Raw genomic sequence first — 57671 nt, 5'->3', positions numbered from 1 at the left:
AAAATGAAAATTCTTTTCGTTCATAACCATCCGGCGACTTTTACTCGCATCGACCAAGAGATTTTGAGCAGCCAGCATGTTGTCCGAGAGTTGTATGTACGCCATGCAACCCTCTGGCAACTGTTTCTTGCGACAGTGGCAGCGATTCGAGGGGTGTTCTGGTGCGACTTGGTCTTTGCCTGGTTTGGAGCATTTCATGCACTCTTGCCTTTTTTAGTGGCCAAATGGCTCAACAAGCCATGCATCGTCGTTTCCAGTGGTTATGATGTGGCCAACGAATCTGAAATCAACTATGGGAACATGCGCCCAGGCCCGCGTCGCTGGATCGGCCGGTGGGTCTTTCGCCTGGCCGATCAGGTGCTTCCGGTGTCCCAGTTCGCTGGTCGCGAGGCAATCGCTAACGCAGGCGTAAATCCACAGAAGGTGCGCGTCATTCCACATGGCGTGGCTCTCGCAGAGAAAGCAATTCCTATCGATAGTGCACTGCGTCAACGCTTTATACTGACCGTAAGCGGCATCAATAAGCTAACGTTAGAACGCAAGGGGGTGCTGCACTTTACTCGACTGGCAACGCTATTCCCCGATTGTATTTTCTGGATCATCGGACCTTATCAGGAAGACGAAGCAATCCGTCGGCTCCGAGAGATTGCGCCTCCGAACGTACTCATTCCTGGTCCAATGAACTATGATGATTTGCGTCGATTTATGCAGACGGTGAGCGTCTATGTTCAATTGTCCTATTACGAATCGTTCTGCATGTCATTGGCGGAGGCAATGCTGGCCGGATGCGTTCCGGTGGTGGTCAATCGCGGCGCCTTGCCGGAGGTGGTTGGGGACGCCGGTTATGTTGTTCCCTACGGCGATTTGCCACAGATTGCAGAGGCGATTCGAAGCGCCCTGTCCGCCGACGTGCAAGCTCGTCAGCGGGCCTCGCAACGCATTGCGACGGTTTTCCCACTGGAGGAGAGAGCGCGCCTCCTTCTTAAAACTCTAGAAGAAATCGGAAAATGACTTTCATGTCCGGTCATACTTCACCTTTTGTCTCGGTCATTCTTCCTGTACGCAATGAGGGTCCATTTATTCATGAGGCGTTGTGCGCTCTATTAGAGCAGGACTACCCTCATGAGCGAATGGAAATTTTAGTGGCGGATGGTCAATCGACAGACAACACGGCTGAGCAGATTGCTCGAATTGCAGCTTCGCAGTCTTCTCTGTGCATTCATTTAATTGAAAATCCCAAGCGTAGCATGCCGGCAGGGTTCAACCTTGCCTTGCAGAAAGCCAAAGGGGATGTCATCATCGTTGCCGGCGGACACGCAAAATTCGCCCCCGATTATGTTTCTCGGTGCGTTGAGCTGCTCGAGCAAACCGGGGCCGACTGCGTAGGCGGCCCGATCGAGACGATAGGAAAAACGACGGTTGCTCAAGCCATAGCGCTCGCACAGAGCTCCTGGTTTGGCGTTGGCGGCGCAGCTTTTCGTATGAAAAATGTCAAACCCGGATTTGTTGACACCGTCGCTTTCGGCGCGTATCGTCGTTCTGTGTTCGATAAAATTGGCGTACTAGATGAGGAGCTAATTCGCAACCAGGATGACGAGTTCAACTTTCGCCTGGTGCAGAACGGCGGCAAAATATGGCTAGACCCCTCAGTTCATTCGGTGTATTACAGTCGTTCGTCCGTGAAAAGTTTGTGGAAACAATATTTCAATTACGGAATGTACAAAGTCCGAGTGATTCAAAAACGCAATGCGATTCCGGCGCACCGCCATTTAGCGCCGGGAATCTTTGTGATCACATGCCTCGGCGGGATAGCAATGTATTTGTTATCTCATCGAAAAATATGGTTGACGCCGGTGGCGGCATACACAATGGCGAATAGTCTCGCCGCTTTGTATGTGGGACGCAATCATAAACATTTACTACCCTATCTACCCATTATTTTTGCCACGCTCCACTTCGCCTATGGGCTTGGATTTCTCTATGGTCTTTGGAAGTGGCGCTCTTTATGGGGTGTAAAATCGCCTTGAATCATGGTCGGGAGGCATGCAGCTTGTGTCGGAAAAATCGTTCGAGACATCGCCCGAAATTGAGCGTATTCGGCGCACTTATCAACACTATCAGGAAGCGAATTTTGCCCAGAAATTGTGGTCGGCCAACAACCCTGGCAATCGGAAAATCGTCGCTGAACGTACGCTGGCTTTACAGACCCTGCTGAAACAAGCGCACCTTTTACCCCTCACGCCCTTTCATATTCTTGACATTGGGTGTGGAAATGGAGACGTGCTTGCCGAATTCTTAAAATGGGGTGCACAACCGAATCATTTGTTTGGAATCGAGTTGCTGGAAAGTCGAATCCTTTCTGCAAAACAAAGATATCCTTCTTTTTTTCATTGGATGCAGGGAAATGCAGAATATTTGCCTTATAAAGATTCTTCCTTTGACCTAGTTATCTTTTTCACTGTGTTCAGCTCAATTTTAGATGCAAGGATGCGCATGAACGTTGCCCAAGAAGCGAATCGTGTGCTGAAGCCCGGCGGCGCCGTCATCTGGTATGACTTTCGTTATCGCAATCCCAAGAACCCCAATACCCTGCCCATGGGACGCAAACAGCTTTTACATCTTTTCCCAGGCTATCGGATGCAGCTGATTCCGATCACTCTGCTTCCTCCTCTTGCAAGAAAGCTGGGCGGGTTAACCGATATACTTTATCCACTTTTAGCAAATCTCACCCTTCTACGTACTCACTATATTGGCCTGATGACCAAACCTAACGATGGCGAACTGTAAACATGCTTATGACGCGATCCGTTTTTCTTCCATTTGCCTTGCCAGATATTGACCAGAATGAACACGATCTCGTTCGACAGACGCTGGATTCAGGGTGGATCACCACAGGACCTCTAGTGCGGCGTTTTGAGCGTGAATTTGCTGCGTTCGTCGGTGCCAAACATGCCGTTGCAGTGAATTCCTGCACGGCAGCCATGCATCTTGCACTAGAAGCCATTGGTTTGCAGCGCGGAGACGAAGTAATTACAACCCCCTACACTTTTGCTGCCACTGCGGAGGTCATTCGATATTTTGATGCAAAACCGGTGCTGGTGGATATCTGTGCAGAAGATTTCAACATTGATCCTGAACGCATTGAAGCAGCGATCACTCCTCGCACAAGGGCAATCATTCCTGTTCACATTGCCGGGCTCGCTGCGCGTTTAGATGAGATTAGGGAAATTGCTTCTCGCCATCAGTTAGCCATCATTGAAGACGCTGCCCATGCCTTTCCGACTCACTATAAAGGACGCATGATCGGCCAAGCGTTACCCGGCATTCAACACGCCGTCTGCTTTTCCTTTTATGCCACCAAGACCATCACTACAGGCGAAGGCGGCATGATTGTGACGGACGACGATCAAATCGCTGAGCGTTGTCGGATCATGGCTTTACATGGAATTAGCCGAGATGCTTGGAAGCGTTATACAGCCGAAGGGTCATGGTATTATGAGATCATCGCCCCTGGTTATAAATACAACATGACCGATATAGCCGCAGCAATCGGATTAGCGCAGTTAACCAAAGCTGAGCGCATGGCTTCCAGGCGGCGCGTCATCGCCCAAATGTATCACGATGCATTTTCTGATCTGTCAGAAGTGCAAATCCCTCTTGATCCTGATTCATACTGTTCTGAATCAGAATCTCAAGAGTCCAACTCGCAGGAGAGTAAGCACCAGAGCCACGCCTGGCATTTGTACATGCTGCGCCTCAATTTAGAGCAATTAACAATAGATCGAGGCCGGTTCATCGAGTTGCTCAAAGCCCACAATATCGGTGCAAGTGTGCATTTCATTCCTTTGCACCTGCATCCTTACTATCGAGAAGTGTACAAATATCAGCCACAGGATTTTCCTATTGCCTATCAGCAGTACCTCCGAGAGGTGTCTTTGCCAATTTACAGCAAAATGAGTGACGAAGATGTCAACGATGTCATCACCGCAGTCCACACCATCGTCGCCCAACATCGTCGATGATCGATGGCAACGCTTTTTGGATATTATCATTGCAGGGATTGGGTTAGTGGCGCTCTCGCCACTACTTCTAGCCGTATCGATATGGGTGAAACTGGATTCGCCAGGGCCAATTTTGTATCGAGCGGCTCGCGTTGGTCGCGGCGGCAAACATTTCAAGCTCCTCAAATTCCGCAGCATGGTCGTCAATGCCGATCGTTCCGGCCCAGGCATCACCGTCTTTGGCGATGCTCGCGTGACCCGGGCAGGACGGTGGTTGCGACGCACGAAAATAGATGAACTCCCTCAATTAATTAATGTCCTCCGCGGAGAGATGAGCTTGGTGGGGCCTCGTCCTGAAGACCCTCGTTATGTTGCTTTGTATACTGCCGAACAAAGACAAATCTTAGCGTATCGACCTGGGATCACCAGCGCGGCTTCACTCGCTTTTCGACATGAAGAAAAGTTGCTTGAAGGTCCTGATTGGGAGACAACTTACCGAGAAAAAATCATGCCTGCCAAACTCGCAATCGATTTGGCTTATATGGCGCAACGCACTCTATACACCGACATACAATTGATTCTTCGCACTATCTTATCTCTGACAAAATAAATTGTTGTAGATGCAAATCTTAACAACAGTGTAGTGCAGCGCACTGGGCCTCTCAGGGAAAGCAGACTCAGGCTTGCACCTACAAGTTTATCAAGATAATCTGCTAATTATCCAAGCTTGTTGAAAAACCTCTTCCATAAGAAATCTTCATCAACAGCACAACCTTTTTGATGATCGGCGAGATTATTTTCACTTTGCTGGAAGGTCTTTTCTTTTTCAACAGCCTCTAAATTGAAACAGAATGGGGCTTCAGGACGTTGAATCCATGAAGCTCTTTTCATGTTTTCCAGAAGCCCAAGATCGTGCTATTCCCATTCCTATAATCGCTCCTCTCTGCAATTCTTCATGCTTATACAGCAACGGTATAATCTCTATATTGCAAAGATGCCTGCTTATATGCATCTAAGCATATCCTTAATCTAGCAGCGTCAGCAACGCTTACAATCTTAACGCCGCAATGCGGAGTGCTCATGAAGTCCGACCATGTTCAAAAATCCTCCACTCCAGCTTTAACCGGACTGCGCGTTCGCTATTTGATGGCGATCGATCTCGCCTTCATCTTGTTGGCCGGCGTTTGTGCCTTCGTCATTCGTTACGAAGCGTTGATAAGCGTCTGGCCGTACCTTAAGCAAAACTGGATATATTTCTTGCTGGCGCCCCTGGTGCGCCTCCCTATCTATTACAGTTTTCATCTATATAATCGCATGTGGCGCTATGCAAGCATCGTCGAGATGAAGATGATCATGCTGGCGGCTACAGTCAGCTCCTTCCTAATTTTTGCGCTCAATTTTGGCGCGCTGCCGATGTTGGGAATCCCACATATGCCATCGCGCTCCATCTGGCTGCTCGAAAGCATTCTTAGCCTGGGCGCTCTGGCGGGCAGCCGTTTCCTTCTTCGTCTCATCCAGGAGCGCTATCGTCCTCATGAACTGCTCAGGTGGCGCGCATTCATTCAAAACCCCAGTCAGGTGCTGATCGTAGGAGCGGGCGACGCCGGCGCCATGGTGCTTCGTGAAATCCAAAACAACCGCATGCTGGGCCTTCATGTCGTCGGATTTGTGGACGACGATCCAGCCAAACGTCGCCTGAGCTTGAACGGTGTGCCGGTGTTGGGCGACCGTCAGGCGATCCCTGAATTGGTGAAACGGCATAATATCGACCAAGTCATCATTGCGATGCCGACTGCATCCGGCTCTGAGATACGTCAAATTGTGCGCATCTGCGAAAAAGCCGGCATTCAGCCGCGCACAGTTCCTGGATTATACGAACTAATCGATGGCACTGTGCGGCTCTCTCAGATTCGAGAAGTAAGCATCGAAGATTTACTGCGACGCGAACCAATTCGCACCGATACGGCGGCAGTCGCCGGATTGTTACGTAACAAACGCGTCCTGGTCACCGGCGCCGGCGGATCGATTGGGAGCGAGCTCTGTCGTCAAATTCTTCGTTGCCGTCCCGCCGAACTCATCTTGGTGGGACATGGTGAGAATTCCATTTTTGAGATTTATAACGAACTGCTCATAGAAAACCAACGTACAGTTAAAGGTGAAATTGTTATTACGCCGGTAATTGCTGACATTCGCTTTCGTGAGCGAATGATGACCTTGTTCCAGAAGCATCGTCCGGAAATTGTCTTTCATGCCGCCGCACATAAACATGTGCCTTTAATGGAAATCAATCCGGTGGAAGCGATCACCAACAACATCTTTGGCACGCGCAACGTTGTGGAGGCGGCGCAGGCCGTAGGCGTCCAACGCTTTGTCATGATCTCGACTGATAAGGCCGTGAACCCAACCAGTATTATGGGCGCGTCCAAGCGCGCCGCTGAATTGGTGGTTCACAAATTCGGATCTCATGCCAGTGGCGCCTACATGGCCGTGCGCTTCGGCAACGTGCTAGGCAGCCGTGGCAGCGTACTGTTGACGTTCCGCAAACAGATCGCCGCCGGCGGCCCGGTGACGGTGACCCATCCTGAGATGCGGCGTTATTTCATGACCATTCCTGAAGCCGTGCAACTGGTGTTGCAGGCGGCGGTTTTAGGAAAAGGCGGAGAGGTGTTTTTGCTGGACATGGGTGAGCCGGTGCGAATCGTTGACATGGCAACCGACTTGATCCGTCTCTCCGGGTTGGAAGTGGGGCGCGATATTGAAATCGTTTATACAGGTCTACGGCCAGGTGAAAAGCTCTATGAGGAGCTTTTTGTGCCCGGAGAAGAATATGAACGCACGCGCCACGAGAAAGTCTTTATTGCGAACAACGCCAGTCATTTCGTGCCGGAGTGCCTGGATGAAACGCTCGCAGCTCTAGAACAAGCTGTTCAGCTCAATGACCGAGATGCTATCGTTTGCTGCTTAAAAAACTTAATCCCTGAGTATGGCCCGCATGAAGAGCGCCTTGCCACTAGCTATGACAAATTACCCTTCTCTTCCGGCTCTGCCGCCACCCCGGCTCCGGGTGTTGCATCTTGACGCATAAGTTCGTTCTCTTACACAAATATATGCGCCTTCTTCTCTGGCTCGAGCCTTTGTGGCTGGCGAATCTTTTTCTGATCATCCTGTTCCCTGATCGGCTCTTGCCGGAGGGCAAATTGTTTGTCGCGGTGCTGGCGGTGCTGGCGTTCTGGCCGATTGCTTTTCTAGCTGAGCGGCGCATGTTGCCGCCATCTCCCCTAAATCTTGCACTGATTGTGCTGCTCCTCTGGCTGCCAGTCAATATTTGGGCCGCCGTCGAGCAGAGCATCGCCTGGCAAGCCGCCGGATATTTATTGCTCGGCGTTGCGTTCTATACAGGCGCTGTACGCTGGCCGCTTTTCCGAAGACACCCTGGGCTGCTCGCATCGATGCTGCTGGTTTTCGGTGGCTTGCTGGCGCTCGTCGGACCTCTGATCGTAATAGATCAGGGAACATGGACATGGTTTGCCCCATTTCAGCGACGCGCTGCAACCATTACAGCACAATTCGGAGAAACGATCAATCCGAATATCCTGGCCGGTGCGTTGGTGGTTGTGCTGCCGCTGGCAGCAGCTTTGCTGATCGCCCCGCAGTCGTCTACCTTGCGCCGACAATGGCAAAAACTGCTTTGGCGCTTAATGTTGGCTACTCTAACGTTACTATTACTAACCATCATCCTTTTCACACGCAGTCGGGGCGCTCAACTGGCGGCGATCGCATCATTAGGTGTTGTAGTGTGTATGCGGTGGCCGCGCCTGTGGTGGATAGCTCCAGCGCTGGCGCTGGCTGTCGTCGGGGCATTTTTGTGGATGAGCCCTGATGTTGTGCTTGAACAGATCAGCGCAGGCGGCGCTATCGGCGGTTTGGATGAACGCCTGGAAATCTGGGCGCGAGCGCTCTATGCCATTCAGGACTTTGCTTTCACCGGTGTAGGCATTGGGCATTTTAACCGTGTGATTCCCTTGCTGTATCCTTATTTCTTGATCTCCCCTTCAGTAGATATTCCCCATGCCCACAACATGATCTTGCAGATTGGCGTCGATTTGGGATTGCCGGGCCTGATCGCCTGGCTTGCTATTCAGATGACTGTAATCGCGCTGCTGACCGTCACCTGGCGGCGCCAAACAGGACTATCTCGCACCTTAGCGGGAGGGGTGCTGGGCGCTTTAGTCGCTATGTTGGTGCACGGACAACTGGATGCCACCCTATGGGGAACCAGACTCGCATTCCTGCCCTGGATGCTGTACGCCCTTGCCGTCCTAATAGCCCGATCGGACCACCCTCCCGGTGAAAAAGGATTCCCTTCGCTCTAAATCCCCGAAATTTTCTGAATTTTTTCGCTTACAATCTTGCACACGCCGGGCATGTGCAATTGCAGAATCACCGGCGCGCCGTTCGAATCCACAGGCAATTTGTTTCTGCAATCATACGGGCCTATAATAGCTGCAGTCAGCGCCGTGTTCGCGGCGGAGCTTGGGAGACCGATCGATGCCGGCCCGTTATCAAGACTGGATGCGACAGGCGCAACGCGACCTGAACCATGCCAAACGTTCGCTGGAAAGCGGCGACTATGAGTGGGCTTGCTTTTCAGCGCAACAGAGCGCTGAAAAAGCGGTGAAGGCGCTTTTTCTAAAAGCGAATCAAAACGCCTGGGGACACTCGGTGGCGGCGCTGCTTCAGCAGCTTCCAGCTTCATGGCAGGCCGACGCGGCGCTGCTCGACGCGGCCAAAGAGCTTGATCGCCATTATATTCCACCGCGCTACCCCGATTCTCATCCGCAAGGAGCGCCTTATGAATACTACACGCAAGCCGACGCCGAACGAGCAATCGCCCATACGACGAAGATTCTCACCTTCTGTGCAGATCTTCTCGCTCGACCTCAACGAGGTGCGGACGCGCCTGAAGAAGGCGGTGCAACGCATGGCGGAGAATTATCCGGAGATTGAGGAGGTCTGGCTGTTCGGCTCTCTGGCCCGCGGAGACGCCACGCCGGGCAGCGATGCGGACTTGATGGTGCTGGTGAGCCGGTCTCCATTGCCCTTTCTGGAGCGCCCCTTGCGCTATCAACTAGATTTTTGCGGTCTCGGAACGGATATCCTGGTCTATACGCGCGCTGAAGCTGCTCAGATGGAAAGCGAAGGACATCCGCTCTTTCGCGTCGTGTACGCCGAAGGCGTCCCTCTGTTTCGACGCGCAGGTGTGACGCACACGAGGGAAGAATAACCCCTCACCGGCCTGCGTCAGTCACCGCCGGGCAGCAACAACGGCTTTTTGCCCATCGCATGCGCCAGCAAGGCGACGAGCGTCCCCAAGCTCAGCCCCGCCAGCGCGCCCAAGGCCACCGCCATCGCAAGGCTGACGCGCGTCTCCGCATGCAGCGGCGGCAGCGCAGGCGACCCAAACCGCACCTCGCTGGCCAACGCCGTGCTGGCCAGCTGCAGCTCGGCCAGCTTATTCTTGAGGGTGTTGAAAGATTTGAGCGCCAGATCGCGATCGCGGGTCAGCGCGTCGCGGCGGCTGATCTGCGCTTCGCGTTGCGCCTGCAGGCTTCGGATTTCCTGCTCCAATCCTTCGATCCATGCGTTCAACTGCGTGGTCGCCGCCATGGAGTTCACGGCGCTCTCGACGCCCCGCAGTTCGAACAGTTCCTGAACGCGCGCTGCGCTGAGGGCGGAAAGCGCGGCGTCCGTCACCGGTTGTCCGGCGAGGAGCGAAAGCTCACCCGCGTTGAAAAGCTCGGGATAGCGCGTCTGCACGGCTTCTAGCAGCGGCGTAGTGGCCGTGAGCGCCGTGGCGGCCAGGACGAGCGGGCCAGGTGCGAAGAGCGCCTCGTAGCGCGCCAGAACCGTCCCGGAGAGCGCGCCGCTCGCAGCGATGGCGTCCGTCAGTGCGGGAACATCGAAAAGCGCGGCATAGTGCGCCTGCATCGCTGCGAAGAGCGGATCCTCCTCCGACCGTTCAGGGGTGACCAGCATGTACCCGGCGTTGTCCAGGAGCTGCTGCGTCTGCGCCTCGATCGCCTCGTTCAGCCCGGCGATGCGCTCCTCCAGCACGCGCACGAGGGTGGTCAGCTCGGCGACCTGGCTGTCGGCGCTGACGCCGATCGACGCCAGATCGTCCAGTCGCAGCTGCAGGGGCGGCCAGGGCGTTGCGCTCCTGGAGGCGTCATTCACCGCTTGCTGCAGCTGAGCCTGCTGCGCCCGCGTCCAGCTGAGCCACAGAGATTGCATCTCGGCGCGCACCGTCGACAACAAATTCGTCTGGAAGGTTAACCACAAGGCGGGCTGCACCGCGTCGGTGACGGCGGTGGTCGGCAGCGGTATGCTGGGCGGCGGCGCCAGCGTCCACTCGCTTCTGAGCGCAGGGGCAGGCGCAGACGCCGCAACTTCGGGCGCGGCGCCGGTGCTGTAGACCTGACTCTTCAGCAGGAGCAGCGCCAGGACATTGGTGGCCGCGCCCGCCTCTCCAGCTTCGCTCACCTGTGCGAGCAGTCCACGTGCGTCGTCGAGCAGCCGTTCGAGACGCTGGCGCGTGGCGTAACTTTGCGCCAGCGCCTGCAGCCGGGCGTCCACCTGTTCGTTGAAGGCCGCCACCCGGGTGCGAATGTCGGCGCCGGCGTACGCCTCGAAGAGCTGACGGCGCAGCTCCTGATCGGCGGCGAGCGCCAGGGCTCGATTTTCCATCTCGGCCTGCAACGCCTGCTCGAAAAGTTTGCGGCGCCCCTCCTGCTCCATCTGGAAGGCGAGGAGTCGATTCTCTCGATCGGCGTCGAGGAGGGCCGCAATCAACGCACGTCGGGACTCCTGCTCCTTTTCAAAGAGCAACAGACGGTTGCGCGTCGACGCCTGGATGTAGGCGGCGATCATCTCCCGCTGCGCAGCCAGCTCTTCGTCGAGCAAAGTCTGGAGCGCCGTCTGCTTGCTCGCCTGCAGGCTGGCGATGATCTGCTGCTTTTCGGCGATCTGACGCTCGAGCAGATTGATCTGGTTGTCCGCAATGAACGCCTCCAGGGCGCGCTGGGCGTCTTGGAAGGTCTCCTCCGCCTGCGCCAACTCGCTCTGCACCGAGGCCATCAGCGGCTCCGGCACCTGGCCGTAGAGCCGGTTGACATGCTCCACATAGCTGTGCGCCCAGGCGTTCGCCAGCGCCGCCGCTTTGTCCGGCGCGCCGGCGCTGGCCGTGATGCGGATCAGGTCGCCTTCGGTGCGGCTGCCCGGCGCCGCCACCGCCGTGGCTTCGATGCGCTCCAACAGCCGGGAGGGGAGGCGCTCCTCCTCGTCGAAGCTGGCGTCGAGCGCGGCGGCGACGCTTTGCGCCACGGCGCCGTTGAAAACCAGCCCCACCAGCGCAGCGCGGCGCGTGCTCACCAGAACGTCGGCGCGCTGCGCAGTGGTCAGATTCTGCTCCGTCAACACGGTGCGAAAGGTGTCGTCGAAGTTGATGTTGCTGCTGGTGCGCGCAATCACCACCGTCGCAGTCGCCTTGTAGACGGGGGGCTGCAGCAGGCGCATCGCCAGCACGCCGCCCATCGCCAGCAGGGCGGCGGCGACCATCGTCGCCAGAATTTCCCATCGCCAGGCAATCAGCGCCTCCAGATACTGACGCAGATCGATTTCATCTTCGTCGTCGATCGCTTTGGGCAGGCTCGGCATTCGGGTTGCATCCTGCATCGTGCACCTCATTTCTGCAAAGGAGCCGGGGGACCCCGACCGATTCTCCAGAACGGCGACGTGTCAAGACAGACAAGGCGCAGTCAAAACAGACAAGGCGCAGCGTCAAAGGTGAAGTGAGCAGCAGACAATCGTGACTTCTACAGAGACATCCCCTACATCAGCAGCGCATCCACGGCCAACCGGATATCGGGAAAGGCGTCGGGGGGGATTGCATCCCCCGACGCGCAGCGACGCAAGGTGCGCATGTTCCCTTCCTCACGCAAACTGCTCCTGATAGACGCGCCAGTGCTCGGCGAACACCTCCGGCGCAATGGCGTGCAGCATCTTGAGCACCTCCTGACCCAGCGCGCGGATCTCCCACTGCGCGGCTTTGTCCACGGCGCGCAGCCAGAGGAAGTGGCTCCACGCCGCAAAGTTCATGGTGGCGACGATGCGCGTCTCGGCGGCGTTGGGCAGGAGGAAGCGGGCGTCTTCTTTGCGGATGCCCAGCTCGCGCAGCCGCGCGTATTTTTCCTCGGCGATGCGCCAGAATTCGGCCAGCTCGGCCATCGCCGCTTCATTTTCCGCCACCGCCGGCGGAACGATCGCCTTCCAGCCGCCTTTGCTCAGTTCGACGTACCGCTGCGATTCCTGGCTGAACGAAGCGAGGCGATGGCGCACCAACTGATGCGTGCACGCCCGGCTGATCCCCTCGAAGAAAAAGGTGGCGGAGCCATGATCGAGCGCCAGCGTTGGATCCTCGAGCAGCGGCTGTGTGTAGCCCAACAGGGTCACGCGCATCGGGCCAAGTTGGACAGGAAGCAGGGCGGAAATGTCGGGAATCGGCGCCCGGCCATTGTGAGAAGGCCGGACGTAAGAAGGCTCGACTTCTGCGGCGCCCCCTTCGTACACTCCATCGCCCTCCGCAAACTCGCTAAAAACGGACGGCGCCGCCGCGCGCAGGATCGGCAGCGCCTCCAACGCCACTCCACGACGGAAGAAATCCAGCCAGACGCGGGCGTTGCCGCTGACGATCCACTCGCCGTCGCCCAGATCGGAGACCTCGCAGTGGCGGTTGACCATGCGCCAGCGCATCGGCTCCGCCGAGTTGCGGATGCGCACGGTGACGACGACGTGTTCGATGATGTCCTCATGCCCCTCGCGCACACGCGCGGCGATGAAGTCCGGCGCTGCGCCCATGCGCTGAGTGGAGCGATAGCAGACGCGACCGGCGAATTCCATGATCGCTTCGGCGTAGGTGCTCTTGCCGGCGAAAATCGCAGCGAGATCGCCGTAAGGCGCAAGGGCGGCGGGGGTGAGCGCCGGATTGCGCCGGGTCAAAGCCAACAGTTCAACATGCATAAAATGCTTACATCCTTGCGTCGATTTTCTGCTGTCTATCCATTTTCGGCTATCTATCCATTGCTGTCTATCAATTGCGCAGCAACGAACCGAAACCCACCGCGCCGGCGCCGAAGAGCGCGCCAAAGACGCCGAGGATCGCCGTGATGATGGCCACGAGAATCCATCCAATGATCACCGTCAGGAGCGTCTTGCCGTCATCCAGGCGATGCGCCTCGCGCACGGCGAAAAAGCCGCAGACCAGCGCCCAGACGCTGCCGACCAACGCCACCAGCCCCCCGACGCAAGGGATGAAGCTGAGCATGTTCAGCGCCGTCGGCGCGTAGGCGTAGCCTAGCGCGCGCAACAACTGCGGCGCCGTCGCCTGCCCCTGGAAGAACTGTGCGCCGACGAACTGCACCACATAGGCCCAAACGTAGTAGCCGATGACGGTGACGACGACGCCCAGCAACAGGCCCAGGAACGCGCCCAGAATGGCCCCGCTGAAAAGGCTGCCCAGGAATGCGCCGACGCCCGAGAGCACTGCGGCCAGGATGACGACGGTCAGCGCCTGTTGGTTGTAACGCTCATCGTTCGCCACTTCTCGATAGAAGGATGCATCGAATCGGAGCGCGCGCTGTAAATTCTCGATCAAATTGGTGGTGTCCATGGCGTTTGACTCCTCCTTTGAATGGTGTTGGCTGGTCGTCGTTGACGATAATAAAACTTTTGTTGGTGAGACGCATGTGTAGATTGAGGTGAAAGTTTAACAAGGAACGCGCATTGCGTAGCAAATCATACCTTCATCAGCGCTTCGGGTCAAACAGGCATGCATATCGCCCCCTGCCTGATTTGGCGAAGCCGACGATCTACGGTATGAAGAAAAGACTGAACGATCCACTCGGAGAAAGACAGACGCATCATGTCCATCAGCACCGCTCCAAGCAGCGTCGAAGAGGTTGTCCCCGGCGTCCACCGCGTTCGGCTCCCGCTTCCCTTTGCGCTCAATCACGTCAACTGTTATCTGCTCGAAGACGACGACGGCTGGACCGTGCTCGACACAGGGCTGCATCGTCCGGAGATCTACGCAGGATGGCAGGCGGCCTTCGCCCGGCTTGGGATAGCGCTCGGCGACATTCGTCGCATTGTCGTGACGCACATGCATCCCGACCACATCGGCCTGGCCGGGCGTCTGCAGCAAGAGACCGGCGCGCCGGTCTTCATGTCCCCGCGCGAGTGGGAAGTCGCCGAAGCGGCGTGGGTGCACGGCGAACGGCAAGACGAGGCGTTGCCGGCGTATCTACGTCGGGTGGGCGCGCCGCCCGAGGTGGGCGCTCTCGTGGCGAGCCAACAGCAAAAGCTGCGTCAGATGACGCAGCCTACGCCGGTCGATGTGGCGTTCCTGAACCCAGGGGAAACCCTCCGCATGGCCGGACGCCGATTCGAGGTCATCCACGCGCCCGGCCACGCCGACGGACAGCTCCTCTTCTATGCGCCTTCAGAGCGCCTGATCTTCTGCGGCGATCAGGTGCTGCAGCATATCACGCCCAACATCGGCCTCTGGCCTTCCACGCAGCCCAATCCGCTGCAACGCTACATGGAGTCCCTGCAGTCCTTGATGGCGCTGGAGGTGACGCTGGCGCTGCCCGGCCACTACGAGGCTATTCTCGACTGGCGAGGGCGTCTGTGCGAACTGCTGCGCCATCACGAGGAGCGGCTCCAAGCTGCCTACGCAGCGGCGGCCAATGGCGCCACCGCGCTCGAAGTCAGCTACGCCATCTTCGACTTCGACCGCCTCAGTCCCCATGAGATTCGCTTCGCCGTCGCCGAGGCGCTGGCGCACCTGGAATATCTGGCGGAAGAGGGGCGATTGGAGCGCTATGAGAGAGATGGGTTTGTGGCGTATCGGCCTGCCCAATCCTAACCCCTACAACAACAACTCCTCCAGCCGCTCCACGTACCCGGCCATCACCTTAAACGCCGCCTCCACCGGCTCCGGGCTGCTCAAGTCGACGCCCGCCTGGCGCAGCGCGTCGAGCGGATAGCGCGAGCCGCCGGCGCGCAGAAAGTCAAGATAGCGCTCGACCGCCCCCTCTCGGCCCTCGAGCACGCCTTGCGCCAACGCATGCGCGCCGGCGATGCCGGTGGCGTACTGATAGACGTAAAAATTCGAGTAGAGATGGGTGGAGAACTGCGCCCAGGTGACGCCCGTGCGTTCGCGATCCATCGCCAATTCGTCGCCGTAGCCTTCGGCGAACAGCTCGGCCATGAGGTCGTTGAGGATGCGGGCGGTGAGCGCCTCGCCGCGCTCGGTGCGTTCATGGATCTCCAGCTCGAAGCGCGCCAGCGTCGGCATGATGAAAAAGTAGCGGTGAAAGTTGCTCATCGCCTCCTCGATGACCGCAATCTGGAACTCGCGGTCGCGCTGCGTGCGCAGGAGATAATCCCTCACCAGCGCCTGGTTGAAGTTCGACGCCACCTCGGCGGCGAAAAGGGTGTAGCGGGCGTAGATGATCGGCTGCGTCCGCCAGCTGTAGTAGGAGTGCAGCGAGTGTCCCAGCTCGTGCGCGAGCGTGCTGAGGCTGAAGAGATCGTCGTTGTAGCTCATCATGATGAACGGATGCGTGCCGGGGCCGCCGTAGGAGAAAGCGCCGAGCCGTTTGCCCTTGTTGGGATAGACGTCGATCCAGCGCTCCTCCAGCGCGCCGCGGCGCAACACGGCGACGTATTCCTCGCCGAGCGGCGCCATCCCCTCGCAGATCCAATCGACCGCCTGCGCATACGGCACGGTGATTTTCGCCTCGGTCAACGGCGCCTTCACGTCGTACTCGCGCAACGGTTCGACGCCGAGCGCCCGCCTGCGCAGCCGCCAGTAGCGATGCCAGATGGGCAGATGGCGACGGAAGGTCTCGATCAGATTGTAAAACACGCTCGTCGGAATGTTGGGCGGCGTGAGCGCAGCCTCCAGGGCCGAGGCGAAACGCCGCGCCCGCGCGCGAAAGACGTTCTGCTTCACGCCGGCCGCCAACGCGTTCGCCATCGTCTTCTGAAAGGCAAGATGGCCGTCGGCGTAGCTCTCCCAGGCCGTGCGCCGCACTTCCCGGTCAGGGTGGGAAAGCAGCGCCGCGATCGTGCCATGGGTGACTTCAAAACGCTGCTCGCCGTCGGAGGCGCGCGCCGGCGCAAAGACCAGCTCGCTGTTGGCCAGGACGCCATGCGTGCTGGCCGCCGTGCGGAACGGGTCCTCGACCAGCCCTAACAGTTCTTCGACTTCCGCAGATCGCACATGGGCGCTCATGCGCTCCAGATTGTCGAAATAATGCGCATAGATCGTCAGCCGGGGCTGCGTCGCCTGCCAGCGACGCAGCGTCTCAAAGCCGATGCCCATCAGCTCCGGCTCGGCGAAGGCCACCGCCGCCTGCACCATCGAGGCCAGCGAGGTCGCCTTGGCGACGCGCTCCGCCGCCGTCTGATCGTTGGTGTCGACGCTGTAGTCAAGCTGCGCGTACATCACCACGCGCTGTGCATCGGCCATCAACGCCTGATAGTGCTCCAACCAATCGGCCAGCGTATCGGGGCTTTCGGCCAGCCGGCCTTGAAATTGCCGGGTGAGCGACAGTCGTTCTTTGACCTCGGCCAGCTTCGCCTCCCAATCGGCGGGCGTCGCAAAAATACTGGCCAGATCCCAGGTGTACTCCACCGGAATTTCAGAGCGAGCGGGGACAGTGGTTGTAGTCATATGCACATCCATTCGTTTGACGCTGAAATATTTCTCGATAAAAGCAGTATATCATCGACGCGGGAAGTTGCCCGCATCCGAAGGGAAACAGGAACTTTCGTTGCGATCAAGTGCGTCTCTTATGATAGACTATAAGAAAGCGTCGCTTTTTGCAGGATCGATGAGGGGTTCCCCGGGAGGAAAAACCATGGTCAAAGTGTTGATCAGCTACGACATGCAGCAGGGCAAAGAGCAGGAATGTCAGGAATATCTGGTCAATAAGATGGCGCCGGCGCTTGCCCGCATGGGATTCCAATTCTCCGACGTGTGGTACACGATCTGGGGCAACTCGCCTGAGATTCTGGGCGGCGGCGAGGTCGAGAGCGTGGAAAAGGCGCGCGCGATCTTCCAATCCAGCACGTGGGAGAAGCTGGCCGAAGGGATGCAGGCGCTCACCACAAACTTTCAGGTGAAGATCGTGCAGCCGCGGGACGAGTGATCTGTCGTGACGCACGCCGCCATGCACAAAAAACCGATCGCCTTGCTGGTCTTCCTGGAAAACGTCGGCCACATCGCCCACATTCGCCCTCCGCGCTGGGTCATGGCGACGATCGACTGGGCGACCGAGGAGTACGCCAAGCTGTTGTTGCGTCTGTATGGGGCGCATCGCCGCTATGACCGCGTCTGCATCCTCGAAGACGACGACGCCACAGGGCCCAAGCTCGTCGCTGCGTTGCTGGAGCTCAGCCAGACCCACACCGTGGATTTACTTCTGCTCGTCCATGGCCGGGAGGGTGTATTGGTTGGGCGCCGCGGCGAACACCTGATCGGCGAGGAAACCTTCTCGCAGCTTCAGCGCATTGTTCAACAGTCGCCGGAGCGGCTTGATCTGCGCGCCGTCTACGGGGTGAACTGTTATGGCCTTTCCCTGGCGCAACGATGGTTGTCGCTCGGCGCCAGAGTGACGAACGGCGCGCTCGGTGTCAACTGGTTCCCTGAACCGAGCCTCTCCGTCTTTTTGCGTCACTGGCTGCGCGGCGAACCTTATAGCGTGGCGGTGATGCAGAGCAACTGGACCGCCAATCGTTGGTGGCGTCGCATTCTCTCTCCATGGAGACGCAACGGCGCGGAACATCCCTGGGTCGAAAGCAGCCGTCAGGTGGTCGTCGGCGTGCGCGACGTCACCTTGTACACATGAGAACTCCGGACAACTTCAACCCCTGATCATTTCGGCCTATTTTATTGTCCGCTGATAGACCAGATAATAGGAGACGTGAATCCCAAAGAAGCGCTTTTCGAGGTCGCCTAGCCCGGCCCCGCGCAAGACATCGCTCGGCAGCCCTTCGACCCGGACGCCATAGGCGTAGCCGGCTGCGTACATCTGAAAGTTGAAACCGAAGTCCGGCGCAGGTTTGTCCTCTAGCGGGGCCGTGTAGCTGCCGTCGCCCCAGAAGACGGTGACCGGCTGCCCCACCACGCGATTGCCGTTTTCGTCGATCACATCGACGTAGATGTGATGTTTGCCCGCCGCCTCCCGTTCATCCTCCCAACGCACTTCAACGAGACGCCAGTAGGGCTGTCCCGGCTCGACCGCCGCGTCCTCAACCGTGACGCCCAGCGCGCCCAGCCGGCTGTCGAGCACGCGCGGTCGAAGCGCAGCCGCCGCGACGACTTCCTCTTCGGGTGCACTCGCCTCCGGCGCACTTTCCTCCGCCGCTGCTTCAACGACCGGCGCCGCCGCTACAGGCGCAGCCTGCGCAAACGCCTGCGCCACCACAGGCGCCGAGGTCGGCGTGGGGGGCGGCGTCTGGGTCGGCGTCGGCGTCAGGGTTGGAAGCGGCGTCGCCGTGGGGAAGGGCGTGTAGGTCGGCGTCGGCGGCACCTGTGCATCCGCCAGCCGTAGCCGCTCGGCCATGGTCAAATCGGCGCTAGGGCTTGCGTTGTCCAGGGCGTTGTTGATCGTGGCGGCCATCGCCCTGCTCGCTGCGCCGACGCCGCTGATGATGGTCGTAATCGTGAAAGGCACAGTCACGCAGAGCAGCACGAGCAGAAGCAACATCAACAAAATAAAACGGATGCGCGCGCCCGGCGACAGGCTAGCGTACCATTCTCCAAAGCTGCGCCGTCTGCGCCGCAGCGGCTCCGTCGCCGGCGTCGCCTGTTGACGCCGGCGCGATGGCGCCTCCACTGCCGCGCCCATCGCGCCGGATGCAGGGGGCGCATAGCCGGGCGTCTGCGCCGTTTCGCTCAGGCGTTGGGTGATGATGCGGGTGAGGCTGATCGCAAGCGCCGGATAGCGCTTCATCAGCATATCCAGGTCTTGCTTGCTCAGCGTCCACACGTCGACGTCGGTGTCGGCGCTGACCGTGGTGTTGTGCGGCTGTTCGGTGATCAGCGCGCGCTCGCCGAACGACTCCCCTGGCCCCAGCAGATAGGCGCCGCCCGTCAGCGTCTGCACGCGCACGTTGCCCCGTTCAATCAGAAAGAGCTTGTCGGCCGGCGCGCTGGCGCGATAGATCAACTCGCCGGCGCGGTAGCGCATGGGGCGGAGCAGCGGCGCAATCTGGCGCAGGTCGCCGGCGCTGAGGTCGGCGAAGAGGGCGAAGCGCCGCAACCCTTCTTCCTCGGCGCTCTGGGCGCTGGAGAGGCGTGCGGCCAACCCCTGGCTCAACGCCTTGCCGATGGCCGGATTTTGCGCCGCGAGCGCATCCAGATCGGCCTTTTTCAGCACCCACAGGTTCGTGTTGCGCACCGCCGTTGCGTCCTCCACGCGGATCTGACCCGTCAACAGGCTCAGTTCGCCGAAGAAACCATCGGCGCCCACGCGCCCGATTTCTTCGACGACGCCGACGGCGTTTTCGGCGGTCAACTCGACCTCGCCGCTTTCCACCAGGTACATGGCGTCGCCCAGCTCACCGGCGCGATAGACGCGGTCGCCCGCAGGCGCGTGCTGCAGCACCATGCGCTGGGCGATGGCCTGAATCGTCGCCGGCGGCAACTGGGAAAAGATCGGCATCTGGGCAAGCCGCATCACGGCCTGCATTTGATCGCTGCGGCTCAAGCGGGCGCTGACGTTGTGCGCCAGGGCGCGTCGCAGCCCCGGCTGGCGGCTGGCGATGGCGTGAAAATCATCGGCGGAAAGCGCCCAAACCAACGCTTCCTCCCGGGCAATCGCCGTCGCCGTCTGCGGTTTGTTGGTGAGCAGCGCCAGCGTGCCCAGCAGACGTCCGCTCCCGGCTTCTTCCCGGTCGCCGTCGCCCGTTTCCGGTTGAATCTCGATGCGTCCGCTCTCGATTAAAAACAGTCCGCTGGCTGCGTCGCCGGCGCGGTAGAGCACCTGGCCGGCTGCAAGCTTGCGCGGCTCCAGGTGATCTGCAAGAGCCTGCAGCGTGTGCGGCGGCAACCCTTTCAGTTCCGGCGTTTTGCTCAATTGTCGGATCAGGTAATCCTGCATCTGTGCGATCAGGCTGCCGAAATTCTGGCTCAGCTTCAGCCCGATCGTGGGGCGCTGGAGGATCATGGCGCGCAGGTCTGCATCCGACAATTTCCAGTATTCCAGGTCAGAGGCGGCGTGAGCGCTCACATCATAGGGGACGCCCCGATAGAGGCTGTCTTCACCGAGCACGCTGCCTGGACCTAACGTCGCCAGGGTGGCGCCGCTTGCAGTGAAGATGCGCACGAAGCCTTTCCCGATCAAATAGAGGCCGTCGGCGGCGTCGCCGACCTGGAAGAGGACGGCGCCTGCTTTGGCCGTCTGCGGGGAGAATTGTTCAGCGAGATGTTTTTGCTCTTCCGGCGCCAACCCTGCAAAGAGCGGCGCATATTGGATAAATTCTTCTTTCAATGACCTGTCTCCGTCGTTTTGCATGGCGCAGGGCAGTCATTTGCATCGCGCTTCAACTGTCGATTATCGCACGGAGCCAGGCAGCCTGCAAAGCCTGCACCAAAGTAGATTGAAAACGGATTCCCCCATGCCTATGTTTTTCCTATGCATGTTCTCCTATGCGTGATAGCAGCATGAGGGGCCGCTAATAGCTGCGCTGGAAGGTCACGCTCCAGCTATAGTGCCCATAACAAGGGGGGAACGGAGAATCGATCCAGGCTCGGCACGCCGCTTCATCGGCGCAATATTGCCCTGCGATCAGATACTCGAACGGAATGGCGCGTGGGTCGGTGGTGAGGCCGTAGGCGACGTCTGAAGTGACTTCGCGGCCGTCCACATCGCGAATCACGGCGACGTCCTGCCCGCCGCCGAGGACGAACTCCGCCTTGCCGTCGCCTTTGCCCTGGGCGCCGGTGACGATGATTTCGCGGGCGCCGAGCTGGGCCTGCACGGCCACGCCGTTGAGGGGGTTGCCGTTGGCGTCGCGCACGAAGACATGCAGCTCGCGCTTTTCGCCGCAGCGCACGGTTGGACCATCCTTGCTGCCGCCGTTTTCATAGACGTCCCAGAGCCGCTTCTCGACGAGACGGAAATCCGGCCCGGCGGGCGCCGGCGCAGGCGTCGGCTCTGCCGGCGCTTCAGGTGTAGGCGCCTCGGCTGCAGGGGAGTCGGCGACGACCACCGGTGCAGGCGTCGGTGTGGGCGTGGGTGGATCGGGGATGTTGGCGGCCACCGCCACGGCGCTCACGTCGCCCTGCGCCTCCAACAACTGCGCGAAGACCCAACCGGTGGCGCCGCCGGAGGTGCGCACTTGCCACCAATCGCCTGCAGGCGTCTTACCGATCAGTTCGACCAGGTCATTCTCCGCCAGCGAGGCGACGATTGCGAACGTCGTGCCCGGACCGCTGCGCACGTTCACCAGGCCGGTGGAGCGCCCCTGCGGGATCGACGGCGTCGTGGGCAGCGGGGTCGGCGTCGGCAACGCAAGCTCCCCTGCCTGCTCACCCGTCACCCCCTCCTCGGCAACCGACGCCGCTGAGGCCTCGCCCGCCTCCGTCCTTTCCGCCGTCGACGGCGGAGGCGTAGGCGTCGGCGCTGCGGCGACCGCCTCGAGGACAAAGGTTGGCGTCGGCTCAAGCAGCCCCTGGCGCTCCGCGTAGGCCCGGATCACGTTGGATTGGATGTTGAGCGCCTCGGTCAATTTGACCATGCTCGCCGTCAGCGACGGATCGGCGCCTTCGGCGATCATCATCTCTGTCTGGAGCATGAGCCATTGCCGGGGATTGGCGACCTCCAGCGCTTCGAGCGCCGCCTGCGCCTGGGCAAGGTCTCGATCGACTTGAAATTGCTGGGCGATGCGCCGCGTCTCTTCAATCAGGCGTTCTTCACTGCTCCCTCTTCCGCCGGGCGCGCCGCATGCGGTCAACGCCAACGCCGTAACCAACAGCCCGATCCACAGCGCCGGGCCGGGTGAAAAATCTCGGATAGAGGGGAACAGACGCGACAGGTTGAGAAAGGACCAGGTCAGAGGGAATGAATCGATTCTTTTCATCTTAGACATCCATTGCGTCGTCATGGTTCGCAGTTGCTTCATATCCGAACCAGTGTACCGACTCTTCTCATCGAATGCTGGACCGCAGGCCACCCCTTTTCCTACGCAAACATGTTTCTACGAAGCTCGTCGCCCCTGCTATAATCGCTCTGGATGTTGGTGCGGAAAGGCTGGAGAATGCACAAATGCAAGTGAGGAGGGCGAACGCAAGCGTTTCGTCTGCATGGCGGGGGTGCATGTCCAGCGTTGAGGATCATGCACCCGATGAGATGCTGATGAACGTGCATTGGGCTCGTTTTGAGTGCCGAAGGTGGGAGTCGAACCCACACGGGTCACCCCACACGATTTTGAGTCGTGCGCGTCTGCCTGTTCCGCCACTTCGGCGCAAATCACACCGACCATCAGTATGCTATCCAGTATACTAAGTCGGTGAAGAAACGTCAAACCAGGACTGCAAAATTGGCAGATGGACATGCATAACGCCCGCAACGCCTCCCAGATCGACGAGGCCGCCCTGATCGCACAGGCGGCGGCCGGCGATCTCGATGCGTTCAATCAGCTTGTGTTGTTATACCAGAACCTCGCCTACAGCGTCGCCTATCGGACATTGCAGGACGAGGCGACGGCCGCCGACGCGGTTCAGGAAAGTTTCATCAAGGCCTTTCGTTCGATCGCAACTTTTCAAGGCGGCAGCTTCAAAAGCTGGATCATCCGCATCGTGGCCAACACCTGCTACGACCTGCTGCGCTCGCGCCAACGCAAAGTCACCGACAGCCTCGACGATCTGGTCGAACAAGAAGAATACTCGCCCCATCTGGAGGATGGCTCGGCCGATCCGCACGCCTATGTGGAACGGATGGAATTGACCGAGCTGATCGAGCGCAGCTTCGCCGAATTGCCTCCCGACCAACGCCTGGTGCTGACGCTCTGCGATGTACACGGATACTCTTACGAAGAAATTGCCGAAATCACCGGAACGCCGATCGGAACGGTGAAGTCTCGCCTCAATCGAGCGCGCACGCGCGTGCGAGACTTTCTGCTTCGGCGCCCGGAACTATTGCCGTCTTCGTTCCGTCCATAATAAAGAGATCTTGCTATTCCCGCCCGGTGCGGGACAATAGCAAAACCATCACAAACCATGACGACATCACGGTATCCAGAGATCACGGACGAGCTGCTGTCCGCCTACATTGACAACGCTGTGAGCGAAGAGGAACGCGCGCTGATCGAACGAGCCATCCTCGACGATGCCTCGGTCGCCTGGCGGCTGGCGACATTGCAGGAGACGGTGCGCCTTCTGCGCAATCTGCCGCTTTTGCAGGCGCCGCGCTCCTTTGCACTGACGAGGGATCAGGTGGGGCAGCCCCTCCATGAACCTGCCCCTGTCGTCGGCGTTGTGACCGCAGAACCGCGCAGCGTAGCGGACGCGCGCAGAGGGACGCCTTCGCCTCGATCGAAGAGATGGAGCGAGTGGTTCGAGGGGTGGCGGCGCTTCTGGCGGGCGGGCAGCCCGGTCTGGCGCAACGCCATGGCTGCGAGCATGGCGTTGCTGCTGGTGACGTTGATTCTCCCCACCTTTTTAACGATGGAACAACCGCCGGCCGCTATGCTCTCCGACGCAGCCGTTGCGTCCATCCCCACGGCGACGGAGATGGCGCAGCCCGCAGCGCCGGCTGCGCCCGATCGCCGCGATGAGATGGAGGCGACTGACCGCCAGGTAGACAGCCCCGCGCAGGAAGCCTCTCCGGCGTTGCAACCCACCGAAGCGCCTGTGAGCGCCGCCGCGGTCGCCGCGGAGGCTGTTGAGGAACCCTCCTCCGTGGTCGCAAGCAGCGCAGCCCCGAATGTTCAGCCGCAAGGCGCAGCGTTGCCGGCGGCGTCGGAGGCGGAGGGCGCTGCGTTTGGCGGCTCCTACGAAGATCCGCTGCAATCAATGAGGACCGGGAGCGGAATGGCTCCGATGCACACCGAAGGCTCCATCGCCTCTGGCCCAGGAGAAGTCCGGTCGATGGCGGTTCCGCCCGCTGCAGCGCTCGCAAGAGAAAGCGCCCAGGATGTGGCGGCGGAGACGGCGCCACAAGCGCCGGAAGGCGCGGCGCCAATTGCCTCTCCCATGACAGCCGAGACGGCCCAACCCGTTCTGACGCCCGAAGCGGAGCACGCGCCGGATGAAGTTGCTCCCACCCCGGCATTGGACGAAGCGACCGCCGGTGCAGAGAGCCTCGATCGCAGCAAAGACTTCGCACCGCAGCAAGAAGCAACGGCGACGTCCGTCGAGGAAAGCGCTGAGGCGACGTTGGCCACAGGCGAAGCGCAGACGAGCGCAACGTTGGTCGCCCCGCCAGCGTCACAGGAGCGGACGGCGGTCGCATTCTCATCTGCAGCAATTGTTGCGTTCTTGCACTGGCTGCGTCTAGGGGCGGCGGGCGCATTGGTCGTCTTTGGCCTGCTTTGGTGGCGCAGCCGACGCAACTGAGCGCAAAGGGCAAACGCCCAACAGGCGAGCTGCTGCACGCTGTTTTATCGTCCGTCGCTCTCCACAACACACAGAACCACGAGACATCGCTTCCTATGCCAGAGCTGCCCGAAGTTGAAACCTATGTTCAGGAACTGAAGCCGTTGCTGAGCGGCCGCACCGTGGTCCACGTACAGGTTTCCTGGCCGCGCACCATCGCCCTGCCGGACGCCGCTGCGTTCGCAACGCAGATGGCCGGACAACAGTTCGTCCGGTTCGGCCGTCGCGGCAAGTATATGCTGCTTCATCTCGCAAGCGGCGCAACCCTGATCGTCCACCTGCGCATGACCGGTCGGCTCTATTTGATCGCAGCCGACGCTTCGCCGGCGCCGCATACGCACGTCGTGATGCATCTGGACAACGAGCAACAACTGGTCTTTCAGGATGCGCGCAAGTTCGGGCGCATCTGGTTGACCTCCGATCCGTCCATTGTCCTGGCGAAGCTGGGGCCGGAGCCGTTCGACCCCGCCTTCACCGATGAAGCGTTGGCAAAGGCGCTGCATGGCCGTTCGGCGAGCGTCAAGGCGCTGCTGCTGGACCAGAGCATCGTGGCCGGCGTCGGCAACATCTACGCCGATGAGTCGCTCTTTCGCGCGCGCATCCATCCGGCGCGTCCGGGCGGATCGCTGCGCGACGCGGAAGTGAGGGCGCTGCGCGCGGCCATTCAGCAGGTGCTCGGCGAGGGCGTCGCCAATGCAGGGAGCAGCCTGGGAACGAGCGGGCTGCAGAATTACAGCCGCCCCGGCGGCGCGCCCGGGGGCTTTCAGGAGAAGTTCAACGTCTTTCGCCGCACCGGACAGCCCTGCCCGGTCTGCGGCGCAACGATTGAACGCATCGTAGTGGCGCAGCGCGGCACGCATTTCTGTCCGCGCTGCCAACCGTTGGAGCCAGGCGCGTGATAAGCGCCTTGGGGTGTGTGGTGTGTTTCGTGTTGCGTGCTGCGTGGACAATTCCACCCATCACGCAGCACGCAACACGCAACACTTTCCCAATTACACATCCCGCTTCCGTAAATCCGCCAGCTGTCGCCGCAGCTCCTGCTCGCGCGCAGCGGCGGCGCGGCGACCCTCTTCCAGGGCGAAATCGAGTCGGGAGCGGTAGTTGGCGTCGTACGTCGTCCCCGGCGCCGGCCCCAGAAAATAATGCAATGCTGCGGCGATGGCGGCGCCGGCGGCGGCGCCGATCAACAGATAAGCTGTCCGATTCATCCTGTCGTTCTCTTCCTGAGCTATGAAAATCATCGCGCCGATTGAACATTATACCCTTCACAACCACGGCGCAGAAATGCAATGAGACGGCCCGGTGCGACCGTCTCATTGCTCAGTCAGTTGGATAATTGCTCGTAGCGGAGAAGCTACAAGAGGCGTTTGCAAAATCTGGAGACGCCTGCGAACCTCAGCGATGCGTCTCGCGGTCCATGACCTGAATGTGCTGCACCTCCCCGTTGGTCGAGGTGGGCGTCTGCTCCTCCGGCATCAGGATGGCGAGGCCAACGTAGAGGAGAAGGCCCAGCCCCATCGAACCCAGGGTGACGGCCACCCAGATCAGGCGGATCAGGTTGGCGTCTACGCCCAGCTTCTCGCCGATGCCGCCGCACACGCCCAACACCATGCGGTTGGTGCGGCTGCGCCGCAGAGAGATTCGCGCGCGCATCTGGTTCATCCGGGCCTGGAATTCATCGGCGCCCGGCATGGCGTTGCCCATGGCTTCCTTCATGCGGCGGGCGGCCTGCCCAAGCTCCTGGTCGATGTTGCGGTCGCTATTCGCCCGTAGGAGCAGATACCCTGCGCCGATCAGCACCGCCGGCCAGAAGATTACTGCGATCACCCCCCAGAGCGCGCCCCACAGTCCGGGCAGAACACCCAGGTTCGCCAGCAGCCAGAGCACGCCGGCCCCCATGAGAATGCCGGCCGCCCACGTGACGCCTTTCTGGCTCAGCTCCAGCGCCGGCGGGCGCAGCTGGCCGACCGTATTATTGCCGGTGGGCAGGAAAAGCGCAAGCAGAATATAGGCCAACAATCCGCCGCCCCAGCTCATGAAGGTGGCGGCCACCCAGAGAACGCGCACCAGCACCGGATCCCAGCCAAAATATTCGGCGACGCCGGCGCATACGCCTGCAATCACCTTGTCGGACGGGTGTCGATACAACATGCGTTTTTCGTTCATTTGTGCAACCTCTCTCTGTTTTGTCTATGTCACGGTCACGTCAATGTCACGGTCACTTCAATCCGGTCGTTTGCGATCCAGCGCACTATCGCGATGGCGCTGTGTTTCTCCGTGATCGCTTTTCCGTGATCGCTTTGTCGTCAATCAATACGCAGGATCGCGCAAAAGGTTGCAAAGTTCCAGCCGAATTCGTGACAGGAGGCTGACTTCTCGCTACAATTGCCAGACATGAACGCCGACGAACTTGCGCCTGACGCCTCCGAACCGCAGCGATGCGGATCAGATTCTGCTGCGCATCCTTCGCCGGCGCAGTCGACGCCGATTCGTCTGGGCTTTCCGGTCAAAGTGCTGGGGGAGCCGCTGCGTTCACACGACAGCCGGCGCTGGCAGCATGCGCCGCATCTGAGCGTGAGCCTGGCCTATCTGCGCGATATTTTCGAGTACCTCCATCGTCGGCGGATTCGCTTCTATCGGCTCGCCGGGCAGCTTGCGCCCTATCTGACCCATCCGTCGCTCCCTGCGTTTCACCGCCAGCTCGACGAATGCGCCAATGAACTCGCGGCAACCGGCGATCTGATCCGACAGTTCGGCCTGCGCGTGACGCTGCATCCAGGCTATTACGTCCGGCTCAGCGCAACGGATGAAGGGCAGGTGCAGCGCGCCCACACGGAGCTGTCGGCGGCGACCGCTTTGCTCGATGCAATGGGGTTGGATCAGGACGCCGTGGTTGTGGTGCATGTCGGCGGGGTCTACGACAAGGCCGACGCCGCGCGCAACCGCTTTGTGGCCCGCTTTCTGGCCTTGCCCGAACGCGTGCGCCGCCGCCTGGCGCTCGAACACGACGACCGGCGTTTTTCCCTCGAGGACGTACTGTGGATCCATCGCCGCACGGGCATCCCGGTCGTGCTCGACGCGCTACACTTACGCTGTTTCAATCCAGAGGGGCGCACCTTGGGGGAAGCGCTGGCCGCTGCGCTGGCGACCTGGCCGCCCAACCAGCGCCCCAAAATTCATTTCAGCAGTCCACGCACGGCGCTGCGCATCGTGCGCACCGTCGCCGGGGAGCGCCTCCAGCCGCCGCTGCCCAACCAACACAGCGACTTTGTCGATCCCTTCGCCTTCATCGACCTGGTCGAGCTTGCGCAGCGACTGCGCGTGCGCCCTTTCGACGTCATGCTCGAGGCCAAAGCCAAAGACCTGGCGCTGCTGCGGTTGCGCGAGCAGGTCGCTCACTTTGCGCCGTCTTTGGCCGACGTCGTGGCGTGAGCGAAGAGCGCCATCGGCTTGCGCCGCAGCGCCTCCGGCGGATTCTCCTCCTGTTCGAGTCGCTCCCGCACGTTGCGGCGGTTGAGCGCCGGCGGCTCTCCCGCCCAACAACGAAACCTTACCCTACGCCCTGCGTCTCGTGCACGACGGCCAGTGCGTGGTCGAGAATTTCCAGCGCGCGATCGATCTGCTCTTCGTTGACGGTCATCGGCGGCGCAATGCGAATCACGTTGCCGTAGAGGCCGCCCTTGCCGATCAGCAGCCCTCGCTCGCGCGTCTCCTCGAAGAGCTGGGCGACGGCTTTCGGCGCCGGCTCCTTGCTCTTGCGGTCGGTCACCATCTCGACGCCTTGCATCAGCCCCTTGCCGCGCACCTCTCCGATCAGCGGATATTTCTCGCCCAGGCGCTCCAGCCCGCTGCGCAGCCTCGCGCCCAGCTCGGCGAAGCGCTGCGGCCCGCCCGCCGCCTCCAACGCCTCCAACGTGCCGAGCGCCGCAGCGCAGGAGGTGGGATTGCCGCCGAAGGTGCTGATGGTCAACCCCTTGCCGACCATCGCCTGGGCAATCTCCGGCGTCGTGATCGTGGTGCCCATCGGCAGGCCGTTGGCGACGCCCTTCGCCATGGTCATGATCTCCGGCTCCACGCCCCAGTGCGTAATTCCAAACCAGTGCACGCCGGTGCGTCCAAAGCCGGTCTGCACTTCGTCGCAGATGAAAACGCCGCCATAGTGGCGGGCGATCTCCACTGCGATCTGGAAGTATTCGTCGGGCGGCGTGATGAAACCGCCGACGCCCTGGATCGGCTCCGCCATGAAGGCGGCGATGCGGCCGGAGGTCGTCGTGCGGATGACGTCCTCGATGTCTTGCGCGCAGGCGACGCCACAGGCCGGGTAGGTGAGCTTCAGAGGGCAACGATAGCAGTATGGGTTGACGGCGTGTTTGACGTCTGGGCTGAAGCTCTTGCCGACTCGCCAGGTCGAATGGGCGGTGACGCTCATAGTCAACGAGGTGCGGCCGCTGTAGGCGTGGCGCAGCGCCACGATCTCGCGGTTGTCCGTATAGGTCTGCGCGGCCACGATGGCCGTCTCGTTCGCCTCGCTGCCGGAGTTGGTGAAATAGGACATCTGCAGCCGCCCCGGCGTGATTTCGGCCAGCTTCTCCGCCAGGGCCACGTGCTTTTCGTTCGGATAGAGCGTAGAGGAGTGGATGAGCTTGCCCACCTGCTCGCGCACGCGCTCCACTACGAGCGGATGGTTATGTCCGACGCTGGTGGTCAGGATGCCGCCGAAAAAGTCGAGATATTGCCGCCCGTTCGTATCCCAGACATAGACGCCCTCGCCGTGCGAGAGCGGCAGCGGCTCGGTGTAGTACAGAATATGGTTCGGCCACAGATACTTGCGCTGTTTCTCCAAAATCTCTTGCGTCTTCATTGCATCCTCTCCCTCGCTCCTTTACTCCACCTTTCCGTTCATCACCGCTACGATCTCCGCCATGATCGCCAGCGCAATCTCTTCAGGCCGCCGCGCGCCGATGTCGAGGCCGATCGGCGCATGGATGCGGGCGATCTGCGCGTCCTCCAGCCCAAGCGCCTTGAGCGTCGCCGCTCGCTTTGCGTGCGTGCGCCGCGAGCCAAGCGCGCCGATGTATCGCGCCGGGCTGCGCAACGCCATCGCCAGCGCAGGATTGTCGATCTTTTCATCGTGCGTCAACACGACGACGCAGGCGCTCTCGTCCAGGCCGACCTCTGCAAAGACGGCGTCGGGCCAGCACGTGATCAGCTCGTCGGCGTGAGGGAAACGCTCTGGGGCGGCGAAGGCGGTGCGCGGATCGATGACGATGGTGTAGAAGCCGAGCGTGCGCGCGTATGTCACCAAAGCCGCGGCAATGTGCACCGCGCCGACGATCCAGAGGCGCGGGGGCGGCGGCTGCACATCGAGAAACAACTCGACCGGCCCGCCCGCCGTCTCGACGGTGAGCCGCTCCGGTCGCAGCGAAGCAAAGACCTGCGCGACCCGTTCACGCGCCGCGGCGTCGAGCGTTGGCTCTCCCAGAGAACCCTCCGACCCGCCACCGGGCCAGAGGAGCATCTTTGCGCCGATGGTTGGGCCGGTCAGCGCCGTCGCCATGGCGACCAGACGGCCCCTGCGCACGGCTTCTTCAAACTGGCGATAGATCGATGCGTCCGTCCCGGCCATACCGATCCATTATAGAGCATCCACGAAGTGACGCGAAGAAGCGCGAAGGAAATGATGGATTTCCTTCGCGCCCCTTGCAAGTCAAAACTCCGGCAATGGCTCGACGAACACCTCGATCACGCCGCCGCACGCCAGGCCGACGCTCTGCGCCACCTCGTCGGCGATGCCGTAGGTGAGCAGCCTGGGGCGGCCGCTGCGCAACACCTCCAGCGCCTCCTGCACGACTGCGCTTTCGACGCAGCCGCCGCTGACAGAACCGGCCATCTCGCCTGTCGACGCAATCGCCATCTTCGAGCCGAGCGGCAACGGCGCCGAGCCGTAGATGCGCACGACGGTGGCAAGCGCGATGCGCTTCTGTTCATGACGCCAGCGCTCCAACGTAGGCAGCAACTCACGCATACATCTTTCCTCTCCCGCTCTCCTCCTCTCCTGCTCTCCTGCTCTCCTGCTCTCCTCCTCTCCTCCTCTCCTCCTCTCCTGCTCTCCTCCTCTCCTGCTCTCCTCCTCTCCTCCTCTCCTGCTCTCCTGCTCTCCTCCTCTCCTCCTCTCCTGCTCTCCTCCTCTCCTGCTCTCCTCCTCTCGTCTCTCAGCGGTTGCGCCCGTAGCGCTCATGGCTGGAGACCCAGTCCGACGACGAAATCGCCGAAGCCAGCGAAATTTCGCCCGCCAACACCACGCCGGCGATGATCTCCGCCAGCCGATAGACCTTGCCCTTGCCCCAACAGCCGAGCAGCTCCAGGCACTCGCGCTGCGTGGCCAGGCCGGTGCCGCCGCCGTAGGTCGCCACGATGAGCGACGGGATCGTGATCGAGATGTACAGGTCGTTCTCCGGCGTCAGCTCTGTGTAAATGATCCCGGCGGAGGACTCCGAGACGTTGGCCACGTCCTGGCCGGTGGCGATGAACATCGCCGTGATGCCGTTGGCCGAATGCAGGCCGTTGTTGTTGGCGCCGGAGAGGATGGCGCCGATGTTGGAGACGTTGTAGTGGTAGAAGAGGCTCTCCGTCTCCACGCGCATGTGTTCGAGCATCACCTCGCGCTTGAGGGTGGCCTCGGCGACCACGCGCTTGCCGCGCGTGTGCATGACGTTCACCTGCGACGCCTTCTTATCGGTCGCCAGGTTGGATTCCAGATAGAAGTGGCGAATGCCTGGATAGTTGTCGAGAATCCACGAGCAGGCGGCGAAGGTGGCGCGGCCAACCATGTTCTGACCGGCGGCGTCTCCGGTAGTGTAGTTGAAGCGCAGGTAGGCGAAACGGCTGGCCAGATAGGGATCGATGTATTGCAGCTTGGCGACGCTCGAAGTGGCTTCCGCCTCTTCGGCGATTTTGGCGAAATTCTCCTGCACCCACTTGACGAACTCGCGCGCTTCGCGAGCGCTGTCGAAAACGAAGACCGGCGCGCGCTGCATGGCGTCGCCGATCACGGTGCATTTGACGCCGCCGCACAGGTTAAGCACCTTCATGCCGCGGTTGTAGGAAGCGACCAACGTGCCTTCGGTCGTCGCCATCGGCACGATGAACTCGCCCTGGGCGTGCTCGCCGTGAATGCGCAGCGGGCCGGCGAAGCCGATCGGCACCTGGGCCACGCCGGTGAAGTTCTCGATGTTGCCTTTGAGGATGTGGGGATCGAAGGAGTAGTGGTTGATGTGTTGCAGCTTGTGGCCGGTGAACTCCTCCACAAACCGCTGCCGCGCCTTGATCGCCTCCTCGCTGTAATCGTCGACCGGATCGCGAGGGATCACCACGCGGCGCTCCTCCTCTTTGGCGATCGAGCCGTCCACCTTCAGCGTGAGCGTGCCGAAGGGCGCGGCGTCGAATTTCACCTCGATCTTATGCTTGCCCAACTCCAACGGAGGAATCTTACAGACGATGTCCAACGTGCGGCGCAACGGGAAATCGACCGGCTTGGCCGCCAACTGATCGGGCGTCAGCACGGTGCCGTCGTCCAGGATGATGGTGATCGCCTCGCGCGGCACGGTCTTGTCGTCGAATTTCACGTAGTGCAGCCCGGTGATCGTCGCATCGCTCAAGCGGTTCTTCAACGAAAATTTCACGCCGGCGCCTGTGTTTTTCAGGCTGTTGAACGTGTACAACTGTTTCAGAATCATGCTGGGGATCGGGAACGCCATGCTTTTCCTCCGTTTTTGTTGTTGAGAAGGGGTGAACCGGTCGGTGTGTTGGTTGCAGCGGATTATATCACAAAAACGCGCAGCGCAACGTTCAAGGCGCGCATTCCAATTGACACGCTTCTACACTTTTACTACCATACACGCAGAACATCCATGCAGAGATGGCCACAATTTCGCTCTGAAAGCCCTTTTTATCATGTTCCACCCTGATGAACTGCACAAACACCAGAGGTAAAGAGCAATGCGATACTTTATCGGAATCGATTCTTCAACGACAGCCACCAAAGCGCTGCTCATCGACGACCAGGGAGACGTGATCGCCGTCGCCGCCACCGAATATGAATTTCAAACCCCGCGCCCCTTATGGAGCGAGCAAGACCCTGACCTGTGGTGGAACGGCGCCGTGCAGAGCATTCGGGAAGTGCTGAGGCGGTCCGGCGTCGAGCCGAAAGCCGTGGCGGGCATCGGCCTCACCGGTCAGATGCACGGGCTGGTGCTGCTCGATGCAGAGGGCAGGGTGTTGCGCCCGGCCATTCTCTGGAACGACCAGCGCACCGGCCCTCAGTGCGACGAAATCCGACGTCGCCTGGGCAAGCAACGCTTGATCGAAATCACCGGCAACGACGCGCTGACGGGCTTCACCGCCCCCAAGATTCTATGGGTGCAACAAAATGAGCCGGACGTCTGGCGGAAGGCGCGTCGCATCCTTCTGCCCAAGGACTACGTGCGCTACAAGTTGACCAGTGAGTTCGCCTGCGACGTCGCCGACGGGGCGGGCATGCTCCTCTTCGACCTGAAGGCGAGGACGTGGTCGGACGAGGTGCTGGCTGCGCTCGACATTCCCAAGGAGATGTTGCCTCTAACCCACGAAGGCCCCGAAATTACAGGCTATCTCTCGCAGGAGGCGGCGAACGCCACCGGCCTGCCCATCGGCGTGCCGGTGATGGCGGGCGGCGGCGACCAGGCCGCCGGCGCAGTGGGCGTGGGCGCAGTGCGCAGCGGCGTGATTTCCCTGGCGCTCGGCACATCCGGCGTCGTCTTCGCCACGACGGACGGCCCGTTCATCGAGCCTGAAGGACGACTGCACGCCTTCTGCCACTCCGTGCCCGGTCGCTGGCACCTGATGGGCGTCATGTTGTCGGCGGCCGGCAGCCTGCGCTGGCACCGCGACACGTTTGCGCCGGGTCTCAGCTTCGACGAGCTGCTGGCGCCTGCAACGAACATTCCGGCGGGCAGCGACGGACTGCTCTATCTTCCCTACCTGACCGGCGAGCGCACCCCCTATCCCGATCCGCTGGCGCGCGGGGCGTTCGTAGGGTTGACGGTGCGCCACACGCTGCCGCACCTGACCCGCGCCGTGCTGGAAGGCGTCGCCTTCGGGCTGCGCGACAGCTTCGAGCTGATCAAAACGGCTGGCAAAGTGGCTGTGGAGCAGGTGCGCGTCTCCGGCGGCGGCGCCAAAAGCCCCCTGTGGCGACAGATTCTGGCCGATGTGCTCAACGCCGAGCTGGTGACGGTCAACACAACCGAAGGCGCAGCCTACGGCGCAGCGCTGCTGGCGGGCGTAGGAGGCGGCGCCTGGCCGGACGTCGACGCTGCCTGCCGACGCACCATCCACGTGACCGGCTCAACGGCGCCCAACCCGGCGCAACAGGCCGTCTACGAAGAAGCCTATGCGCGCTATCGGGCGCTCTATCCTGCGCTGGCGCCGATCTTCCATCAAACGCCGGCGTGATGCGCTCAACGGTGCTTGTGAAAAATTTTACAGGAAGCCCAATTACTTGACGCGACGGCTCGTCTCGTCTATAGTTATAGACAATTAAATATCTGCAGACCTTCGGGGCAGGGTGAGAGAACGATCTCAATTCCCGACCGGCGGTGATCCGATCCAACGATCGGTAAGCCCGCGAGCGAAGCGATGACGGCGACGCAAATGCGTCGACGATTGCCTAGCAGGAGTGCGGTGACCAGGATTTCCTGGAAGGCCGACGCCGACGGTATAGTCCGGATGGGAGAAGGAGCCAGCAGACAGCAGGGCGGTCGCCGTGCTGTATTAGAGGCAACCTGTGTCCCGGAGACCTTTTGGCTCCGGGTTTTTGTTGTCTCCAGTGCAGCGCTGGTGAATGCATCTGCATCGAACGTGCGGCCGGGCGTCGCTCCTGGCTGCACGATTGCAGCTTGCCACAATTGCAGCTTGCATGCTCGAAGCAGCAGGCGCATTTGCCTGTTCTGCGTCGGCGGCAAGAAAGACTTATGCAGAAAGTTGCAACAGGCTGGTTTTTCGCCCCAAGGGTCTTGCGCCCCTGGGGCGTTTTTTATCGATAAAAAAGGAGAAGGCAAGGATGTTTGAAGTGTCTAAAGACGAAATTCGATATCGGCCTCGCCCCTCCCCTTTGCCGGCGTGGCGCGCATGGAGCAGCCGCTATCACACCTATCTGCTCGCGCCGTTGACACTGATCGGCATGGTCGCTCTGTGGGCGTGGCTGGTCGAATGGAGAGCATATCCGCCCTTCATCCTGCCCTCGCCGGCGCTGGTCTGGCGAAAGTTCCTCAGCATGGCCGCCGGCTCCCTGTGGCTACACGTCGGCGTCACACTGCTGGAAATTGCACTGGGGCTGGCAATCGGCCTGAGCGCTGCATTCGTCCTCGGCTATCTGTTGGGGAAACACCGCAGCCTGGAGCGCATCGCCGCCCCTTACATCGTCGCCAGTCAGAGCATTCCGGTCGTCGCCATCGCCCCGCTGATTGTCATCTGGATGGGCAGCGGCCTGGTCAGCAAGGTGGCGGTCACGGCGCTGATCACCTTTTTCCCGACGTTGGTCGCCACCATTGTCGGCGTGCGCAGCGTCGATCCCGACCTTCGCGACCTGATGCGCAGCCTGCGCGCCACGCGCGGCCAGATGTTCTGGAAATTGGAGCTGCCCGCCGCCCTGCCGATGATTTTGGGCGGCCTGAAACTGAGCGCCACGCTGGCCGTCGTCGGCGCCGTCGTCGGGGAGTTCATGGGCGCCACCGCCGGCCTTGGCTATCTGATCAACCTGGGGCGCGGCGTGCTCGACACGCCGATGATCTTTGTGGCCATCTTCATGCTGGTGCTGATCGCCCAGGCGCTTTACCTGGCCGTCCTGTTGCTGGAAGCGCGGCTGTTGCACTGGCAGAGGTAAGGATGCATGGGTTCGGCTTTCGCCGGACGCTGCGACTGCAACAGACCAAATCAAGGATAAAGATAAAAAGGGGCTAAAACTGCTATGAAAAAGAGTTCACTTCTCCGCATTGCACTGTTCGTCGCCATCGTCCTGGCAGGGTGCGCGCCGATTTCCACGCCGAGGATCTCGAACGCAACCCAAACGTTCGGCCGCGAAACTGTCCGCCTGGGCGCCGGCTTTATTCCAAACGTGCAATTTGCGCCCATCTACGTCGGCCTTGAAAAGGGCTTTTTCCAGGAGGAAGGCATCGAGCTGGAGCTGAGCTATGGCTTCGAGAACGACTACCTCAAGCTGGTCGGCGTCGACGAATATCAGTTCATGCTCGGCAGCGGCGACCAGGTCGTGCTTGGCCGCGCGCAAGGGTTGCCGGTGCGCTACGTGCTGAACTGGTATACGCGCTTCCCGGTGGTGATCTTCTCCAAGGCGGAGCGCAACATCACGACGCCTGCCGATCTGGCCGGCAAGACGATCGGCATCCCAGGCGCTTTCGGCGCAAGCTATGTGGCGCTGCGCGGCATCCTCGAAGCCGCCAACCTGACCGAACAGGACGTGCGCCTGGAGAGCATCGGCTTCACCCAGGCGGCGGCGGTGAGCGAAGACCGCGTCGACGCCGCCGTCGACTACGCCGTCAATGGGCCGGTGGTGCTGCGCCTGGCGGGCGTTCCGGTCAATGAGATTGCGCTCGACGACTATCTGGTGATTCCCTCCAACGGCCTGGTCACCAACGAACGCACCATCGCCGAGCGCCCCGACCTGGTGCAGAAGATGGTGCGCGCCCTGCAGCGCTCGATCGCCTACACGCTCGCCAACCCGGACGAGGCGTTCGCCATTGCGCTCAAGGTCGTCCCCGAAGCGGGCGGTGAAAATGAGGCCGCCAACCGCGCCGTCTTCGACGCCTCGCTGAGCTTCTGGACGCCCAAACCCGGTCAGACGCCCGGCGCCACCGACCTCGCCGACTGGCAGGCCACCGTCGAGTTTATGCAACGCATCGGCCTGATCGACGCAGCGGTGGACGCTGAGAGCCTCTTCACCAACCAATTCATCACGGAAGAGTGAACGCAATGGCCGTCTTTGTCGCAGAGCAGATCTCGAAACGGTTCGTGGACGGCCCGCGGCCGTTGCAGGCGCTCCTGCCCGTCAGCTTCGAGGTGGAGGCGGGCGAGATCGTCTGCCTGGTCGGGCCGAGCGGCAGCGGCAAGAGCACCTTGCTGCGCATCATGGGCGGTCTGATCGAACCGGACAGCGGCGCCATGTGGTTCGAGGGAGAGCCGCATCGCGCGCCCAACACTGCCATCGGCTTCGTCTTTCAAAAGACGAACCTGATGCCGTGGCGAACCGTACTTCAAAATGTGTTGCTGCCAATTGAAATTCAACACAAGAAAGTGACGGAAGCCGACCGGGCGCACGCAGAGGCGTTGCTGGCGACGATGGGGTTGAAGGAGTTCGAGCACGCCTACCCGCGCCAGCTTTCCGGCGGCATGAATCAGCGCGTAGTGCTGGCGCGCACGCTGATGCAGCGGCCGCGCCTGCTGTTGATGGACGAGCCGTTCGGCCAGCTCGATGCGTTGACGCGCGAGCGCCTCAACCTGGAGCTGCTGCGCCTGCAGGCGGCGCAAAAGATCACGATCTTCATGGTGACGCACAGCATCCCGGAGGCGGTGCTGCTGGCGGACCGCATCTTTGTGCTGAGCGAGCGACCTGGGCGCTTGATCGCCCAGGTCGCGGTGAGCTTGCCGCGGCCGCGCACGCTGGCCATGATGAGCACGCCTGCGTTCGGCGAGATTGCGATGCAGGTGCGCAGGTGGATCGGCGAAACGCCGGACTTCGATGAAGCGACGCAGAGCAGTCGCGCCGTAGAGACGCTCGACTGACTGCACCTCACTCCACAGCGTTGTCGGCGATCACTTGCTGGAACCAGTAGGCGCTGTCCTTGGGAATGCGCGCCTGGGTTGCGTAATCCACCCAGACGATGCCGAAGCGCTGCGTGTAGCCCTTGGCCCACTCAAAGTTGTCCATGAACGACCAGACGAAGTAGCCGGCCAACGGGACGCCCGCCACGATCGCTTTGTATGCGGCCAGGAAATGTGAGCGGAGGTAGCGGATGCGCCGCTCATCGTGCACGCGTCCATCGGCGCCCGGCCCATCGGCGTAGCTGGCGCCGTTTTCGGTGATGTAAATCCTGGCAGGCTGATACTCAAAGTGCAGCCGACAGAGCAGATCGTAGAGCCCCTGGGGGTAGACTTCCCACCCCATGTCCGTGCGCTCCAGGGTGGCGTGCTCCGCGTCTTCCACAGGCCAGGCGTTCTCGCCCTGCCCCGCCTTGACGACAGAGCGGCTGTAGTAGTTGACGCCCAGGAAGTCAGTGTAGGCTGCGATGGCGTCCATGTCCCCATCTTGCACAAAATCCAGCCCTGCGGGGGAGAGAATGCCTGCTTTCTGATACGCCTCCACCATGTCGGCGGGATAGCGTCGTCCGTAGAGGGGATCGACGAACCAGCGGTTGAAATAGCCGTCGAAGAGGCGGACGGCGTTGAGATTCTCTGGCGTGCGCTCGGCGGCGACGGCCACGGTGAAGTTGAGGGTGATCCCCACCTCGGCGTTGGGGCTGTTGCGGCGGATCACCGGAACCGCCCAGCCATGGGAGAGCAAGATGTGATGCGCAGCCGCAAGACCGGCGCGCCAATCCTTCCAGCCAGGCGCATGCTCGCCGATCTGATGGCTGAGCAGGCTGCTGCACCAGGGTTCGTTGTGGGTGATCCAGTGTTTGACGCGGTCGCCAAGCGCCCGCGTGATCACATCGACGTATTCGACGAAGGCCTCGGCTGCGAAGCGCGTCGGCCAGCCCCCGCGATCCTGAATCGCTTGCGGCAGATCCCAGTGATAGAGGGTGACGAAAGGAACGATGCCGGCCTCCAGCAGGGCATCGACCAGGCGGCTGTAGAAGTCGACGCCTTTCTGGTTCACGGAGCCGACGCCTTCGGGCAGAATGCGCGGCCAGGCGATGGAAAAGCGATACGCCTGAAGCCCCAGGCTCTTCATCAAGGCGACATCCTCCGGCCAGCGATGGTAGTGGTCGCAGGCGACGTCGCCGGTGGAGCCGTCGAGGATTTTGCCCGGCGTATGGGCGAAACGATCCCAGATCGACTCACCTTTGCCGTCCTCCTGCCAGGCCCCCTCGATCTGGTACGACGCCGTGGCGGTTCCCCAGAGAAAACCGTTCGGGAAAGATAATTTGCTCATGATTTTTGTGCTCCTGTTTTGAAATTGGTTAAAAGGCGCTGCTCGTAGCAGCGCCTCCTCGAATGAGCCAGGCCTCGCGTTCCGCCGAGAGCGTGCGGTTCCCTCTTCCCCCTCTCCCAATGTTGGGAGAGGGGGCCAGGGGGTGAGGGCCCGCCACCAGCGCCTCCTCGAATGAGCCAGGCCTTACGTTCCGCCGAGAGCGTGCGGCTGGGAGCTGCATCTACGATTTGAAAGAGCAATGCAACTTCCTGTTCGGTGCAATCGTCCGATGGATACAAGCGATTGGCTGCGCTGTTCGCGTCATTATAACAGGACAACCTGGCGAATCTCGCATGTTGAGGAGAGGAAAATCATGACGAAACTTTGGGGGGTCATCTTTTTGCTCATCGTGGGCTTGGCGATGTGGGCGCCGCAGCGCAGCGCGGCGCAGGATGAGCGGCCGACGCCGCGCATCTCCGGCGTTCTGGAGAGTTTCGCGGCGCTCGACGCGCATACAGCCTGGGTTTTGAGCGAAGACGCGCTGCTCCTCACCGAGGACGGCGGCCAAAGCTGGCGCGCTGCAACGCCGCCGTCGCTGCAGGCGCACGCCCACAACGCCGCAGCCTTGATCGACGCCCAAAGCGGCTGGACTGCGCACGCCTCGCCTGACAATCCGGGCGTCGTCGTCTTCGCCGCTACGACCGACGGCGGTCGCCATTGGCGCATTGAAACGCAAAGATTGCTCGACGCCCACGATCCGGCGGCGTTCATCAGCCAAATTTCGCTCTTTTGGCTCGATCATACGCACGGCTGGCTGATGCTGCGTCAGGCGACCAGCAGCAACTTCGACCTCGGCGCCCTCTTTCGCACGCAGGACGGCGGCCAAAGCTGGCGCCGCGTCGACGCGCCGGGCGGCCATCCGGTGCGCTTCATCACTCCGCTGACCGGCTGGACCGTGGGCGGCCCCAACGGCTCCGTGCTCTATCGCACCGACGACGGCGGCGTGAGCTGGCGCGCGCAGCCGCTCCCCTGTCCTGAAGACGCAACGAACGCTCTCCCGCGCTACACCCTGCCGTCTTTCGCAGCGAACGGGCGTCATGGCTTCCTCCAGGTCATCGTCAACGCAGAGAGCGGCCAGCGTCAGGAGTGGTGCGCCACGGAGGACGGCGGCGCAACCTGGACCCGACTCGACGCCGCGCCGCCGGCCGCGGAGATCGACTACGGGTGGCGGCTCGACGCGGCGACCAACCGGCTGCTGCGCACCCCGGACAATGGGCGCACCTGGGGCGTCGTGCTGGCCGGGACGGAGCGTCCGACGGTGACGGCCGCCGCGCGCACCCGCACGCCGAACGCACGCGCCGGCTCACCCGAGGCCAGGACGGCGCGCTTCGAGGGGCACGGTTTCGACATGTGCGAGCTAGGCGGCGAGGAAGACCTGCGGCGCTGGATGGAGGCCAGCCCCTATCGAGCGGTCAATCTCTACATCGGCGGCGCGCTGCGGCTGTGCCCCAACCGGCAGCTCGACGCGCTGTTGCTGGAATCGTTGAGTTTGCAAGGATGGACCTTCATTCCGACGTGGGTGGGGCCGCAGGCGCCCTGCACCAGGTTCCGGGAGAAATTCGATCTCGACCCCGCCGTCGCCTTCAGCCAGGGCCGCGCCGAGGCGGAGAAGGCATTGGAAAGCGCCCGACGGCTGGGATTGACGGAGGCCGACGGCTCCGGCACGGTGATCTATTACGATCTGGAAGCGTACGACGGGCAAAACGCCGCGTGCGTGGAGGCGGCGCGCGCCTTCGTCGCCGGCTGGGTGCAACGCCTGCACGAGAGCAACAATTACGCCGGCCTCTACGCCCTGGCCTGCAATCCGCCCATCGCCCGCTACGCCGACCTCCCTTCGCCGCCCGACGCCGTTTGGTTCGCCGCCTGGAATCGCCCCAGCTTCGACCCCAACATGACCGTCTGGGGCATTTCGCCAGCCTGTCTGCCGCCGACGCTGTGGACGCAACACCAGCGCATCCGCCAGTACACCGGCAGCCATCTGGAAACCTGGGGCGGCGTCACCTTTGAGATCGACAGCAACGCGCTGGAGGGCATCGTGGCCGACCTGAGCGGCGTGGTGCAGCCAAAGTTGACCATCGTCGTGGAGACGCCGGAGCTCTCGCCAGCCTTCGAGGAGAGCACGGCGTGCGAGGACGGCTGGCATCGCTTCACCAACGTGCGCGGCTATCCGACCTATCTGGCCGCCAGCCAGCCGCTTGGTCAAACGATCCCGCCGCTCAACCATGGGATTTGGCGACCCACGCTGCCGGTCACAGGCGTCTATCGCGTCGAAGCGTTGATCGCCGGCCACGGCGCGGTGGAGTGGCCTTGTCGAGGCGTCACCTTGCAGCCGGACACCAGCCGCGCCCGCTACACCGTGCATCACTACGGCGGCGCCACGACGACGGTGCACGATCAGCTTCCGCTTGACGACGCCTGGCTACGGCTCGGCAGCTATCCCTTCGTCGCCGGCGACGAAGGCTTTGTCTACCTGGACGCTGCGGTGGAGGACCACCCTCGATTGGTGTCGTTTAGCGCAATGCGGTTTATACTAGAGATAGAGGGACTGTTGACCGAGAAGATGCATCTGCCGCTGATTGCGAGATAGGCAAAAAGGCAATGCATCGCAAGAAGCCCGAGATCCACAGACGCAACGTTTTCAGGAAGAGCAAGGACAACGCATTGGCTGAATGAACGGTGAGGCGTTATGGGCTACGAGGAAATTGAACATACGGCCGATTGGGCGCTGCGCGTATGGGCGCCGGATTTGCCCGAGCTGTTGAGTGAAGCGGCGCGCGGCATGAACGCGCTGGCGGGCGTGAAACTGAACACAACGAATCGCTCGTCGCGACCGATTCATCTCACTGCGCCGGACGCAGAATCGCTCCTGGTGGCGTTTTTGTCCGAATTGCTCTATCTGGCGGAACAGGAAAATCTGGCGTTTGACTCCTTTGATCTGAACATCGACGCCAAAGCTCAGGACGGCCTGCAACTAGACGGCGTGTTGCATGGGACGTCCATCGCCGAAATCAGCAAGGCGATCAAGGCGGTCACCTTTCACAACCTGCACATTCAGAAGACGCCGGATGGCCTGGAAGCGACGGTGGTGTTTGACGTGTAATTCCCGAGGAGGTGAGCCATGGAGCTGAAGCATCTGCGCAAGATCAGCGACTACGAGTGGGAGATTCCCCAAAGCTATCGTCACGACATGCGCGCCTCGGTGCGCATCTTCGCCACGCGACGTCTGCTGGAACAGATCGCCGACGATCAGTCGCTCGAGCAGGCGGTCAATGCGACGACGCTGCCGGGGGTGGTCAGCCCAGTGGTCGTCATGCCGGACATGCACCAGGGCTACGGCTTTCCCATCGGCGGCGTGGCGGCGACAGCCTATCCCCACGGCGTCATTTCGCCCGGCGCCATCGGTTACGATATCAACTGCGGCGTGCGTCTGCTCGCCTCCGGCATCGAATATGAGGCGGCGTTGCCCTATCTCGACACGCTGGCGACGCTGCTCAACGCCTACTGCCCCAGCGGCGTCGGCAGCGAGGGCGTCGTGCGCGTGCAGGTGGAGGAGCTGAACAAAATTCTGCGCGAAGGCGCGCGGTGGGCGCTCAAGCGCGGCTACGCCACCGAGGAAGACCTGGAGCGCACCGAGGAGGGCGGCAAGCTTGAAGACGCCGACCCCGCGCAGGTGAGCGAGCGCGCCAAGCAGCGCGGCCGCGAGCAGATCGGCTCGCTGGGCGCCGGCAACCATTTCATTGAGGTGGACGTCGTCGAGCAGATTTTCCATTCGGAGGCGGCGCGGGCGATGGGGCTTCAGGAGGGCTGTCTGGCGGTGCAGATCCACTGCGGCTCGCGTGGGCTGGGCCATCAGATTTGCACCGACTATGTTCAATCCTTCCAGCACGCCGTGCACAAATACGGCATCCATCTGCCCGATCGCGAGCTGGTGTGCGCGCCGATGGACAGCCCTGAAGGCAAAGCGTATATGGCGGCCATGCGCGCGGCGGCGAACTTCGCCTTCGCCAACCGGCAGTTGCTGGCGCACTCTGCGCGCCGCGCCTTCGAGGAGACGTTCGCCAGCCGCTTCAAGAAAGAATGGCGGCTCCGGCAAGTCTACGACATCGCCCACAACATGGGTAAGCTCGAGACGCACGAGCGCGAGGGGCAGCGCCTGCGCGTGTGCGTGCACCGCAAAGGCGCCACGCGCGCCTTCGGCCCTGGCTCGCCCGAGCTGCCGGCGGAATATCAGGACATCGGCCAGCCGGTGCTGGTGCCGGGCAGCATGGGCACCGCCTCCTGGGTGCTCGTCGGCACGGAGACCAGCATGGAGCGCTCGTGGGGTTCAACCTGTCATGGCGCGGGCCGGGTGTTGAGCCGGGCCAAGGCGAAGAAGCAGGTGCGCGGAGAGCGCCTGCGCGAGGAGCTGGAGGCGCACGGCGTCAAGGTGCGCGCCGGTTCGATGTCCGGCCTGGCCGAGGAGGCGCCGCAGGCGTACAAGGACGTGGACATGGTGGTGGAGACGGTGACCCACGCCGGCATTGCACGCAAGGTGGCGCGGCTGCGACCGGTGGCGGTGATCAAGGGATAGCGCCGTCCAAGATCGCTCCCGTAGGTCGCGCCTCCGGCGGAAAAAGGCAATCCGCCGCAAACATCGGGTCAGGAAGCGAATTCTGCATTGCTGCCTTGCGGCCGCTTCCCAAAACAAAAAACGCCTCCCAGGGTTTCATCACCCTGGGAGGCGCGCACAGAGCCTCTTACTCGGCGTGGGCGTTGTCCACCGGCAGATCGACGGCGATCGGCGTCGGCTCGGCGAGGCGGAAGACCAGTTTGTTGTCCCCCTCAGCGTTGGGATCGTAGTCAACGATCACGTGATCGCCGGTCTTGTATTCGCCGCGCAACAGCCGTTTGCTCAGCTCGTTCTCCACATTGCGCTGCAGCAGCCGCCGCAGCGGGCGCGCGCCGTAGTTCGGGTCGTACCCCACCTGGGCCACGTGATCGGCGGCGGCCTCGGTCATCTCCACCGTGAAGCCCAGCTCCTCCATGCGGGCGCCGATGTCGCGCATCAACAGGTGCACAATGCGGCGGATCTGCTCCCGATTCAACGGCTCGAAGACGATGATCTCGTCGATGCGGTTCAAAAACTCGGGCCGGAAGAGCCGCTTGAGCTGATTGCTGTACTCGCTCTGCGTGAACTTGCTTTCGTCGAAGGTGGGCGTGACGAAGCCCAATGGCCCGCGCTTGATCGCCTCTGCGCCGACGTTGCTGGTCATGATGATCACGGTGTTGCGGAAGTCAACCACGCGCCCCTGGCCATCGGTCAGGCGGCCGTCATCCATGATCTGCAGCAGCGAGTTCCACACGTCGGGATGCGCCTTCTCGATCTCATCGAACAGGATGACTCGATAAGGGCGTCGGCGCACCTGTTCGGTGAGCTGACCACCCTGGTCGTAGCCGACGTAGCCGGGCGGCGCGCCGAAGAGACGGCTGACCGTGTGCGGCTCGCGATATTCGCTCATGTCGATGCGCAACAGGGCGTCATCGTCGTCGAACAGGAAGCCGGCCAGCGCCTTGGCCAACTCGGTCTTGCCTACACCGGTCGGCCCCAGGAAGAGGAAGGTGCCGATCGGCCGCCGCGGGTCCTTCAGACCGCTGCGGGCGCGGCGGATGGCGTCGCTGACCGCCTGGATGGCGTGCTCCTGGCCGACGATGCGTTGGCGCAGAATCTCCTCCATGTTGAGCAGCTTTTCGGTCTCAGTCTGCAGCAGATTGCTGACCGGGATGCCCGTCCACGCACTGACGACGGCGGCGATGTCGCGTGCATCGACCACGTCGTCGAGGTCGGCCTCCACGCGCCATTTCGTCACCAGCTCGTTATATTCCTCTTCGAGCCGCACGCGCGCGGCCTTGTATTTGGCGGCGTTTTCATAATCGCGCGCCTCCCACGCCTTTTCCTCCTGCGACTGCAGTTCATCCAGTTGCGCCTTCATCTCCTTGAGGCGCGGGGGCATCAGGTACATCGATACGCGCAGCTTGGCCGCCGCCTCGTCCATGAGATCGATCGCCTTGTCGGGCAGGCGACGGTCGGTCACGTAGCGATGGCTCAGCTTCACCGCCTGCACGAGCGCCTCATCGTCATAGCGCACGTTGTGATGCTCTTCGTAGCGGCTGCGCAGCCCGCGCAAAATGTCGATGCTGTCCTCGATGTTCGGCTCGTCGACGTAGACGGGGGCGAAGCGACGCTCCAACGCCGAGTCGCGCTCGATGTGTTCGCGGTATTCGTCCAGCGTGGTGGCGCCGATGCACTGCAGCTCCCCGCGCGCCAGCGCCGGCTTCAGCATGTTGCTGGCGTCCATGGCGCCTGCGGCGTTGCCGGCGCCGACCATCGTGTGCAGCTCGTCGATGAAGAGGATGATTTCGCCCTCGCTGCGCTGGATTTCCTCGATGCACGCCTTGAGGCGCTCCTCGAACTCGCCGCGGAAGCGCGTGCCCGCCACCAGGGCGCCCAGGTCGAGCGAAATGACGCGCTTGCCGATCAGGTTCTCCGGCACGTCTTTGTTGACGATCTTCTGCGCCAACCCTTCGACGATGGCCGTCTTGCCGACGCCCGCCTCGCCGATCAAGACCGGATTGTTCTTGGTGCGTCGCGACAGCACCTGGATCACGCGCAGCACTTCATTTTCACGGCCGACGACGGGATCGAGCTTGCCTTCCCTGGCCGCGCGCGTCAGGTCGCGGCCATATTTCTCCAGCACGCGATATTTGCTCTCGGCGTTCGGCTCGGTGACGCGCTGCCCTTTGCGAATCTGTTCGATCGCCTCCAGGATGCGCTCCTTGGTGATCATCGCATCGCGCAGGATGTTGGCGCTGGGCGTGTTGCGCTCGCTGGCGATCGCCAACAGCATGTGCTCGGTGCTGATGTATTCGTCCTTCATGCGCATCGCCTCTTCGTAGGCGATGTCCATAATCCGTTTCAGCCGCGGGGTGATGAAGACCTGCGCAGTGTTGGTGGCGCCGTAAGGATTGGTGCTGGCGCGCGGCATGTTCTCCAGCACATTCGCCAGCTTTTCCGCCATCTCTTCGACAGGCGCCTGCAGCACCTGCATGATCTGCGGAACCGCGCCGCCGTTCTGCTGGAGCAGCGCCAGAAAAACGTGCTCGGTGTCCACCTGCGTGTGTTTATAGTGCTGCAAAATTTCGTATGCGCGCATTGCAGCTTCTTGCGCTTTTTCAGTGAATCGATCAAATCGCATCATAGTGGTTTGATAACCTCACGGTTCGATAATTTCTTCATTTCCTCCTTCGTATTTACCTTGAATCAACGCTCTCCGGCGTAACCGGGCTTCCGAACAGACAAAGCTCTAACGAAACGCATAGGAAATGTTATTTGCTGCGCGTTGCATGTCTCCGAACAGACGAAACACGCCACGCGCAGCGCCTCACCACCGCGTCAGGGCGCCGATCTTGCCCGCCTGCGCCAGCCCGGGGTGATGATCGACGAGTGTGACGCCGATGGATTGTACCATGGCGCGGCGCAACACGCTCTCCACCGCGTCGGGGAGGTCCTGAATGCGTCCACTGGCTAAATCCGCATCCTCCGTCAATTCGAGCACGATCTTACCGCTGTCGACGAAGCGATAGGCGCGCTGACTATAGTCGGCCAACGCTACGACGTGATAGGCGCGGCCATGTTGCACCGCCGTCAACGTGTCGACCAGGCCAAGCACGGCGTTGCCGCCCTGTTGCGCCGTCGAGAGCACGCGGTCGGCCATGGCCTGCGCCTCCTGCTCTTCGGCTTTCGCCGCCAGCTCCAGCGCCTTGTCACGGATGTCGGACAGGCTGGCGTTGGCGTCGGCGTTAAATTGGCCGATGACCATGCTGCGCAGCCGGTTGCTGAGCAGCTCGCGGAAACGGGCGACGTTCTTCTCGGTGCCGGCCAGGATCAGCCGACGGGTGTTGGTCTGCCGATAGAACTCCTCGGCCATCTCGGCGGCCTCCTGCAGGTTGCGCCGCGCCTGCGTCGCCTCGTGACGTTGAAAGCGTGGATTCGACCAGCCGCCCGAACGGTGAAGCTTCACCTCTTCGCCCAGGTAGCCGTCGGCGGCCTCCAGCACGCCCATGTTGAACAGAAAGAGGCGGGCGCCTTCTTGATCGACGTGAACGACGCCGCAGCGCTCGTAGGTGTCAAGCAGCCGCGCCAACTGGCGCACGTAGGGGCGAAAGCTCACGAAGACAAAATCCTCCACCGGCACGGCGAAACTCTGCGCCCACCAAAAGTCCTTGGCGGCGCAGCTGAACAGGATGACGCCGCGACCGCTGCGGTTGTAGCCCATCTCGATGTAATTCTGCACGCGGCGCACGTCCTCCGGGTGGGCGCCCTCGGCCTTGTCGAGCAGATTGCGCAGCGCCAGCTTATACTTTTCAACCGTGCGACGATGAGGATCGACGTTGAGATAGACGCTGAGCACAGGGCTGTCGTGGCTCTCGAACTCAACAGCCTGACGAACATCGTAATCGGTTAACATGGTCAAGCCTCCGGTTGGATTGGAGTGAAATCGAGATTGCGTCGAATCATTCACAACGTGTCGCGGGGCGAAGGGATCAGGAGGAGCCGCCCGTTGCAACTACTATTATTTTACACCATAGAGACGCAATCGGCCATATTGCAGCATTGGGGCTGCCGTCGCCGAAGATTACGGCAAGGAAAGCGGAAAGATCAGTTCCAGCCACTGACGCCAGGGGGCAGGCGTCGGCGTGGCGGAAGGGTGCGTCTGTCCGGCTGACGGCTCTGCAAACTGGGACGGCGGCGTAGGAGCATCGTAAACCACCACCGGCAACTCGCCTTCCGGCGCCAGGCCAAGCAGATCGCGCGCCTGCAGCGCCAGATAGTGCGGGTCCTGCACTCGCTGCAGTTCCGCCAGCAAACTCGCACGCCGCTGCTGGCTGGCCGCAATGCGCTCCGTCATGGCGTCCACTTCTTGTCTCGCTCGCTCCAACGCCGTAAGACGCTCGATGTAACCGGCGATAAAAAGCCCACAGAGCAGGAACAAGAGCAAGATCAACAAGCGCGGGTTGCGACGGTTTTGCTCAGCAGCTGGCTGCTCGCTTGAAGAAGAGGGCGTTGTCATAGTGAATGATAGTGTAACACTTCCTCTGCAAGCAATCAACTCGTTCGCAAATCTTCTTGCAAAGGAGCAGGCCGACTATCCTTTCACTTCGACGCCCGCCCCTTCTTCCAGCACCTTGATGAAGGCCGAAGCGTTTTCTTCTCCCCATCCCTTGTTGACGCCGATCTTGATGTTTTCGCGAATCGCAGCGGCGCCGGGGATCGGCACATTCAGGTCTTGCGCAAAACGAGCGATCAGATTGGCGTCCTTGAGCATCAATTTCAGCGCAAAGTGGACGTCGAAATCTCGGCGCACCAACGCAGCGCCGACGCCGTCGAAGATCGGCGACTTGAAGTCGGTGACATGCAGCACGCCCAACACGTCGTGCGGGTTGAGGCCGGCCTTCGTGGCCAGCACCATGGCTTCGCCGAGCGCCTCCAACTGGAACGCCACGACCAGGTTGCCGACCAGCTTCATCGAGGCGCCCATGGCGGCGCCGCCCATGTAATGCGTCGTCTCACTGAGGGGCCGCAGCAAGGGCAGCACTCGTTCGTACACCTCGCGCTTGCCGCCGACGACGATCCAGAGGCCGCCGTTGGCCGCTTCGTTCTTGGAGCCAAAAACCGGCGCATCCAGAAAATCGACGCCCTTTTCGGCGTAGGCGGCGTGCTCTTTGCGGCTTGTGTCGGGGTGCACCGTCGTCATGTCCAACACAACCTGGCCGGGTCGGACGGCGTCGATCAGCCTGCCGGCGCCCCACACCAGGTCTTCCACGGCGCGGTCATCGCTCAGGCAGTACATGACCGCCTCGGCGTCGGCGACGGCTTCTGCAGGCGTGCTCGCCTGTTTTGCGCCCTGAGCCACGAGCGGCTGACAGCGCTCCGGCGAGCGATTCCAGACGGTGACCGTGTGACCCGCCTTCAGCAAGTTGGCGGCCATGCCTCGTCCCATGATGCCGAGGCCCAAGTAGGCAACGTTCGTCATTGTTTTCTTCCCATTTCTGCTTGAAGTTTGATCATGATCCGTTTGCTACAGCGATGCAAGCGTGGGGCGGCGCTCACGTGCTGCGCTGTCTGCGTTGCTCGACGTAATAGTTGACCACCATCACCAGCAACAACAGAGCGCCCCAGGCGAACTGGCGAAAGAAGATGGCGGCGCTGGAGCCGGAGAGTTGCAACATCAACATGTTGAGGCCGGTGGAGAGAAATTGGATGCTGAGCACCGAAAGCACAAGGCCGGACACGGTGCCAAAGCCGCCGGTGTAGCGCACGCCGCCCAGGATGGCGATCAGCACCGTCAACAGGATGAAGGTGGCCCCGTAATCCGGTTTGGCGGAGTTGGCGCGCGCCAAAAAGATAATGCCGGCGATCCCGGCCACGAGGCCGGCCAGCCAGTAGGTGCGCATCAAGACGCGCTCGTTGTGGATGCCGGAGAAAAGCGCCGCGCGCGGGTTGGTGCCCAGCATGTAGACGTTGAAGCCAAAACTGGTGCGATTGAGCATGACGGCGAAAACTATGGCCAACACAATAAACACGATCACAGGGATGGGCACGCCGGCGATCGTGCCGTTGCCGATGAAGGCGAGCTGCGTCGTCGTGATCGCCGGTCCGCCCGTGATCACGTAGGAGAGCCCTGTATACAACGAGCCGGTGCCCAATGTCGCCAGGATCGGCGTGATGCCGATCCTGGAAACCAGGAAGCCGTTGAAGAGACCGCACAGCGAGGCGACGGCCAACGCAGCCACCATCGCCAGCGGGATCGTCGCTGCCAGCGGCACGCCGGCGCCGCCGTCGCCCGACAGTCGCGTGAGGATCAACGCCGCCACGATCGCAGAGAGGTTCGCCGCGCCGACGATCGACAGGTCGATGCCGCCCGTCAACATCGTGATCAGGATGGCGAAGGCCAGAATGCCGAACTCTGGGAACTGCACCGCCATCGATTGCAGGTTGCGCACGCTGAAGAATCGTTCCCCGAGCAAGAGACTGAACGCAACGAAGATCAACGCCGTGATGATAAACAGGCGCAGCGTCTGATTTTCGCTCAGCAGTTCACGCACAAACACATTGCGTCTAAGGCTTTCTTGCACGATGCTTCCTCCAACTCCACTTATATCGAGCGCATGCCGCCCTGGGCGGCGCGTCGCGCCTGAATGGCGGGCAAGCCGGTGCCGATGAGAATGATCAGGCCGATCACGACGCGTTGCCACACCGCCGGCACGCCGATCAAAATCAGGCTGTTGCTGGCGATCACCACCAGCAGGACGCCCAGGATCGTGCCGATGACCGTGCCGCGGCCGCCGGTGAGCTGGGCGCCGCCCAAAACGACGGCAGCGATCACGTTCAGCTCCATGCCGACGATGTCCTGCGGGTTGGCCTGGCGCGCCAGCGAGCCGAAGGTCATGCCGGCGACGCCCGAGAGCAATCCGACGAAGCTATAAATAAAGTACTGAATGCGGGGCACGTTGAAGCCGGCGCGTTCCGCCGCCTCGCGCGAGCCGCCTAGCGCGTAAATGCCGCGCCCCAACATCGTGAAATTGAGCAACAGCCAGACGATCAACGCGGCCGCAGCCGTGATCAAAATGGCGGGATGCAGATTGGCGACGCCGCGCTCGAGCGGAATGCGCACCAACGCCGAGCGCGCAAATTGATCCATCGCAGGGGGCACGTCGCGAATGATCTGATTGCCGATGGCAAAGAGCAAAAAGCCATGAAACATGCTCAACGTGCCGAGGGTGACGATCAGCGTCGGCAGCTTGAAACGGGCGATGAAGAAGGCGTTGATCATCCCCAGGCCCAGCCCGATTGCGGCGGCGATCATGAAGCCCACCCAGATCGGGGCATCGGGCATAAACTCTTTGAGGATACGCGTGGTCGAATAGAGAGCGAAGACGCCGATCGCCGTGAACGACACATCGATGCCGCCCGAAATGATCACGATCAGCACGCCCATGGCAAAGATGCCGATCACGATGCTGCTGCGCAGCAGGTCAAACAAATTTCCAACCGAAAAAAAGGTAGGGTTGTTCAGGCCGATGACCAGCGACAGCAGAACGATCGTCACCGCCACCAGCGCCTCGTTGCTGCGGAAAATTTTGCTCACAAGCTCAATCCTCGATCAACTTGGCCGCTAACTCGTTCTCGTTGGTCGCGCGCGGCAAAATTTCTTCCACAATCGTCCCGTTGCGCATCAACAGGATGCGGTTGCACGTCTGCAGCAGCTCGGGGATGTCATCTGAAATGACCAGAAGCCCCATGCCGTCCCGGGCCAGTTTCTTGATCAACTCATGGATTTCATTTTTGGAGCCGACGTCCACCCCCATCGTCGGGCCGTTGAGAATCATCAGCCGCGGGTTGCTGGCGAGCCATTTGGCCACCACCACGCGCTGCTGGTTGCCGCCGGAGAGAGTCTTCACCGGAAGTGCAGGGTCTGCAACTTTGATGCGCAACGAGCTGATCCAGTCGTTCACCTGCTGGGCCACCTGTTTCGGTTCGATCAGCCCAAACCGGTTGCGCAGCCGGTCGATCGTGCGCACCACGATGTTGCGACCGATCGACTGCTCCAAAAACAGCCCCTCGGTCAGACGGTCTTCGGGCACGTAGCCGACGCCGTGCCGGATGGCGTCCTGGACGGAATGAATCGTCACGGGCTGCTCATCGATGTAGATCTGACCGGAGGCGATCGGCAACAGGCCGAAGAGAGCCAGCGCCAGTTCGGTTCGACCTGAGCCGAGCAGACCGGTCACGCCGACGATCTCATGGGCGCGCAGCTCAAAAGAAACATCGTGCAGTGCGCCGGGGACAGAAAGCCTTTCGACGCGCAACAATGCAGGCGAGCGGAGGTCGGGCGTATAATCGTAGGCTTTTTCTGCAATGCGCTGACCTGTCATCTCAAAAACGAGGCGCGCCGTGTCATACGCCTCCGCCGGTCCGCTGCTGACGACCTGACCGTTGCGCATCACCGTGATAGTCTCTGCGATCTCCAACACCTCGTTCAGTTTATGGCTGACGAAGAGAAAGGCGATGCCGCCGCGTTCTCGCAGCCTGCGAATGACGGTGAAGAGCCTGCGAATCTCGCGCTCGGTCAGGGCGCTGGTGGGTTCGTCCATGACGATCAGCCGGGCGTTTTGACGCAGCGCCTTGGCAATGGCGATCAGCTGCTTGTTGGCGACCGACATCTCCTCCACGCGGGCATCCAGGGGCAGGTGCACCTCAAGCTGGGCGATTGCTTCCTCCGCCACCCTTCGCACATGACGCCAGTTGACAAAGCGGCGCCCCGCCGCCAGCTCTTCGTTGAGCGCGATGTTTTCGGCGACCGTCAGGTTCGGAAAGAGCGAGAAGTCCTGGTAAATAATTTGAATCCCTTCTCGAATGGAGTCGATCGGGTGCAAATCTTCATATTCTTTTCCGTTGATGACCACCGACCCGCTGTCGCGCGGGTAGACGCCGGCGATAATTTTGATCAGCGTCGATTTGCCGCAGCCATTCTCTCCCACCAGACAGTGAATCCGCCCCTGTTCGATGGTGAGACTGACATCCTGCAGCGCTTTTACACCCGCAAAGGATTTATAAATGCCAGAAAGGCGGACAATTGCATCGGACATGAATCAGTCGTCTCGAAAGAATTATTCAGTGCAACATGAGTGATCGATTTTAATGCACATTCTTATCCGAGGAACGCTTCAGCTTGACCGGGAGGCTCCCCTTTCAGGGAAAGGGGTTGGGGGGATGAGCGCACGCCGCAAACGGCGCTGCACTCCAACACCCCCAATCCCCTAAGGCCTTAAACGTTAGAACGGATACTCTCCGGCCGTCTCGGCGTCGACGTAGACCGGCGCATCGGCGTACAACACGTTCTTGCCGACCAGCCGCAGGTTTTCATAGCCCGGGATGCCCAGGTTGGTGCCGTCGCCGATCTCTTCACCGTTGATCTGCATCAACGCCAGCTTGTTGCACGCATAGCCGGCCACCGCCGGATCCCAGAAGCCGATGACGTCGATGGCGCCGGTGTAGAGCAGATTGCCGGCGATCGAAGGCAGGCTGGTGCCGACGACGGCGACCTCGTCCTGCAGACCGGCTTCTTCAATGGCGCGACCGATGCCGGCCACGTCGGTGGAGGCGCTGCCCTGGAAGCCCTTGATGTTCGGGTAGGCGGCCAGCACTTCCTTGGCCTTCTGATAGGCGATCTCGGCGTCATCGAAGGTCTCGTTCTTGTCGCCCACCAATTTCATGTTGGGATAGGCCTCGCGCTGGCGCTCGATGCCACCGTCAACCCACTCGTTGTGCGTCTTGGAGCCAAGGCTGCCGACGAAGACGGCGTATTCGCCCTCCTCGCCCATGAGAGCGGCCAGGCGGTCCATCAGACCGGCGCCGAAGGCCTTGTTGTCGAAGGCCTCGATGTCCCAGTGCATGTTGGTCTGGTTGGAAGCCTCATGGGTGATGACCACGATGCCGGCGTCCATCGCCTTCTTCAACACCGGGTCGAGCTGCACCGGGTCCATCGGGACGACGCACAGCGCATCCACGCCCTGGGCAATCAAGTCCTCGATGATCGGAATCTGCTGAGCGGCGTCAGCCTGAGCCGGCCCAACCAGCGAGGCGTTCACACCGTAGTCGGCGCCGAACTGCTTGACGCCCTCCTCCATGCGGTTGAACCAGTTGATGCCTGCGATCTTCACGACGGTGACAAAGGTCAAATCCTTCGCAGCGCCCTCAGCCGGCGCAGCCGGCGCAGCTTCCTGAGCGGCCGGCGCAGTCGCAGGGGGCGCAGCAGCCGGCGCCACGCAGGCGGCGACCAATGCAGTCAGCAACAATACGATGGCGGCGAACTGTACTCGTTTCATAGCGGTTTGACTCCTTTTTGTTGGCTAATTGAAAGGACAACTCAACGACGCAACTGTATCAACTGCGGGCAAAGCGCCCGATCAGTTTACTTGGATGGATTCACCAGGCAACGCAACATCACCACAAACGCCTCGCACCCGGCGTCGACCTTGCCTTCAGTGCGCTCGCCGACCCAACTGGCGCGGCCGACCTTGCTGCGCAGCGGCGTCACGCTGTCGCGGCCGGCCTCGGCGGCGGCCAGCGCCGCGCGTCCCGCCTCCGGCAACGACTGTCCGCTTGCAATGGCGGCGGCGAACGCCTCGGCAGCCGGGTGCAAAGCGTCGATGACGGTCTTATCGCCTGGCTGCGCCTTGCCGCGTTCCTGCACGCCGGCGTCGGCGGCGGCGAACATGGCGGCGAGGTCTTCGCCGCTGAGCTCGGTCTTGCCTGCAGCGACTTTGCCTGCACGCATGAGCGCAGTGGCCAGCAATGTGCCGAAGGACGAGGAGCCGGCGCGGTTGGCGGCCATGCCGGCCTTGCCCAGCCACTTGCCGATGTCCCCCTCGACCGGCGTGGCGGCGGCGAACTCCTGCAGCGCGTGTCCGATCTTGCTCAGCGTAATGCCCAGGTCGCCGTCCCCCATCTGCTGATCAAGCGAGGTCAGATACGCTTCCTGCGCCACCAGTTCGGCGCCGACGCGCTGCACGGCGGCGACGACGGCGGCGGCATCAACGGTCTCGGTCATAGCTTCACCTGCACGAAAAAGGGCGTTTGGGCGGGATGGTCGAGCAGCGCCGCCAGTTCGTCGTCGACGCGCATCAACGTGATCGACGCGCCGGCCATCTCCATGCTCGTCGCATATTCACCGACGTAGGCGCGATAGACGCTCATGCCGCGCTCGGTCAACATCATGTGCGCCTTGCGATAGATAATGTACAGCTCCTCCAGCGGCGTGGCGCCCAGCCCGTTGACCATCACCGCCAGCCGATCGCCCGCCTGCGGCTTGAGGTCATCGAGGATGGCGGTCATCATGCGCTCGGTGATCTGGTCTGCAGGTTGCAGCTTCTCGCGCTTCATGCCCGGCTCGCCGTGGATGCCCATGCCGATCTCCATCTCGTCTTCGCCGATCGTGAAGGTGGGTTTGCCGGCGCGCGGCACCGTGCAAGGCGACAACGCCACGCCCATGGTGCGAAGATTGGCCAACGCCTTTTCCGCCGCAGCCACAACCTCGTCCAGCGAGCCGCCCATGTCGGCTTTGGCGCCGGCGCATTTGAAGGCGAAGACCATGCCCGCCACCCCGCGACGGCGATGCGCCTCCTCCGGCGGCGCCGAGGCGACGTCATCTCTCACCAACACGGTGCGCACTTCAATGTCTTCCAGGGCGGCCATCTCCGCAGCCATGTCGAAGTTCATGACGTCGCCGCCGTAGTTGCCGTAGATGTAGACGACGCCCTTGCCCCCGTGGATGCGCTGCGTCACCGCCAACATCTGCTCGGCGCTCGGCGAGGCGAAGACGTCTCCCACGGCGCAGCCATCGAGCATGCCTTTGCCGACGTAGCCGAGGAAGACCGGCAGATGGCCCGAGCCGCCGCCTGTGGCCAGCGCCACTTTGCCCTTCACGGGCGCATCGGCGCGCACAATGCAATGCAGGTCGTCGCCTGCGTGGCTCAACATGTCCGGATGCGCCTTGAGCAGACCGTCCAACATTTCGGGCACAAAATCAGCAGGTTGATTCAAGATTTTTTTCATGGGTGCGCTCCTGCGAGTCGTTTAGTCGTTTGAGAAAACGATTTCAAAAAATAGCATCTCTGCAAACAGACAGCCGCCCGACCACTTCACCGCCAGTTTGTCCAGATTCAGCGCGATGCGAAGCGAATCGCAACTTGAGCTTCAAAGAATGGGGATAGATTGATAATGGTGATTATAGCATATGCACGTTTTTTCCAAAATCGCACAAATGCGCAAATCGCTGGAGTGCTCGAACGGTGGGCAAGGTGAAGAGGTATGAGATGTTTGCGACGCCGAACGCAATCGCAGTGCGGGTTATCGGACGGAGGGGGCGGAAGAAACTGCCTTCAAGGTCAACTGCTCGCTCAAAACCCAGAGCCTATCCTGAGCAGCGACATCGTAGGAGCGCGGGGAAGAGGGTTTTTCACGGCAATTTGCAAAGTATTTGCCGCTCACGCCGCTGACTGCGGGCGAGGAAGCGAGGTAAACGCTCGTTTCGGCGCCCTTCTCCGGCTTCAAAGCAAACAGATGGACGATGGGCATAAAGAGCCCCACCACGCCGCCGTTGTTGCGCCCAAAGCCGGTCGCCACGAAGCCAGGATGAAGTGCATTGGCGGTGACGCCCGCGCCTTCGAGCTGGCGCGCCAGCGAGTAGGTGAACATGACGTTGGCGAGTTTCGATTGACTGTAGGCGCGCCAGCCGCTGTATTTGCGCTCGCCCATGATGTCGTCAAAGTCGATGGCGCCGTTGAAATGGGCGTCGGAGGAGACATTGATGATACGCGCCGGCGCGCTGGCGAGCAGCAGGTCGCGCAGCCGGTGCGTCAGCAGAAAATAATTCAAATGGTTGAGCGCAAAAGTCATCTCATAGCCGTCGGCCGTGACCATGCGCTTTGCAAAGAAAGCGCCGGCATTGTTGATCAGCACGTGCAGCCGATCGTTGCGCGCTCGATACTCCGCCGCCGCCGCCTCAATGCCTGCGAGCGTCGAGAGATCGGCGGCGATCCAGTCGACGACGGAGCCCGTCTGGCTGCGGATTTCGTCGGCCACGGCGCGGCATTTCTCGGCGTTGCGGCTGACAATGGTGACGCGGGCGCCTTGCGCTGCCAATCGCTGCGCAGTGACCTTGCCGATGCCGTTGGTCGCTCCGGTGATCAACACAGCCTTGTCTTTAAGCGTCCATTGCTGCTCAACCATGAGAAAACACCTTTTTCATTCAAATCGCCGGAGTGACAACCACCTTACACCCAGGCTGTCACCCCGGTTCCTTTGCAACCAACCGAGCCGATCAGACCAGCGCAGCATTGAGGTGAATTTCAACGCTGGCAAGCGCCTTGGAGACCGGGCAATTGGCTTTGGCTGCAGCTGCATACTCCTGAAACTTTTCCGCCTCCAGGCCGGGCACCGAGGCTTGGGTGTCCAGCTCGATTTTGGCGATGGTCGGGCCGGCCTCGAGATACACTTTCGCCTTCGTCTCAATCCGCTCGGGCGTGTAGCCATCTTTGCTTAACAGCGCCGACAGAAACATCGAAAAGCAGCCTGCATGGGCTGCGCCGATCAGCTCTTCCGGATTCGTCCCTGGGGCGTCCTCAAAGCGCGAGGCGTAGCTGAACGGGCCTTCGAATGCGCCGCTGCCCAGCTTCATGACGCCGGAGCCTTCCTTGAGCGTCCCCTTCCAGGTCGCTTCTGCTTTGCGTACAGGCATATGTTTCCTCCTTGTGTGAATTGATCGGAATGAACGTTGTCAATGGCGGACGCCATACTCACCGTACATGTGAAGCGAGACAAAAATCTGTGAGCCATCTCCCAGAACGCTCTGGTGACAAGCTCGCAATACAAGTCAATAATTGAAGTTGCGCGTGTATTCTCGTAGGCGCTGCTCGCAGCTGCGCTTCCCTGGACTCCCAAGGCCTTGCGGGCCGTCGAGGACGTGCGGCTGGGAGCCGCACCTACGATGAGCCCGGGATATTTCTCGTAGGCGCTGCTCGCAGCAGCACTTCCCTGGACTCCCAAGGCCTTGCGGGCCGTCGAGGACGTGCGGCTGGGAGCCGCACCTACGATGAGCCCGGGATA

At 61.3% G+C, this 57671-nt stretch carries 49 protein-coding genes and 1 tRNA gene; 23 read left to right on the top strand and 27 right to left on the bottom strand.

The window, feature by feature from the left end:
* Positions 1–3 precede the first annotated feature (3 nt).
* From Q0367_RS09655 to Q0367_RS09635, 5 genes are read left to right on the top strand one after another with little or no spacing between them, the layout of a single operon-like run.
* Positions 4–1011, top strand: a complete 1008-nt coding sequence (locus Q0367_RS09655; protein WP_298981887.1) for a glycosyltransferase family 4 protein — start codon at positions 4–6, stop codon at positions 1009–1011.
* A complete protein-coding gene (locus Q0367_RS09650) occupies positions 1008–2027 on the top strand; it encodes a glycosyltransferase family 2 protein (protein WP_298981885.1) in 1020 nt (339 codons plus the stop codon). The genes Q0367_RS09655 and Q0367_RS09650 overlap by 4 nt, the downstream gene beginning before the upstream one ends.
* Positions 2028–2043: 16 nt before the next feature.
* Positions 2044–2787: a class I SAM-dependent methyltransferase gene (locus Q0367_RS09645; protein WP_298981883.1), complete on the top strand. Its 744-nt coding sequence runs from the start codon at positions 2044–2046 to the stop codon at positions 2785–2787.
* Positions 2788–2795: 8 nt separating this feature from the next.
* Positions 2796–4022, top strand: coding sequence for a DegT/DnrJ/EryC1/StrS family aminotransferase (locus Q0367_RS09640; RefSeq protein WP_363325854.1), 1227 nt, complete (start codon positions 2796–2798; stop codon positions 4020–4022).
* The gene (locus tag Q0367_RS09635; RefSeq protein WP_298981878.1) at positions 3967–4611 is read left to right on the top strand and encodes a sugar transferase; all 645 of its coding nucleotides are present in this window, start codon (positions 3967–3969) and stop codon (positions 4609–4611) included. Before Q0367_RS09640 ends, Q0367_RS09635 begins: the two co-directional genes overlap by 56 nt.
* A 107-nt stretch (positions 4612–4718) precedes the next feature.
* Here the strand turns inward: Q0367_RS09635 and Q0367_RS09630 are convergent, their stop codons facing one another.
* The gene (locus Q0367_RS09630; RefSeq protein WP_298981876.1) at positions 4719–4892 is read right to left on the bottom strand and encodes a hypothetical protein; all 174 of its coding nucleotides are present in this window, start codon (positions 4890–4892) and stop codon (positions 4719–4721) included.
* A gap of 189 nt (positions 4893–5081) precedes the next feature.
* Here Q0367_RS09630 and Q0367_RS09625 point away from each other — a divergent pair, with 189 nt between their 5' ends.
* From Q0367_RS09625 to Q0367_RS09610, 4 genes are all read left to right on the top strand, one after another.
* Positions 5082–7079, top strand: coding sequence for a nucleoside-diphosphate sugar epimerase/dehydratase (locus tag Q0367_RS09625; RefSeq protein WP_298981873.1), 1998 nt, complete (start codon positions 5082–5084; stop codon positions 7077–7079).
* Entirely contained in the window at positions 7076–8374 is a 1299-nt protein-coding gene (locus Q0367_RS09620; RefSeq protein WP_298981871.1) for an O-antigen ligase, read from the top strand. Before Q0367_RS09625 ends, Q0367_RS09620 begins: the two co-directional genes overlap by 4 nt.
* Before the next feature lie 175 nt (positions 8375–8549).
* Complete coding sequence (locus tag Q0367_RS09615) at positions 8550–9008, top strand: HEPN domain-containing protein (RefSeq protein ID WP_298981869.1); 459 nt, start codon at positions 8550–8552, stop codon at positions 9006–9008.
* Positions 8983–9285: a nucleotidyltransferase domain-containing protein gene (locus Q0367_RS09610; protein ID WP_298981868.1), complete on the top strand. Its 303-nt coding sequence runs from the start codon at positions 8983–8985 to the stop codon at positions 9283–9285. Before Q0367_RS09615 ends, Q0367_RS09610 begins: the two co-directional genes overlap by 26 nt.
* 17 nt (positions 9286–9302) lie before the next feature.
* Here Q0367_RS09610 and Q0367_RS09605 read toward each other — a convergent pair whose 3' ends face one another.
* The 3 genes from Q0367_RS09605 to Q0367_RS09595 form a co-directional block, all read right to left on the bottom strand.
* Positions 9303–11732 (bottom strand): Wzz/FepE/Etk N-terminal domain-containing protein, encoded by a 2430-nt coding sequence (locus Q0367_RS09605; protein ID WP_298981866.1) that lies wholly within the window; start codon positions 11730–11732, stop codon positions 9303–9305.
* A gap of 258 nt (positions 11733–11990) precedes the next feature.
* A complete protein-coding gene (thyX, locus tag Q0367_RS09600) occupies positions 11991–13076 on the bottom strand; it encodes an FAD-dependent thymidylate synthase (protein WP_298981864.1) in 1086 nt (361 codons plus the stop codon).
* A gap of 70 nt (positions 13077–13146) precedes the next feature.
* Complete coding sequence (locus Q0367_RS09595) at positions 13147–13725, bottom strand: Yip1 family protein (RefSeq protein WP_298981861.1); 579 nt, start codon at positions 13723–13725, stop codon at positions 13147–13149.
* 252 nt (positions 13726–13977) lie between these two features.
* Here Q0367_RS09595 and Q0367_RS09590 point away from each other — a divergent pair, with 252 nt between their 5' ends.
* Complete coding sequence (locus Q0367_RS09590) at positions 13978–14979, top strand: MBL fold metallo-hydrolase (protein ID WP_298981859.1); 1002 nt, start codon at positions 13978–13980, stop codon at positions 14977–14979.
* Positions 14980–14982: 3 nt separating this feature from the next.
* Here Q0367_RS09590 and pepF read toward each other — a convergent pair whose 3' ends face one another.
* A complete protein-coding gene (gene pepF, locus Q0367_RS09585) occupies positions 14983–16794 on the bottom strand; it encodes an oligoendopeptidase F (RefSeq protein WP_298981857.1) in 1812 nt (603 codons plus the stop codon).
* Positions 16795–16981: 187 nt separating this feature from the next.
* Between pepF and Q0367_RS09580 the strand changes: the two genes are divergently transcribed.
* Both Q0367_RS09580 and Q0367_RS09575 read left to right on the top strand, forming a co-directional pair.
* On the top strand, positions 16982–17272 hold the full coding sequence (locus tag Q0367_RS09580) for a hypothetical protein (RefSeq protein ID WP_297639866.1): 291 nt from the start codon (positions 16982–16984) through the stop codon (positions 17270–17272).
* Between the two features lie 6 nt (positions 17273–17278).
* Positions 17279–17971 carry a hypothetical protein gene (locus Q0367_RS09575; protein WP_298981854.1) on the top strand — a complete coding sequence of 231 codons (693 nt, stop codon included), beginning with the start codon at positions 17279–17281 and terminating at the stop codon, positions 17969–17971.
* A 36-nt stretch (positions 17972–18007) separates the two neighbouring features.
* Here the strand turns inward: Q0367_RS09575 and Q0367_RS09570 are convergent, their stop codons facing one another.
* The 3 genes from Q0367_RS09570 to Q0367_RS09560 all read right to left on the bottom strand — a co-directional run bounded on the left by Q0367_RS09570 (position 18008) and on the right by Q0367_RS09560 (position 22592).
* Entirely contained in the window at positions 18008–20617 is a 2610-nt protein-coding gene (locus tag Q0367_RS09570) for a cyclic nucleotide-binding domain-containing protein (protein WP_298981852.1), read from the bottom strand.
* 184 nt (positions 20618–20801) lie between these two features.
* Positions 20802–22208: an SH3 domain-containing protein gene (locus Q0367_RS09565; protein ID WP_298981850.1), complete on the bottom strand. Its 1407-nt coding sequence runs from the start codon at positions 22206–22208 to the stop codon at positions 20802–20804.
* 302 nt (positions 22209–22510) lie between these two features.
* Positions 22511–22592 (bottom strand) — tRNA-Leu (locus tag Q0367_RS09560).
* Between the two features lie 82 nt (positions 22593–22674).
* On the opposite strand from Q0367_RS09560, the gene Q0367_RS09555 reads away from it, so the two are divergent.
* From Q0367_RS09555 to mutM, 3 genes are all read left to right on the top strand, one after another.
* A complete protein-coding gene (locus Q0367_RS09555) occupies positions 22675–23289 on the top strand; it encodes a sigma-70 family RNA polymerase sigma factor (RefSeq protein ID WP_297639855.1) in 615 nt (204 codons plus the stop codon).
* 57 nt (positions 23290–23346) lie between these two features.
* The gene (locus Q0367_RS09550; protein ID WP_298981848.1) at positions 23347–24684 is read left to right on the top strand and encodes a hypothetical protein; all 1338 of its coding nucleotides are present in this window, start codon (positions 23347–23349) and stop codon (positions 24682–24684) included.
* 95 nt (positions 24685–24779) lie between these two features.
* Positions 24780–25622 carry a bifunctional DNA-formamidopyrimidine glycosylase/DNA-(apurinic or apyrimidinic site) lyase gene (gene mutM / locus Q0367_RS09545; protein ID WP_298981846.1) on the top strand — a complete coding sequence of 281 codons (843 nt, stop codon included), beginning with the start codon at positions 24780–24782 and terminating at the stop codon, positions 25620–25622.
* A gap of 93 nt (positions 25623–25715) precedes the next feature.
* Here mutM and Q0367_RS09540 read toward each other — a convergent pair whose 3' ends face one another.
* Both Q0367_RS09540 and Q0367_RS09535 read right to left on the bottom strand, forming a co-directional pair.
* Positions 25716–25931, bottom strand: a complete 216-nt coding sequence (locus Q0367_RS09540; RefSeq protein ID WP_297639846.1) for a hypothetical protein — start codon at positions 25929–25931, stop codon at positions 25716–25718.
* Positions 25932–26118: 187 nt separating this feature from the next.
* Entirely contained in the window at positions 26119–26889 is a 771-nt protein-coding gene (locus Q0367_RS09535; RefSeq protein ID WP_298981843.1) for a PspC domain-containing protein, read from the bottom strand.
* Positions 26890–27117: 228 nt separating this feature from the next.
* On the opposite strand from Q0367_RS09535, the gene Q0367_RS09530 reads away from it, so the two are divergent.
* Entirely contained in the window at positions 27118–28155 is a 1038-nt protein-coding gene (locus Q0367_RS09530; RefSeq protein WP_298981841.1) for a hypothetical protein, read from the top strand.
* Between the two features lie 118 nt (positions 28156–28273).
* Here Q0367_RS09530 and Q0367_RS09525 read toward each other — a convergent pair whose 3' ends face one another.
* The 4 genes from Q0367_RS09525 to Q0367_RS09510 form a co-directional block, all read right to left on the bottom strand.
* Positions 28274–29584 (bottom strand): aspartate aminotransferase family protein, encoded by a 1311-nt coding sequence (locus Q0367_RS09525; protein WP_298981839.1) that lies wholly within the window; start codon positions 29582–29584, stop codon positions 28274–28276.
* A 21-nt stretch (positions 29585–29605) separates the two neighbouring features.
* The gene (locus Q0367_RS09520; protein ID WP_298981837.1) at positions 29606–30349 is read right to left on the bottom strand and encodes an XdhC family protein; all 744 of its coding nucleotides are present in this window, start codon (positions 30347–30349) and stop codon (positions 29606–29608) included.
* A gap of 81 nt (positions 30350–30430) precedes the next feature.
* Positions 30431–30748: an XdhC family protein gene (locus tag Q0367_RS09515; RefSeq protein ID WP_298981835.1), complete on the bottom strand. Its 318-nt coding sequence runs from the start codon at positions 30746–30748 to the stop codon at positions 30431–30433.
* Positions 30749–30935: 187 nt separating this feature from the next.
* Positions 30936–32480, bottom strand: a complete 1545-nt coding sequence (locus Q0367_RS09510; protein ID WP_298981832.1) for a hydroxymethylglutaryl-CoA reductase — start codon at positions 32478–32480, stop codon at positions 30936–30938.
* A gap of 241 nt (positions 32481–32721) precedes the next feature.
* Here Q0367_RS09510 and xylB point away from each other — a divergent pair, with 241 nt between their 5' ends.
* The 4 genes from xylB (at position 32722) to Q0367_RS09490 (ending at position 37557) form a co-directional block, all read left to right on the top strand.
* Entirely contained in the window at positions 32722–34215 is a 1494-nt protein-coding gene (gene xylB / locus Q0367_RS09505) for a xylulokinase (protein WP_298981830.1), read from the top strand.
* Between the two features lie 607 nt (positions 34216–34822).
* Positions 34823–35644 carry an ABC transporter permease gene (locus tag Q0367_RS09500; protein ID WP_297639818.1) on the top strand — a complete coding sequence of 274 codons (822 nt, stop codon included), beginning with the start codon at positions 34823–34825 and terminating at the stop codon, positions 35642–35644.
* Positions 35645–35728: 84 nt separating this feature from the next.
* Entirely contained in the window at positions 35729–36742 is a 1014-nt protein-coding gene (locus tag Q0367_RS09495; RefSeq protein WP_297639815.1) for an ABC transporter substrate-binding protein, read from the top strand.
* A gap of 5 nt (positions 36743–36747) precedes the next feature.
* Positions 36748–37557 carry an ABC transporter ATP-binding protein gene (locus Q0367_RS09490; protein ID WP_297639812.1) on the top strand — a complete coding sequence of 270 codons (810 nt, stop codon included), beginning with the start codon at positions 36748–36750 and terminating at the stop codon, positions 37555–37557.
* A 7-nt stretch (positions 37558–37564) separates the two neighbouring features.
* On the opposite strand, the gene Q0367_RS09485 is transcribed toward Q0367_RS09490, so the two are convergent.
* Positions 37565–38926 carry a GH1 family beta-glucosidase gene (locus Q0367_RS09485; protein WP_297639809.1) on the bottom strand — a complete coding sequence of 454 codons (1362 nt, stop codon included), beginning with the start codon at positions 38924–38926 and terminating at the stop codon, positions 37565–37567.
* Positions 38927–39278: 352 nt separating this feature from the next.
* Between Q0367_RS09485 and Q0367_RS09480 the strand changes: the two genes are divergently transcribed.
* From Q0367_RS09480 to Q0367_RS09470, 3 genes are all read left to right on the top strand, one after another.
* A complete protein-coding gene (locus Q0367_RS09480) occupies positions 39279–41552 on the top strand; it encodes a glycoside hydrolase domain-containing protein (RefSeq protein ID WP_297639807.1) in 2274 nt (757 codons plus the stop codon).
* Between the two features lie 99 nt (positions 41553–41651).
* On the top strand, positions 41652–42065 hold the full coding sequence (locus Q0367_RS09475; RefSeq protein WP_297639804.1) for an archease: 414 nt from the start codon (positions 41652–41654) through the stop codon (positions 42063–42065).
* A gap of 18 nt (positions 42066–42083) precedes the next feature.
* Entirely contained in the window at positions 42084–43535 is a 1452-nt protein-coding gene (locus Q0367_RS09470; protein ID WP_297639801.1) for an RtcB family protein, read from the top strand.
* A gap of 166 nt (positions 43536–43701) precedes the next feature.
* Here Q0367_RS09470 and Q0367_RS09465 read toward each other — a convergent pair whose 3' ends face one another.
* From Q0367_RS09465 to Q0367_RS09410, 12 genes are all read right to left on the bottom strand, one after another.
* Positions 43702–46155 carry an ATP-dependent Clp protease ATP-binding subunit gene (locus Q0367_RS09465; RefSeq protein ID WP_297639789.1) on the bottom strand — a complete coding sequence of 818 codons (2454 nt, stop codon included), beginning with the start codon at positions 46153–46155 and terminating at the stop codon, positions 43702–43704.
* Between the two features lie 228 nt (positions 46156–46383).
* Positions 46384–47469, bottom strand: a complete 1086-nt coding sequence (locus Q0367_RS09460; RefSeq protein ID WP_297639785.1) for a Vms1/Ankzf1 family peptidyl-tRNA hydrolase — start codon at positions 47467–47469, stop codon at positions 46384–46386.
* 168 nt (positions 47470–47637) lie between these two features.
* Complete coding sequence (locus tag Q0367_RS09455; protein ID WP_297639782.1) at positions 47638–48072, bottom strand: septum formation initiator family protein; 435 nt, start codon at positions 48070–48072, stop codon at positions 47638–47640.
* Between the two features lie 75 nt (positions 48073–48147).
* The gene (locus Q0367_RS09450) at positions 48148–49035 is read right to left on the bottom strand and encodes an NAD(P)-dependent oxidoreductase (RefSeq protein WP_297639779.1); all 888 of its coding nucleotides are present in this window, start codon (positions 49033–49035) and stop codon (positions 48148–48150) included.
* A 73-nt stretch (positions 49036–49108) separates the two neighbouring features.
* Positions 49109–50137 carry an ABC transporter permease gene (locus Q0367_RS09445; RefSeq protein ID WP_297639776.1) on the bottom strand — a complete coding sequence of 343 codons (1029 nt, stop codon included), beginning with the start codon at positions 50135–50137 and terminating at the stop codon, positions 49109–49111.
* 20 nt (positions 50138–50157) lie between these two features.
* On the bottom strand, positions 50158–51150 hold the full coding sequence (locus Q0367_RS09440; protein WP_297639773.1) for an ABC transporter permease: 993 nt from the start codon (positions 51148–51150) through the stop codon (positions 50158–50160).
* Positions 51151–51154: 4 nt separating this feature from the next.
* Positions 51155–52651, bottom strand: a complete 1497-nt coding sequence (locus Q0367_RS09435) for a sugar ABC transporter ATP-binding protein (RefSeq protein ID WP_297639770.1) — start codon at positions 52649–52651, stop codon at positions 51155–51157.
* A gap of 186 nt (positions 52652–52837) precedes the next feature.
* Positions 52838–53890, bottom strand: coding sequence for an autoinducer 2 ABC transporter substrate-binding protein (locus Q0367_RS09430; protein ID WP_297639767.1), 1053 nt, complete (start codon positions 53888–53890; stop codon positions 52838–52840).
* An 86-nt stretch (positions 53891–53976) separates the two neighbouring features.
* Entirely contained in the window at positions 53977–54615 is a 639-nt protein-coding gene (locus Q0367_RS09425) for a DAK2 domain-containing protein (protein ID WP_297639764.1), read from the bottom strand.
* Positions 54612–55619, bottom strand: a complete 1008-nt coding sequence (gene dhaK, locus Q0367_RS09420) for a dihydroxyacetone kinase subunit DhaK (RefSeq protein ID WP_297639761.1) — start codon at positions 55617–55619, stop codon at positions 54612–54614. Before dhaK ends, Q0367_RS09425 begins: the two co-directional genes overlap by 4 nt.
* A gap of 294 nt (positions 55620–55913) precedes the next feature.
* Entirely contained in the window at positions 55914–56795 is an 882-nt protein-coding gene (locus tag Q0367_RS09415; RefSeq protein WP_297639758.1) for an SDR family oxidoreductase, read from the bottom strand.
* Between the two features lie 91 nt (positions 56796–56886).
* Positions 56887–57303 carry an OsmC family protein gene (locus Q0367_RS09410; protein ID WP_297639755.1) on the bottom strand — a complete coding sequence of 139 codons (417 nt, stop codon included), beginning with the start codon at positions 57301–57303 and terminating at the stop codon, positions 56887–56889.
* Positions 57304–57671: the final 368 nt, after the last annotated feature.

It is taken from the genome of uncultured Caldilinea sp. (assembly GCF_937128415.1).
Lineage (GTDB): Bacteria > Chloroflexota > Anaerolineae > Caldilineales > Caldilineaceae > Caldilinea.
The sequence above is the reverse complement of the archived record's forward strand: the minus strand, read 5'-3'. Positions and strand labels throughout refer to the sequence as shown.

Bases quoted from the DNA above. Each gene is read 5' to 3' on its own strand.
- Q0367_RS09655 (WP_298981887.1), top strand. From the start codon at position 4: ATGAAAATTCTTTTCGTTCATAACCATCCGGCGACTTTTACTCGCATC.
- Q0367_RS09650 (WP_298981885.1), top strand. From the start codon at position 1,008: ATGACTTTCATGTCCGGTCATACTTCACCTTTTGTCTCGGTCATTCTT.
- Q0367_RS09645 (WP_298981883.1), top strand. From the start codon at position 2,044: ATGCAGCTTGTGTCGGAAAAATCGTTCGAGACATCGCCCGAAATTGAG.
- Q0367_RS09640 (WP_363325854.1), top strand. From the start codon at position 2,796: ATGACGCGATCCGTTTTTCTTCCATTTGCCTTGCCAGATATTGACCAG.
- Q0367_RS09635 (WP_298981878.1), top strand. From the start codon at position 3,967: ATGTCAACGATGTCATCACCGCAGTCCACACCATCGTCGCCCAACATC.
- Q0367_RS09630 (WP_298981876.1), bottom strand. From the start codon at position 4,892: ATGAAAAGAGCTTCATGGATTCAACGTCCTGAAGCCCCATTCTGTTTC.
- Q0367_RS09625 (WP_298981873.1), top strand. From the start codon at position 5,082: ATGAAGTCCGACCATGTTCAAAAATCCTCCACTCCAGCTTTAACCGGA.
- Q0367_RS09615 (WP_298981869.1), top strand. From the start codon at position 8,550: ATGCCGGCCCGTTATCAAGACTGGATGCGACAGGCGCAACGCGACCTG.
- Q0367_RS09610 (WP_298981868.1), top strand. From the start codon at position 8,983: ATGGCGGAGAATTATCCGGAGATTGAGGAGGTCTGGCTGTTCGGCTCT.
- Q0367_RS09605 (WP_298981866.1), bottom strand. From the start codon at position 11,732: ATGCAGGATGCAACCCGAATGCCGAGCCTGCCCAAAGCGATCGACGAC.
- thyX (WP_298981864.1), bottom strand. From the start codon at position 13,076: ATGCATGTTGAACTGTTGGCTTTGACCCGGCGCAATCCGGCGCTCACC.
- Q0367_RS09595 (WP_298981861.1), bottom strand. From the start codon at position 13,725: ATGGACACCACCAATTTGATCGAGAATTTACAGCGCGCGCTCCGATTC.
- Q0367_RS09590 (WP_298981859.1), top strand. From the start codon at position 13,978: ATGTCCATCAGCACCGCTCCAAGCAGCGTCGAAGAGGTTGTCCCCGGC.
- pepF (WP_298981857.1), bottom strand. From the start codon at position 16,794: ATGACTACAACCACTGTCCCCGCTCGCTCTGAAATTCCGGTGGAGTAC.
- Q0367_RS09580 (WP_297639866.1), top strand. From the start codon at position 16,982: ATGGTCAAAGTGTTGATCAGCTACGACATGCAGCAGGGCAAAGAGCAG.
- Q0367_RS09565 (WP_298981850.1), bottom strand. From the start codon at position 22,208: ATGAAAAGAATCGATTCATTCCCTCTGACCTGGTCCTTTCTCAACCTG.
- Q0367_RS09555 (WP_297639855.1), top strand. From the start codon at position 22,675: ATGGACATGCATAACGCCCGCAACGCCTCCCAGATCGACGAGGCCGCC.
- Q0367_RS09550 (WP_298981848.1), top strand. From the start codon at position 23,347: ATGACGACATCACGGTATCCAGAGATCACGGACGAGCTGCTGTCCGCC.
- mutM (WP_298981846.1), top strand. From the start codon at position 24,780: ATGCCAGAGCTGCCCGAAGTTGAAACCTATGTTCAGGAACTGAAGCCG.
- Q0367_RS09540 (WP_297639846.1), bottom strand. From the start codon at position 25,931: ATGAATCGGACAGCTTATCTGTTGATCGGCGCCGCCGCCGGCGCCGCC.
- Q0367_RS09535 (WP_298981843.1), bottom strand. From the start codon at position 26,889: ATGAACGAAAAACGCATGTTGTATCGACACCCGTCCGACAAGGTGATT.
- Q0367_RS09530 (WP_298981841.1), top strand. From the start codon at position 27,118: ATGAACGCCGACGAACTTGCGCCTGACGCCTCCGAACCGCAGCGATGC.
- Q0367_RS09525 (WP_298981839.1), bottom strand. From the start codon at position 29,584: ATGAAGACGCAAGAGATTTTGGAGAAACAGCGCAAGTATCTGTGGCCG.
- Q0367_RS09520 (WP_298981837.1), bottom strand. From the start codon at position 30,349: ATGGCCGGGACGGACGCATCGATCTATCGCCAGTTTGAAGAAGCCGTG.
- Q0367_RS09515 (WP_298981835.1), bottom strand. From the start codon at position 30,748: ATGCGTGAGTTGCTGCCTACGTTGGAGCGCTGGCGTCATGAACAGAAG.
- Q0367_RS09510 (WP_298981832.1), bottom strand. From the start codon at position 32,480: ATGGCGTTCCCGATCCCCAGCATGATTCTGAAACAGTTGTACACGTTC.
- xylB (WP_298981830.1), top strand. From the start codon at position 32,722: ATGCGATACTTTATCGGAATCGATTCTTCAACGACAGCCACCAAAGCG.
- Q0367_RS09500 (WP_297639818.1), top strand. From the start codon at position 34,823: ATGTTTGAAGTGTCTAAAGACGAAATTCGATATCGGCCTCGCCCCTCC.
- Q0367_RS09495 (WP_297639815.1), top strand. From the start codon at position 35,729: ATGAAAAAGAGTTCACTTCTCCGCATTGCACTGTTCGTCGCCATCGTC.
- Q0367_RS09490 (WP_297639812.1), top strand. From the start codon at position 36,748: ATGGCCGTCTTTGTCGCAGAGCAGATCTCGAAACGGTTCGTGGACGGC.
- Q0367_RS09485 (WP_297639809.1), bottom strand. From the start codon at position 38,926: ATGAGCAAATTATCTTTCCCGAACGGTTTTCTCTGGGGAACCGCCACG.
- Q0367_RS09480 (WP_297639807.1), top strand. From the start codon at position 39,279: ATGACGAAACTTTGGGGGGTCATCTTTTTGCTCATCGTGGGCTTGGCG.
- Q0367_RS09475 (WP_297639804.1), top strand. From the start codon at position 41,652: ATGGGCTACGAGGAAATTGAACATACGGCCGATTGGGCGCTGCGCGTA.
- Q0367_RS09470 (WP_297639801.1), top strand. From the start codon at position 42,084: ATGGAGCTGAAGCATCTGCGCAAGATCAGCGACTACGAGTGGGAGATT.
- Q0367_RS09465 (WP_297639789.1), bottom strand. From the start codon at position 46,155: ATGCGCGCATACGAAATTTTGCAGCACTATAAACACACGCAGGTGGAC.
- Q0367_RS09460 (WP_297639785.1), bottom strand. From the start codon at position 47,469: ATGTTAACCGATTACGATGTTCGTCAGGCTGTTGAGTTCGAGAGCCAC.
- Q0367_RS09455 (WP_297639782.1), bottom strand. From the start codon at position 48,072: ATGACAACGCCCTCTTCTTCAAGCGAGCAGCCAGCTGCTGAGCAAAAC.
- Q0367_RS09450 (WP_297639779.1), bottom strand. From the start codon at position 49,035: ATGACGAACGTTGCCTACTTGGGCCTCGGCATCATGGGACGAGGCATG.
- Q0367_RS09435 (WP_297639770.1), bottom strand. From the start codon at position 52,651: ATGTCCGATGCAATTGTCCGCCTTTCTGGCATTTATAAATCCTTTGCG.
- Q0367_RS09430 (WP_297639767.1), bottom strand. From the start codon at position 53,890: ATGAAACGAGTACAGTTCGCCGCCATCGTATTGTTGCTGACTGCATTG.
- Q0367_RS09425 (WP_297639764.1), bottom strand. From the start codon at position 54,615: ATGACCGAGACCGTTGATGCCGCCGCCGTCGTCGCCGCCGTGCAGCGC.
- dhaK (WP_297639761.1), bottom strand. From the start codon at position 55,619: ATGAAAAAAATCTTGAATCAACCTGCTGATTTTGTGCCCGAAATGTTG.
- Q0367_RS09415 (WP_297639758.1), bottom strand. From the start codon at position 56,795: ATGGTTGAGCAGCAATGGACGCTTAAAGACAAGGCTGTGTTGATCACC.
- Q0367_RS09410 (WP_297639755.1), bottom strand. From the start codon at position 57,303: ATGCCTGTACGCAAAGCAGAAGCGACCTGGAAGGGGACGCTCAAGGAA.